Consider the following 43478-nt stretch of genomic DNA (forward strand, 5'->3'; position numbering starts at 1 on the left):
AAAGGTTGCGATGATTTCAATCGCGGCTGCACCCTTGATCCCACCTACGTATTCCTGCTCTTTGCCTTCCTTCGTCGCTTTCTCGTATCCGGCTTCCCATTCGTTCCAGGCACCGACCGCGGCACTCTTGATGTCGCGGGGAATTTTCGCGGGATCCTCAACTGCGGAGTTCGCGTAGACCGCTGCCGCGCCCATGACCAGATTGCGGAAGTCGCGATCATTGCTGAACTGATGGGCGAATTTAGCCAGGTCAATGGTGTCGCCAATCATCCCAAGGCCACGGGATGTTGCGCCTTTCATGGCACCGTAGCTGCTCTGCGCTTCACCGGTGCCGTAGCCGCCTAATCCAGCGGCGGCGCGTTCAAGGTAGCTATTTTGCGGATTGTCTCGGGCGTCATTGGCCCACCTCCTAGCTTCTGCCAGGTTGTCGCTGATCTGCTTGTCCGTCCAGTCGAGCGCTTCACCCGTTCTGAGCTTCGCCGTCTCGTAACCAGCAACAACAGGCTCTTCGATGTAGCGCTCGTAAGTCCGTTCGGCCAAAGACTCGTTGACATTTGCAGCATCCAAAGCCGCATCTAGCCGCTTGCAATCAGCAGGCGGAAGCCTGGAGCTAATGGCATCAATCAATGATCCAAGTTGCTCACGCCCACGTTCACTGGCGTAAGCCGGCGAACTCACAATGTCATTGACAACACCCTTCGCATCCAACCCGTCCATGGACTGATGCGAGTAGATCAGTCGGTAGGCTTGATAAGCGGTGAGATCTACTTGGCTGTTTGCATCAGTGGCTTGGGCGAGGGCAGCAATGTCTGCGCTGCGCGTCTGGCGGATTGAGTCATTCATGTCAAAGTCCTTCTCTTCATGATGCATGGGTTAGCGGAACTGCGGGTAGTCCTTGATCAGACGTTCTTCAACGGCCTTGTCAAGCGGATGGACATCCACACTCTTGATCTCGCGCAGCACTTTCCAAGGCGTATCGATCAATGCGTGATCAGCATCGAACTCTGGAAGGTGGTGCTTGCGTCGTAGTGCTTGGATGGCCAGCAGCTCTGCCGGGAAAACACGATCGATCGTGGCATCGAACTCATAGCGGGTCCGATCAGTGTTCTCTTTGCTACGTGAGATGTGGAAGTCAGCAGCCATTTGCATCAGGGCCTGGAACTTCACTTCATCTACCGTGTTCCAGGCATCGAGCACCGCTTGGTACTCAGGAATGAGTGGTTTGAGAGGTTTAAAGCATGTTGGAATATTAAAGTGTGTTGAGAAGAGTTCCACCGCAAAGACATCCGAAGTAGCGTTCTTGACCTTGCGCATCTCAGGCATCGTATTGATGCGCTGATCCTTCTCTGCCATTTCAATATAAAGCTGAGCGCAAGTCGAAGCCTGGCCCCACCACGAAAGCATCGAAGGCCCCATAGCCTTCATGCTGTCTGAGAACTCCCTGGGCCAGTTCCCAAGATCCTGACGCATGTCGGAATACATCGCATCCCAGCGAAAAACAAGAGCACGCAGCTGAACTGCGTGCTGGATCAGGCGGGAGAGATCTTCTGTGTCAGAGCGAAAAAAACCATCGCAGCTTGCTACATCGAAATAGAGCGCCAGGCGGTCTAACTGCAGGCCTGCCTTTGGGTCCAGCTCACCTGGCATGTCCAAGAATTTTTGGATCGCAGCCTCTGCTTGCTCAGCCTTGCCCTTTGCTTGGGCCTGTTCCAGCCACTCTCGGCATTCCTGAGCCAGCTTTTCGAGCGATGGATGGGTGTGCAATTTTTTCATCTTCTTCCGGTCCTTGCCTGGTGCCTTTAACTCCGATCCGCTGACCTCAACTTGTCAGGGAAAGCCATTGGCGAAAAGCATCGCACTGATACGCTGCCGCACCAACTCCTGGAACGGACCAGCGTTGTCATGGATCGCATCGCTTTGGTCGGCAAAAGCGGGCCAGAATCATCCTGGTCCGGGTTTCAACAACCATCGCTGGAAGCGCCTCTTTCAGCTCATCCAGAAACTCATCGATCCTGTCGAGCTCTATGTCACCGGCCAGACCCTCATCAAGTCAACGTGTTAAGAATTGCGGTCAGTACGTTTACTAACAGCGAGCCTATGCTTTCCTCGCTATAGAAGCTCAGCCACGCTTCGATTTGCTCTGCGCATCGGTTAGGGACGAGAAGCAATGCTCGTTCAAACACTTCTGCCGAAGCCGGCTTATTCAAGCTTTCCACCAGCGCGTTGTACGCTGGCGTCCCGCGCTTTGCTCAGGCACAAAGCACCGACTTTAGCCTTTCCAGCGTGCAAGCAACTGCGTGCAATCGTGCAGGCGCCAGTCGGCGAAACCGGGCCAGGGATCGCCGGGTGTATTGACCAGCACAGTGCACGCACCGACGGCGCGGCCGCAGGCCAGGTCATTGTGATGGTCGCCGACCATGACCAGCGCGCTGCCCTGCATCGACCAGCGCTGCGCGAAATAGTGCAGCCCGTCGGGCGCAGGTTTTGGGGCCGCCTCGTCGCGGCCGACGATGTCGTCCCAGGCGAACGCATCGTCCAGACCGATCGCCTGCAACGTGATCTTTGCCAGCTCGCGTGCGTTGCGGGTGAGCATGCCAAGCCGGCAACCAGAAGCATGCAGCGCGCGCACCAGCGCCACTGCGCCCGGCGCGGCGCGTGCGCCTTGGGCAAGCGCACGCTCGTGTTCGAGCAACCAGGCATGCTTGGCCGCCGCTTCGTCGGCCGGCAGCGCGGCCAGGTGGTGCAGGATGTCCGCCTCTGGCGGGATGTCCAGCGCGCGGCGGATCAGGGCGAAATCGTGCGCAGCCTCGGTCAGCGTACCGTCCATGTCGAAGACCCAATGGCGGTAGTCGGACAACGTGGGAGCGCGCGCGGTGAGTGTCATGCTGTCCATCCGTGCAAAGACATGAAAGTGATCGATTCGATGCGGCATGCGGCGGTGCGGCCAACTTGCAGGGCGCCATCAGCGACTTGGCCCAGCGCGGTCGACATGGCGTCTGCACGCACCGCCAAGCCGGTGCGTGTGGCGCCCGGTCGGCATGTACTTGCGCGGACACTCCAACACGCGCGCGCCCCTGCCACCGAACGAATGCGCGTCAGGTTCGCCGACCGCCGCGAGCGCGCAGTGCCGACGCGCTGCAGCGCCATCACACCGGGGTACCGCACAGTCGATCAAGCCCGCCAGTGCTGCACTAGCCCGCACACACGTTCGATGTACGCCGGCATGTCATCGCGAGCCGGCCTACTTCCACCCGGGCATCTGCGTGGTGTCCAGGCCGCCGACCTCGAACTCTGCGGTGCGCGTACCGCCGGCCTTGACCGGGAACGTGATGCTGATGCGCTTGGCGTTGCGTACGAGCTTCCACAACGCCTTGTCATCGTCGATGAATATGGCAATGGCTTCGTCGGTGTCGGGGCGGTGCGCCGCCATGGCACGCGGCGCGCCGCCATCGGCCGCCACCTGCACCTTGCAGCCACCATAGCAATTGAAATCGCCGGCCTTGAGCACGAGGTAGCTGTGGCGCTTCCACTGCGGATGATCGCGAAGCACCAGGCTGACCGGCTTGGGCCCGCTGCCATCCACATCCACACGTTGCTTGGCATCGATCATCGCCGAGCGCTGCGTACCGCCCTTGGCCGGCACCTGCGAGTACTGCCACAGTGCCTGCATGCGGCGCAGCTCGCGCGCCTGCTCGCCCTTGGCCTTGATATCGGCATAGCCCGGTTCGATACGCGTGGCAGCCGCGGTGCCGGCATAACCTTCGATCAAGGCCGCACCATGCGCACGCGCCATGTCCCAGTTCTGCGCTTTCACCGCTTCGTCGTATTGCTTGGCGAGCGCATCGGCCTGGGCTTCCCTGGCCTGCGCCTGCGCGGTGGCCTGCGCCTGACGTTGCGCCTCGCGGTCGGTGCAGGCACTCAAGGCGGCAACGCACAAGGCCGCGCTCAGCAGATACTTCATCGTCGACTCCGGAGAGAATTCAATCTCAACGATACCAGCCTGCCTGCCGTACCCGCGATCAAACCGCCGGCGACCGTAGGAGCGCACCTGGGCGCGATGGAGCATTCCCGGTAAAGCCACCTCGCGCCCGGGTGCGCTCCTACGGCAGCGATGGAGGTGGCGGGAGGGCGTCTGCAACGCCCTCCGCTACCCTTACGGCTGCGCCGGCGGTGTCGCCTTGGCCTTGGCGATCATCTCGGCCACCGATGCGGTGGTGATCGGGTGATAGCTGGGCTTGGCCTTTTCGAAGGCCTGTTCGGCGAACGCGATGCCGTCGGGCGTCTTCAACAATTCGGCGTAGATCGGCAGCACCAGCTTGCGGCGGCCGACGCGTTCGATGAACTCGCCCGCGGCAGCGCGCGCATCGGTGTAGCCGCTGCGAATGGCCAGCGGATACCAGCGCATGGCGATCTCGCCATTCGGCGTGCCGGTGAAGTGGTACGCCTCATCCAGCTGCTTGAGCTGCTCGGGCTTGAGCGTGGCGCCCATGCCGCTGAGGAAGTGCACCCATTCCTGCGTGCCCCACTCGCTGGTGACCTGCTTGTTCGGCAAGGTGCCGCTGCCGCTCCAGGCGATGCGTGCGGTATCCACGATCGAAAAGCTGCGCGAGCGCGCCTTGGCGGCGAAGGCCGGAATGCCCGGCTGCTTCAGCCACGCATCCACTTCGGCTGCGCTGACCGTGTTGGGATGCTTGTCCAGCAGGTTCTTCTTCAGGTAATCGACGAACTGGTCGGTGGTGGCGCTCTGGAAGGCATGATCGTCGAACCAGCCGCGCAGGAACGGGTCGAATACTTCGCGGCCGAAACGCTGCTCCAGGAACTGCAGGAACCACGCGCCCTTGACGTAGGCAACCTGGCTCAAGGCCTCGTCAGGGTCGCGCTGGGCCAGCGGCGGCAACTCCAATACCTGGTCGGCCGGCGGCATGTCTTTGACTTCGGCCAGCAAATCGCCCTGGTCGATTTCGCGCTCCATCTCGGCCATCTCGTTGCCGTACAGCGCCTCGGTGATGCGGCCCTGCACGTAGGTGGTGAACCCTTCGTTGAGCCAGATGTCCTTCCAGCTGGCATTGGTCACCAGGTTGCCGGACCAGCTATGCGCCAGTTCGTGCGCGACCAGCGAGACCAGCGACTTGTCGCCGACGATTACGGTAGGCGTGGCGAAGGTCAGGCGCGGATTTTCCATGCCGCCGAACGGAAACGACGGCGGCAGCACCAGCATGTCGTAACGGCCCCAGCGATACGGGCCATACAGTTTTTCGGCGGCACCGATCATCTTTTCGGTGTCTTCGAATTCCTTGGCGGCCTTGTCGGCCATGGCCGGCTCGGCCCACACGCCCGAGCGCGCGGAAATCGGCTTGAACACCACGTCGCCGGCGGCGATCGCCAGCAGGTAGGACGGAATCGGCTCGGGCATCTTGAAGCTGTAATCGCCGTCGCGTGCCGCCTTGGGGTCGTTGTCGGCGCTCATCAGCACCATCACGTCCGGGCGCGAGGTGACATGCGCGCTATAGGTGAAGCGCACGCTCGGGGTGTCCTGCAGCGGCACCCAGCTGCGCGCGTGAATCGCCTGCGATTGGCTGAACATGAAAGGCAGTTGCTTGCCTTCGGTCATCGACGGCTCCAGCCACTGCAGGCCCGAGGCGGTGGGTGCGGTGTGATAGGTAATCACCACCTTGCCCGGCTGATTCGGCGCTTCGATGGTGAGTTTGCTACCGAAGGTCTTGTCGGCCGGTGCCAGGGCGAACTGCAGCGGCGACAGGCCGCCCTTGCCATCGTCCGCCTGTACCTGCGCAATGCTCAACTCGCGCGTATCCAGCACCAGTTGTTTGGCGGCCTTGTCCTTCCACTCCAGCGTGTAGGTGGCAGTGCCGCCGATCTGCTTGGCATCGAAATCCAGCTTCAGGTCCAGCGCCAGGTCCTTGATGACCACCAGCTGCGGCTGGGCGTAGGAACTTTCGTCGTGGTTGCGGGCGTCTGCTTTCACGGGAGCCTTGGCAGTGGCGGCCGGCGCGGTGGGGGAGGCCGACGGCGTGGAGTCATTGGAACAGCCGGCCAGCGCGATGGACACGGCCAGGGACAGCGACAGGAACGGGAAGCGCATCGACGGCACCGCAGCAAGGAGAATCAGGCATTTTAGCGCCCTGCGCCGCAGCCTGCCCGTGCCATCGGTGGCCATGCGCGCGATGGCCTGCCACGCGCTGTCGCAACCGGCTTGCCCAGGTCAGGCCACCGGATGGCCGCGCGGGGCGTCGTGCCCGTCGCGCACCAGACGCCGGCCGCCGGAGAACTTGGCGCGGTACATCGCCGCATCGGCGCGGCGATACAGTTCGGTGGCATCCAGCCCTTGTTCGCACACCGCACTGCCGGCGCTCACATGCAGCGGCGCCTCGTCGGCATCTTCGCGCTCGAGCATCGAGAGCCATTGGTTGAGCTTGAGCGTGGCGTCGTCTTCGCTGGCATGGATGCCGATCAGGAATTCGTCGCCGCCCCAACGCCCGACCCAGTCCTGCGCGCCCAACCAGCCGTACGCCGAGTTCACCAGACGCACCAGCACGCGGTCGCCAGCCAGATGGCCGAAGCGGTCGTTGATCTGCTTGAGGTTGTCCATGTCCAGCACGAACAGCACGAACGGCCAGCCTTCGCGCTGGGAGGCGATCACCGAATCGCGCATCGCCTGTTCGCAGCCGCGCCGGTTCAGCGCTTCTGTCAACGGGTCGAACAAGGCGTGTTTCTTGAGATCGCGCATGCCGGCATCGATGCCGCGCAGGCTGCGGTTGATGCCGCGCAACAGGCGGCCCAATTCATCGTCACCCTGTTCGGGAAGCGTAGGCAGGCGTTGATCGGCGTAATACGAATCCAGCGCATCGGCAGCGATGCGCAGCGGCGCCAGCAGCCGGTACAGCGCGACCAAGGTTAGCGCCGTGCCGGCCAGGGTGGCCAGCAATGCCACGATCACCACCGACCACAGCGGGCGCCCGTCCAGTTCGCTCTGCGCTGCCAACCAGGCGATCAACAACAGCAACGGCAGATGGATGCCCAGGAAGGTCACCGCCAGCAGTTTGGCGCTGAAGGAGCGGGGAAACACGCGCGAGAGCCCGGCGTACAAGCGCATCCAACACTCCGGCAAAAGAGCGTTTAGTGTCGCCGAGAGCGTGTGGAGCCAACGCGACGGAAGTCTCAGAACTTCGCTGGTGTATCCATGTGCGACACCGCTTCCACGCCACGCGCGATCCCGTGCACGCGGCGGGCGAGCGCCAGCGCACGCTACGCGCGCCGACGCCAACCAGGCTGAAACGACCTGCTTAGATCTTGTAGCCGGAGTGGATGGCCACGATGCCGCCGGTCAGGTTCTTGAAGTGGCAACGCGCAAACCCGGCCTCGCCCATCATGCCCTTGAGCGATTCCTGCGGCGGATGCTTGCGGATGCTTTCGGCCAGGTACTGGTAGCTATCGGCATCGCGCGCGAACAACTGGCCCAGCTTGGGCAGGATCTTGAACGAGTGGAAGTCGTAGATCGGCTTGAACCACTCGGCGGTGACTTCGGAAAATTCCAGCACGCGCGCCTGGCCGCCGACCTTCAGTACGCGGTACATCTCGCGCAAGGCGGCGTCCTTGTCGGTGACGTTGCGCAGGCCGAAGGAAATGGTCACCAGGTCGAAACTCTGGTCCGGGAACGGCAGCGCTTCGGCATTGCATTGCACGTAGTCGAAACCGGACACCAGCCCGCGGTTGGTCAGCCGGTCGCGGCCCACCGACAGCATGCCGGCATTGATGTCGCCCAGCACCACCGCACCTTCATTGCCCACGCGCTCCTTGAGCAGCACGGCGATGTCGCCGGTACCGCCGGCCAGGTCCAGCACGCAGTCGCCTGGCTTCACCTGCGCGGTCGCCACGAAGTAGCGTTTCCATGCGCGGTGCACGCCCAGGCTCATCAGATCGTTCATCAGGTCGTAGTTACGCGCGACCGAGGTGAACACTTCGCCGACCAGCTTCTGCTTGTCCTTGGCAGCGACATCGCGAAAGCCGAAATGGGTGGTACCGGAGGTATAGGGGGATTCGCTCATGGCTGGATTATCGCACTGCTGACGCCGCCATGACCGCAACCGGACCACAATCGCGTTTTCACCTGCGACCGGCCCTGCGAGCACTCAGTGCGCGACAAGTACGTCCAGCGCGACTGGCAGCCCCACGAGCGGCCCACCCTGCCCGGGTCGGCCTCCACCCCCCTGCACCCTATCCGGCGGCGTATTCAGTACGGCCTGGTGGGCGCGGTGGTGGCGCTCACCGGAGGGCTGAGCAACGCCCTGGTCACCGCCAACCTGCCCTACCTGCAAGGCACGCTGGGCGCCTATGCCACCGAAATGGCGTGGCTGCCGGCCGCCTATGTGATGACCAACATGTCGGCGAACCTGCTGCTGGTGAAGTTTCGCCAGCAGTTCGGGTTGCGCCGGTTCACCGAAATCTTCCTGGCGCTGTACGCGCTCATCGCCTTCGCGCACCTGTTCGTGCACAGCCTGAGCTCGGCGATCACCGTGCGTGCCGCGCATGGGCTGGTGGGCGCGGCGCTCAGCTCGCTGGGTCTGTATTACGTGATCCAGGCGTTCCCGAGCAAATATCGGCTCAAGGCCGTGGTGCTGGGCCTGGGCATGACCCAGCTGGCGTTGCCGCTGGCGCGGGTGTTTTCCACCGACCTGCTGGAATTTGGCGAGTGGCAAGGCCTGTACCTGTTCGAGTGCGGGCTGGCGGTGTTCGCGCTGGCCTGCGTGCTGGCGCTCAAGTTACCGCCAAGCGACCGGTATCGCGTGTTCGAGCCGCTGGATTTCCTCACCTTCAGCCTGTTCGCCGCCGGCGCCGCCGGCCTGGCCGCGGTGCTCTCGCTCGGGCGCCTGCTGTGGTGGACCAGCACGCCGTGGCTGGGCGTGGTGCTGGCCGCGTCCATCGTGCTGCTGTGCACGGCGGCCTGGATCGAACACAACCGCCGTAATCCGATGATCAACACGCGCTGGCTGGCCAGTGCGGACATGTTGCGGCTGGGGCTGGCGATCCTGTTGATCCGCCTGGTGCTGTCGGAACAAAGCACCGGCGCCATCGGCTTCTTCCAGACGCTGGGCCTGGCCAACACGCAACTGCAGACCCTGTTTGCGCTGATGCTGCTGGGCGCGGTGGTCGGCGTGGCGGCCAGCGCGTGGCTGATCAACCCGGCGCGGGTTGCCGAACATCTGATCATCGCGGTGGCGGCCATCTGTGTGGGCTGCTTCATGGATGCCGATGCCACCAGCCTCACCCGCCCCGAACAGATGTATGTGAGCCAGTTCCTGCTCGCCTTCGGCAGCACGTTCTTCATCGGCCCGGCGATGGTGGCCGGCATCGGCCGGGTGATCGCGCAGCCGGGCAACCTGATCAGTTTCATCGTGCTGTTCGGCATGGCGCAGAACATGGGCGGCCTGCTCGGCAGCGCCCTGCTCGGCACCGTGCAGGTGGTGCGCGAGAAATACCATTCCAGCCAATTGGTGGAACATCTGGCGCTGACCGACCCGCAGGTGGCCGCGCGCGTACAGGCCTATGCAAGCCTGTATGGCCGCAGCATCGGCGACCCGGCACTGCGTCAGGCCCAAGGCGTGCGCACGCTGGGCACGGTCGCCACGCGCGAGGCCAATGTGCTGGCGTACAACGACGTGTTCCTGTTGATCGGCTGCATCGCCATCGCCACCGGCGTGTGGATCCTGTCCGTGCTGCTGTGGCGCCGCTATCTGCGCCCCTCGGTATCGCCCCCTCCTCCTCCTGCTCCCACTGCGCGCCCATGAAGACACCAGCAGATTCCTCCCCGCCTGCCGACCGGCAACGTCGTCGGCGTCGTCGTCTGGCCGGGGTCATCGGCTTCGGCGGGCTTGCCCTGATCGGCGTGGCGCTGGTGCTGTATGCCTGGCGCCTGCCGCCGTTCGTCAGTGCGATCGAACGCACCGAAAATGCGATGGTGCACGGTCAGATCACGGTGATTGCGCCGCAGGTGAGCGGCTATGTCACGCAGGTACCGGTGCAGGACTTTGCGCACGTCAAGCGCGGCCAGTTGCTGGCACGCATCGACGATCGCATCTATGCCCAGCAACTCGAACAGGCCAAGGCGCAAGTGCAGACCGCCCAGGCCAACCTTGCCAACTGGGATCAACAACGCCACAGCGCCGAAGCCACGATCGCCGAGCAACGCGCGGCGCTGAGCAGCAACCAGGCACAACGCGAGCGCACCCATTCGGCCTATGCACGGACGCAGCAGCTGGCCAGCCAGCAACTGGTCTCCGAGCAGGACCGCGACACCGCATTTGCCGCGCGCGCGCAAGCCGATGCCGGCGTGGCGCAGGCACGTGCCGCAGTGCAGGCTGCCGAAGAAAACGCCCGCAGCGTGACCGTCAACCGCGCCGCGTTGGAAGCCGCGCTCGCCAATGCACAGGCCACCGTGCAGCTGGCACAGATCAACCTGGACAACACGCGCATCCTGGCCCCGCGCGACGGCCAGCTCGGCCAGCTTGGCGTGCGCCAGGGCGCCTACGTCACCAACGGCACGCAGCTGATGTCGCTGGTGCCGGACACGCTGTGGATCGTGGCCAATTTCAAGGAAACCCAGATGGCCAGGATCCGCATCGGCCAGCGCGCCAGCTTCACCGTGGATGCGCTGGACAACGCGCGTCTGCATGGCCGCGTACAGGACATTTCGCCGGCTGCCGGCTCCGAATTCAGCGTGCTGCCGGCCGATAACGCCACCGGCAACTTCGTCAAGATTGCCCAACGCATTCCGCTGCGCATCAGCGTCGATCCGGACCAGCCGTTGGCGCCGCGGCTGCGGCCGGGCATGTCGGTGGTGGTGGCCGTCGATACCGACAGCGCAGTCGACTAGGCACAAACCGGTATCCGCGCGTGGGCACCAGTGTCGGCGCAGGTCAGGCAGCCAGTACCCCACACCGGCATGACGTCGCAGCTCAACGGCGGCACTGCCGCTATCATGCAGTGATGCCCACCATGCCCCTTCCTGCCCTGCACTGGCAGCACCTGCGGTTTGCGCAACTGAACACCACGCAGCTGTATGCGCTGCTGCGGCTGCGCACGGATGTGTTCGTGGTGGAGCAGCAATGCGCCTATCCGGAACTGGATGGCAAAGATACCGATCCGGCGGTGCTGCATCTGCTGGGCACCGCCAATGACGCCGCGTTGGCGGCTTACCTGCGCGTGCTGCCGCCGGGCTTGAGTTATTCCGAACCGAGCATCGGCCGTGTGGTCGTCGCCGCTGCATTTCGTGGCACTGGACTTGCGCATGCGCTGTTGCGCGAAGGCATCCGGTTGGTGCACACGCAGTGGGCGGGTCACGCGATCCAGCTCGGTGCGCAGGCGCACCTGCAATCGTTCTACGCGGCGCACGGGTTTGCACCTGCTTCCGCACCGTACCTGGAAGATGGCATTCCACATCTCGACCTGCTGCGCCCCGCCGGCGCGGCCCCTTTGGAGTTCGCATGATCACCACCCCCGACTACCGCGCATTGCTGGACACCGCCATTACCGAAGCACGCCAGGGCCTGGCCGAAGGCGGCATCCCGATTGGCGCAGCGCTGTACCACAACGACGGGCGCCTGCTCGGCTGCGGCCATAACCGCCGCGTGCAGGAAAACGACCCCTCGGTACACGGCGAGACCGACGCATTTCGCAAGGCCGGCCGCCAGCGCCGCTACAAGGACACAATCATGGTCACCACGTTGGCGCCGTGCTGGTACTGCAGCGGGCTGGTACGCCAGTTCAACATCGGCACGGTGGTGGTGGGCGAATCGGTCACGTTCCAGGGCGGCATCGCATGGTTGCGCGAGCACGGCGTCAACGTGATCGATCTGCATAGCCAGGAATGCATCGACCTGCTTGGCGGCTATATTTCCGCCAACCCGGATGTGTGGAACGAAGATATTGGCGAGGATTGAGGTCAGCGCCACTGCAGGTGCGTAGCCGTGCGCGGTGACAGATGACAGGCAATGCCACTGCGCAGTGGCGCTGCTGTTTGGCTTGCATCGCAGTGCCAATCTGCACCAAGACCTGGCTTGTTCGCAGTGCCTTCTGCAAACAAAAAGACCCGCCAATGGCGGGTCTTTTCTAAACCGTTCGCACGTCGCCGTGCAGCACCATCAGAGGATGTAGCGACTCAGGTCCGGATCCTGTACCAGCTCACCCAGCTGCGCATCCACATAGGCGGCGTCCACGGTCACGCTCTGCCCATCGCGATCGGGCGCTTCATAGCTCAACACATCCAGCAGACGCTCCAACACCGTGTGCAGGCGACGGGCGCCGATATTCTCCTGGCGCTCGTTGACCTGCGCGGCAATCTCGGCAAGCCGATCCACCGCGTCGGGTGCGAACGTCAATGCCACGCCTTCGGTCTGCAGCAAGGCCTCGTACTGCTTGATCAAGGCGGCCTTGGGCTCGGTGAGGATGCGCACGAAATCGGCCTTGGTCAGCGCGGTCAGTTCCACGCGGATCGGGAAGCGGCCCTGCAGCTCCGGAATCAGATCGCTGGGCTTGGCCAGATGAAACGCGCCGGATGCAATGAACAGGATGTGGTCGGTCTTGACCGTGCCGTACTTGGTGGACACGTTGGAGCCTTCCACCAGCGGCAACAGATCGCGCTGCACGCCTTCGCGGCTGACATCGCCGCCGCTGGAGCCGGCTTCGCCGCGCTTGGCCACCTTGTCGATCTCATCGATGAACACGATGCCATGCTGCTCGCACGCCTCGATGGCCGCAGTGCGCACGTCGTCTTCGTTGACCAGCTTGCCGGCTTCTTCCTCGATCAACAGCGGGCGCGCCGCCTTGATGGTGAGCTTGCGCTTCTGCGACTTGCCGCTGCCCAGATTGGAGAACATCTGCCGCAATTGCTGGCCCATTTCCTCCATGCCCGGCGGGGTCATGATGTCCATGCTGGCGTTCACCGCCACGTCCAGTTCGATCTCGCGCTCGTCCAGCTCGCCGTTGCGCAGCATGCGACGGAACTTGATGCGCGTTTCGTTGTCCTGCGACGAGGGCTCGTTGCGCGCCGCTTCAGGATCAAACCCAATCCCGGCCGCGCGACGTGGCAGCAATGCGTCCAGGATGCGGTCTTCGGCACGCTCTTCGGCCTGGTTGCGCACGCGCACCTTGGCCTGCTCGCGATACAGCTTGACGGACGTATCGGCCAGGTCGCGGATGATCTGCTCCACATCCTTGCCCACATACCCCACTTCGGTAAAGCGCGTGGCTTCGACCTTGACGAAGGGCGCATTGGCCAACGTCGCCAGGCGCCGCGCAATCTCGGTCTTGCCCACGCCAGTGGGGCCGATCATCAGGATGTTCTTGGGCATCACTTCGTTGCGCAGTTCTTCCGGCAACTGCATGCGGCGCCAGCGGTTACGCAGCGCGATGGCAACCGCGCGCTTGGCATCGTGCTGGCCAACGATATGACGGTCGAGCTCCTGCACGATTTCGCGCGGAGTCATGGTGGCGGTATCGGGATTTGGCATTAGGGAATCGAGAATTGGGAAGGGGGAATCGCAAAAGCAAACATCAAGAGCCTATGGCGTCGAAGTGGGGACGAAACCGCTGTTGCGATTCCCGATTCCCCACTCCCGAATCACAACTCTTCGACCACCACGTTGCGATTGGTATAGATGCAGATATCGCCGGCAATATTGATCGCTTCGGTGGCGATGGTCTTGGCATCCAGCTCGGTGTGCGCCAGCAGCGCGCGTGCGGCCGACAAGGCGTACGAGCCGCCAGAACCGATGGCGATGATGCCGTCTTCCGGTTCGATCACATCGCCGGTGCCGCTGATGATCAGCGAAGTTTCCTTGTCGGCCACGGCCAGCAGCGCTTCGAGCTTGCCCAGCCGGCGCTCGGTGCGCCAATCCTTGGCCAGTTCCACTGCAGCGCGCGTCAGCTGGCCGTGCTTGTCGAGCTTGGCTTCGAACAATTCGAACAAGGTGAACGCATCGGCTGCCGCACCGGCGAAACCGGCCAGCACCTGGCCCTCGCGCCCCAGCCGACGCACCTTGCGTGCATTGCCCTTCATGACCGTATGGCCAAGGGTGACCTGGCCATCGCCGGCGACGGCGACATGCCCACCGCGTCGAACCGAAATGATGGTGGTGGCGTGAACGATATTGGGGTTCTGGCTAGGGTCCATGGATCCTCCGAGGGTTTCCAAGGAGGTGGGGACGCCCCTGCCGGGTTCAAGCACGCCGCGACCAGTCGCCGCAGGCAGGGATGGCGGCGCTCACTTGCGAGACAGCAACACGGTTGCACGCGACATGCAGACCGACCTGCGGCAATGAACCGCACGAATCGATGACGCCGGCTGCCGGCCGCTTACAGCTTGGCGCTCACTCTGCAGCTTTCTTGCGCCTGGCACGCGGATGCGCGGCATCGTAGACCTTGGCCAAGTGCTGGAAATCCAGATGCGTGTAGATCTGGGTGGTGGCGATGTCCGAATGGCCCAGCAACTCCTGCACGCCGCGCAGATCGCCGGACGATTCCAGGATATGGCTGGCGAAGCTGTGGCGCAGCATATGCGGGTGCACGTCCTTGAACATGCCCTGGCGCACGGCCAGCTGCTTGATGCGGATCTGCACTGCACGTTGCGAAATCGCACCGCCGGCACGGCCAGGGAAGACATGGCTGTCGGCGCTTGCACCACTGTCGCGTCGCCACTCGCGCAAGGCGGCGATCGCGTGCGAGCCCACCGGCACCAGGCGCTGCTTGCTGCCTTTGCCGAGCACCATCACCAGGCCGCTGTCCAGGTCCAGGTCGCGCCAGCGCAACGCGCACAACTCGCTCAGGCGCAGCCCGGACGAGTAGAACACTTCCAGCAGCGCGCGGTCGCGCAGGCCCAATGGCGCATCGGTCGGCACTTCCACCAGACGCACGGCTTCGTCGGCGTCCAGCACCTGCGGCAACTTGCGCGGCGCCTTGGGCGCACGCAGCGCCGCCGCCGGGCTGGCCGAAATGCGGCCATGCTTGAGCAACCAGGCGTAATAACTGCGGCATGCCGACAGGCGGCGCTGCAGGCTCTTTGCCGACAGCCCGCGTCGATGCTCTGCCGCAACGAATTGCCGCAAGTGCGCGCTGTCGAGCTGTGCAGTCTCGCCAGGCACTGCAGCGTCCTGCACGCCAGCTTCGGTCGCCTGCTCGGCTGCCCAGACGACCAGGGCCGCGAGGTCGCGCCGATACGCGTCCAGCGTGTGCGCCGATACTTGCCGCTCGACCTGCAGGTACGTCAGGAACTCGTCGACCGATGACACCTCAGCGCTCCCGATTGCGCGGGGTGACTGCCGTCATCTGCAACACGCGCGCGACGCGCGCGCCCTGCAGGTGCAGACAACGCAGAGACTCGACTGCCAACACCTCACTCTCCCTGCTGCAGACGCAGCGCCACCACCAGCGCCCCATGTCGCCAACGTCGGTGTGCGCAGCCATGGGCCTCACACGTCGAAGCGCTGCAACGCCACGCTCAACGATTCGCCCATCATGCGCAGGAACAGCGTGCCCATGCCGGGATAGAACCGGTTGGCATCGCTGCTCCCCACCGCGATCAGGCCGATGCCCGGCAGCGGCAGCAACGCGGTGGAGTGCACCTGCCCCGCTTGTGCGCCGTAAAGCAGCGTGTGTTTTTCAGCTTGCAGGCGGCCGCAGATGGGCTCGCCATCGTTGAGGCAATCGCGAAACGGCGCCAGCCGTGCATCGTCGATTGCGATGGTCTGCAGCCAGTCCGCATCCAGCGCATCGACGGGCTTTAGCAACACCAGCCGCACCAGTTCGCCGTTGAAATCTTCCGCCAGCGAGGCGGCCATCGCCTTGAGCGTGTCGGCCGCGCTGGTCTGGCGCATCAACGCAAGCGTGAGTTGATGCGTGCGCACTGCCAGCCGCTCGTTTTCCTGCGCATTGCTGCCGAGCTCGTGCAGGCGGCGCGAAAGTTCGCGGTTCTTGTCGCGTAGCACTTCCAGCTGGTAGGTGGCCAACGAAGCGGTGGGGCCGTCGTCGCGCGGCACCAGCAAGCTCACCGCCAGATCCGGGAACTGCTTGAGGAAGGTGGGGTGACGTCGCAACCAGGTGGCCACTTCGTGCGCGCCGAATTTGTCCGTGTTCTCGCTCATCGGTTCCATTCTCCATCGAAGACGAACACCGCCGGGCCGGACATGACCACCTGCTCCTGGTCGCCGGGCCAACGAATGCGTAACTCGCCACCGGGCAAGGACACCTGCACATCGCGCTCGACACGGCCGCGTTGCATCAACACCACCGCGGCCGCACAGGCGCCACTCCCACAGGCCAGCGTTTCGCCCACCCCGCGCTCGAACACGCGCAGGCGCACATGCGCGGGGTCGACCACCTGCACGAAACCCACATTGACCGAATCGGGAAACGCCGCGTTCTGCTGCAGCAGCGCGCCTACGCGTTCCACCGGTGCTGCATCGACGCGACCGACTTCGACCACCGCGTGCGGGTTGCCCATCGACACCGCGCCAAAGCGCACGGTCTCGCCGTGCACCGGCAGCGCATATTCGTCGCGCGCATGCGCAAACCCGGCCAGCGGAATCTGGGCGGGCTCGAACTGCGGGACACCCATCGCCACCGCGTAGCGGTCGCCGTCGAGGCGCTCGACCGCGTGCGCGGACATTGGGCTGTCGATGATGAAGCGCTCGCCCTGGGCCGTGCCGTCGCGCACCAGCCAGGCGGCGACACAGCGTGCGCCGTTGCCGCATTGGCGCGCGGCCGAGCCATCGGAATTCCAGATGCCGTAGGCAGCCACCGCACCTTCGCTGCGCGGTGCCTCGATGGTCAGGATCTGATCGCAGCCCACCCCGAAGTGGCGGTCGGCCAGCTGCGCCGCCAGTGCGGCATCCGGTGGCGGCGTACCGTCGCGCAGGTCCAGCACCACGAAGTCGTTGCCGGCGCCATGCATTTTGGTGAAACGCAGACGCCCGCTGCGACCGTCAGCGCTCATTGCCGCTGCTAGCGGGCTGGTCGGTGGTGGATGCGGGCTTGGTATCGCCATCCACCGGCGCAGGCGCAGGCGTGGACTCGTCCAGCGGTTGCGACGCATCCGCCGGCTGCGGCACCGGCTGGGCTTCCACCGGCACCGGCTTCTGCGGCATCACCAGCGGGCCCTTGTTGCCGCAAGCGGCAAGCAGGAGAAAGGTCGCACCAACCAGTGCGAGACGAACAGACGGTCGGGACATGATGCTCATGGGCCGAAGTATAGCCAGAACGCCGTTATGGCCGTGCGCTCGCCGGCGCGCCGCGTTCAGTGCGCACCCGGCAGCGGGCGCGGCGGTGGCTCGGGGCGCAACCACAGCCAGATCGCCACCACGGCCATGCTGCCGATCGACAGGTACTTGACCCAGAACACCGGCACGCACCACAGCATGATCGCGGCGCAGACCGTCATGGTCAGCGTCGCCATCCACTTGGCCTTGCGGCTGACTGCCCGGTAGGTCTGCCATTCCACGATCGCCGGGCCGAAGCGCGGATGCGACAGCAGCCAGTTGTGCAGGCGCTCGGAGCCATGCGAGGCCGCCCAGGCAGAGATCAGGATGAAGACCGTCGTCGGCAGCCCCGGGACGAAGATCCCGACGATGCCGGTAACCAGGCTGGCGTAGGCCAGCAACCACCAGGCCCAGCGGAATCGAGTCGGTCGCGTCATGCGCAAATGATACGGCCAGCGCTGCGGTTTGGTGAGTCGGCCCTGCAGCGATGATTCTATCGCTGCAGAAGGGCGCGCTCTGCGCAGCGGGCGGCGTGCAGCGCGCGCTGGCCGCCAGATCTGCCGCGTCGCCCCACCGCGCTGCGGTCAGATACGCAGCCCCAGCCGCAGCGACGCCTGACTGCGATGCCCGGCTCGCTGCAGGGCGAGGCAGCGAACGCACCACGCCGATAAGGAAAAACGAAGGCGGTGAGGCGGAAGATGGAAGACGCGCAAGCCGCTCGCATCCCAGCGAGCAGCCAGCTCCCGCCCAAGCCATCCGCTGTAACGAATCCCGACTCCCGACTCCCCAATCCCGCCCGTCCAGCTACTTCACGCCCAACTGATCCAGTACGAACGCATACGATTCGGCCAGCTCGCGGTAGCGGCGGAAGCGTCCGGATTTGCCGCCATGCCCGGCTTCCATATTGGTGCGGAACACGATCGGCTGGGTGCCGGTGTTGTCGTCACGCAGCTTGGCCACCCACTTGGCCGGCTCCCAGTACTGCACCTGCGAATCCCACAGGCCGGTGCCCACGAACAGCGCCGGGTACGCCTGCTTGCGCACGTTGTCGTACGGCGAGTACGACAGCATGTACTGGTAATCGTCCTGGGTTTCCGGGTTGCCCCACTCGTCGTATTCGTTGGTGGTGAGCGGAATGCTGGCGTCGAGCATGGTGGTGACCACATCGACGAACGGCACCTGCGCGACCATCACGCGATAGTCCTGCGGCGCCATATTGGCCACCGCGCCCATCAGCAGACCGCCCGCGCTCCCACCGGATGCGGCAACCCGGTCCTTGGCGGCGTAACCTAGCGCGACCAGACCGCGGGTGACATCGATAAAGTCATTGAAGGTGTTTTGCTTGTGCAGCAGCTTGCCGTCGTCGTACCACTGGCGCCCCATTTCCTGGCCGCCGCGGATGTGCGCGATGGCATACACCACACCGCGGTCCAGCAGGCTGATCGCCGGCAGATTGAATGCCGGGTCCATCGACATGCCGTAACTGCCGTACGCATACTGAAACAGCGCCGCGCTGCCATCCTTCTTGAAGCCCTTTTTGTACACCAGCGACACCGGCACCTTGACCCCGTCGCGTGCCGTCACCCACACGCGTTCGGTCACGTACTTGCTGGCGTCGTAGCCGATCACCGGTTGCTGCTTGAGCAACCGGCGCTCGCCGGTCTGGGTGTTGAGCTCGTAGGTGGTCGCCGGCGTGGTCAGCGAGGTGTAGCTATAACGCAGCCAGACGGTATCCGGCTCGGCGTTGACAGATAGACCCATCGAATACGCCGGTTCATCGGCCTTGACGTATTCATGGCTACCATCGCGCATGAGCAAGCGCACACGCTCCAGTCCGCCCGAACGCTCTTCGATGGCGGTGAATCCATCGAACAATTCGAAGTCTTCGATGTAGACGTTGTCGTCGTGCGCCACCCAGTCGGTCCACTGCGTGCGCGTGGTCGCATCGGTGGGCGCAGTGACCAGCTTGAAGTTCCTGGCGTCATCGGCATTGGTGCGAACCACCCAGCGGCCATCGAAATGCTCGGCGTGGTATTCCACATCGCGCTCGCGCTTGGCCAGCACCGTGAAGGTGTCCGGCTTGGCGGCCAGCGCATAGCGGGTTTCCGAAGAAACCGTGCTTTCCACCGCGATGGTGATGTACTTGTCGTCGCGCGTGCGGCCGATGCCCATGTAGAAGCTGTCGTCCTTCTCTTCGTACACCAGCACATCGTCTTTGGACGGCGTGCCGAGCACATGCTTTTTCACGCGCACGGTGAGCAGCGTTTCCGGGTCGTTTTCGACATAGAACAGCGTCTTGTTGTCGTCGGCCCACACCACATTGGCCGAGACGCCTTCCACGGTGTCCGGATAGAGTTCGCCGGTGTCCAGGTTCTTGAAGCGGATGGTGTATTGACGGCGGCCAACGGCATCGTCGGCCCAGGCGAGGATGCGGTTGTCCTGGCTCACTGCGGCATCGCCCACGCTGAAGTAGCCCTTGCCCTGCGCCATCTGGTTGACGTCTAGCAGGATCTGTTCCGGCGCCTCCATGCTGCCCTTGCGACGCGCCTGGATCGGATAATCCTTGCCGGTCTCGAACCGCGTGTAATACCAATAGCCGCGCTCGCGATACGGCACGCTGGCATCGTCCTGCTTGATGCGCCCGACGATCTCGGTGTACAGCGCTTCTTCCAACGGTTTCAGCGGCGCCATCACCTTGTCGGTGTAGGCATTCTCGGCGTCGAGATACGCCAGCACCGCCTTGTCTTCGCGCTTGTCGTCGCGCAACCAGTAATAGTCGTCGTTGCGGGTCGCACCGAACGGCGCCTTGACCACATGCGGGTGCTTGGCGACGTCTGGCGGCGACGGAAGGGCGGCGAAGGCAGGGGATGTGGTCATCAGGCTGGCGATCAGAAGAGTGAGGACGGCTTAATCAGATTGGGGTCCATTGGATGAACGCAATGCCATCCCGGCACCGGAGTGTGGAAGAGCCCCTTGTCGGGCGCCATGTGTCCTGGGTCATGCTGGTCTATCATCGAGCCAATGGATTCCACACTTCCGTACGCAGGCGGCTATAGCCGTCGCAGCCAGGACATCGCCCCGTTTCATGTCATGTCGCTGCTGGCGCGCGCCAATGCGCTCGAGCAGGCCGGCCACGACGTGATCCACCTGGAAATCGGCGAGCCCGACTTCACCACTGCCGCGCCGATCGTCGCTGCCGGCCAGGCGGCATTGGCAGCCGGCCACACCCGCTACACCGCCGCACGCGGGCTGCCGGCGCTGCGCGAGGCGATTGCCGGCTTCTATGCGCAACGCTACGCCTGCAACCTCGATCCGGAGCGGATTCTGGTGACACCCGGGGGGTCTGGCGCATTGCTGCTGGCCAGCAGCCTGCTGGTGGATCCGGGCAAGCATTGGTTGCTCGCCGACCCGGGCTACCCGTGCAACCGGCATTTTCTGCGCCTGGTCGAAGGCGCCGCGCAATTGGTCCCGGTCGGCCCGGACAGCGATTATCAGTTGACCCCTGCGCTGGTGGAGAGCGCCTGGAACGCCGACAGCGTGGGCGCCCTGGTGGCCTCACCGGCAAATCCCACCGGCAGCGTGCTGTCGCGCACGCAACTGGCTGCGCTTTCGCAGGCGCTGCATGCGCGCGGTGGCCATCTGGTGGTCGACGAGATCTATCACGGCCTGACCTACGGCCTGGACGCGCACAGCGTGCTGGAGGTGGACGATGGCGCGTTCGTGCTGAACAGTTTTTCCAAGTACTTCGGCATGACCGGCTGGCGGCTGGGCTGGCTGATCGCACCGCCCGACGCGGTGCCGGAATTGGAAAAGCTTGCGCAGAATCTCTACATCAGTGCCTCGACAATTGCCCAGCACGCCGCACTGGCCTGCTTCACGCCCGAGAGCATCGCCATCTTCGAAGCGCGCCGCGGTGAGTTTCAGCAGCGTCGCGATTACCTGCTGCCGGCCTTGCGTGCGCTGGGCTTCGAGATCGCAGTCGAACCGCAAGGCGCGTTTTACTTGTATGCCGACATCAGCGGATTTTCAGATGATGCGCAGGCGTTTTGCGCGCATTTTCTGGAAACCGAACATGTTGCGTTTACGCCCGGCATCGACTTCGGCCACTACCGCGCCAACCAGCACGTCCGCATTGCCTACACGCAAAGCCTGCCGCGTCTGCAGCAGGCGGTGGAGCGGATTGCGCGTGGGTTGAAGCGGTTGTAGCAGGCTGCGTGACCCGCAGTGCGCTGCACGGACGTTTTGCGTAAGGCGCCGACGCCTTGCGCATTGCGTAGCACGCGCGTTCTCCACTGCGCACCCGCTGACCGCCAACGCCATCGGCAAGGCCAACATCGCGCACGCTTGGGCATGTTGACCCACGACAAAACCCTCTGACGACACGAGGCCGCTGCAAACTGCCAGCGGCCTCGTGTCGCGCGACGCATCATGCCGCATGTGGACGGCGCCTCAGTCGGCCAACCGCTCCCACAGGAAGCTGTACGCCAGCGCGGCCATATGCGCGGCCTGCGCGTTGTTGGCCGCACCGCCGTGGCCACCTTCGATGTTCTCGTAATAGGTCACGTCCTTGCCGGCCTCGATCATCTTGGCGGCCATCTTGCGCGCGTGGCCGGGGTGCACGCGATCGTCGCGCGTGGAGGTCAGGAAGATCACCGGCGGATAGGTCTTCTTCGCATCGAACAAGTGGTATGGCGAGAAGGTCTGGATGAACTTCCAGTCGTCGGTGTCCGGGTTGCCGTATTCGGCCATCCACGAGGCGCCGGCCAGCAGGTGGCTGTAGCGCTTCATGTCCAGCAGCGGCACTTGCACCACCACCGCACCGAACAGCTCCGGATACTGGGTGAGCATGTTGCCGGTCATCAGGCCGCCATTGCTGCCGCCCTGCACGCCCAGATGCTTGGTCGAGGTGATCTTGCGCGCCACCAGATCCTTGGCCACCGCGGCCATATCTTCATACGCCTTGTGGCGGTTCTGCTTGAGCGCGGCCTGGTGCCAGCGCGGGCCGTATTCGCCACCGCCGCGGATATTGGCCACCACGTAGACGCCGCCCTTTTCCAGCCACGCGCGCCCCAGGCCACCGGAGTAATTGGGCGTCATCGAAATCTCGAAACCGCCGTAGCCGTACAGCAGGGTCGGCGCGCTGCCGTCGAGCTTCAAGGTCTTCGGGCGTACCAGGAAATACGGCACGCGGGTGCCGTCCTTGCTGGTGGCGAAGTGCTGCTCGATGGTGTCCTTGCCGGCATCGAAGAACGCCGGCATGGTCTTGAGCGGCTGCGGCGCAGAGCCCACCTCCACCCACGACAAGGTGGTGGGGGTCAGGTAATCGGTGACGGTGAGCCACAGCGCATCGCTGTCGTCGCTATCCACCGCGCCGACATCCACCGTGCCGAAGCTCGGCGCACCGACGAACGCGCTCTTTTTCCAGCCATCGCGCGAAGGCGTGATCACGCTCAGACGGTTCTTGACGTCTTCCAGCACGTTCAACACCAGATGCGACTTGGTCCACGCCATGCCGGCCAGCGAGGTGATCTCGGTGGGTTCGAACAACACATCGAAGTTGCGCTTGCCGGCCATGAAATCGTCGAAACGCGTGGCCAGCAAGGTGCCGGGTCTGTAGGTCTTGCCACCCACCGTCCACGGCTCGCGCAGCTCCAGCGTCAGCCACTGGCGCTTGACCGACTTGCTGGCCGAATTGGGCACGTCCACCTTGACCAGCTTGCCGTCGGCGCCCTTGAGATACAGCTCGTCGTTGTAGAAGGCCAGCGTGCGGCTGACGAAATCGCGTTCGAAACCGGGCGTGTCGTCATGCATGGCCGCGATGTACATATCGGTCGGCTTGCCTTCGTACACCACGGTCGCAGCAGTCAGTGGCGTGCCGCGCTTCCACTGCTTGGCGATGCGCGGGTAGCCGGAGCTGGTCATGCTGCCGGCGCCGAAATCGGTGAACACGTAGACGGTGTCCCGGTCGATCCAGCCCAGCCCGCCCTTGGACTCGGGGCGGAAGAAACCGTCCTTGACCCATTGCTTGCTGCCCAGATCGAACTCGCGCGTGACATCGGCATCGGCACCGCCGCGCGACAACGCGATCAGGCAGCGCTGATAGTCCGGGCGCAGGCAGTCGGCACCGTGCCACACCCAGTTTTCGCCTTCGGCCTTGTTGAGCGCATCCAGGTCCAGCACCGTTTCCCACTTGGGCGAAGCCTTGCGGTACTCGTCCAGCGTGGTACGCCGCCACAGGCCGCGCTCGTGCTGCTTGTCCTTCCAGAAGTTGTAGTAGAACGCGCCGATCTTCTGCACGCCGGGAATCTTGGCGTCCGAATCCAGCACTTCGCGGATGCTGGTTTCCATCTGCTTGAACGCCGGCGTGCTGGCCAGCCGCGCCTCGGTCTTGGCGTTCTGGGTCTTGACCCAGTCCAGCGGCTTGGCGCCGGTGACATCTTCCAGCCAGGCGTAGGGATCATTGGACACGGGGGGTTCCTCTGCAGAGACGGCGCCAGCGGTGATCAGGCCGGCAACCAGGCAGATCGAGGCGAACTTGGACATGAATGTTTCCGGAAACACGAATGCCCGGAACGTAGCACAGCGCCCCGCCGGCCAACCCTGCCGAAGGTCAGGCTGCGCGCGCCTGTGTCGCCGTACGCGAAGCGCTGCGCCGGCGCTGGGCCTGCGGGCCACGCCGCCGGGGCGCAACACGGTGCGCGCCACGCGTTGCCAACGAAGGCAGGGCAAACCGGTGCAAGCTCCACCACGCCAGCATCGGCATGCCGACCAGCCACAGCGGCAACCAGCCGATCCACTCGCTGCTGCCTCGCGCGGCCGGCCAGACCAGCACCAGGGCCAGCCCGGCCAGGGCGATCTGCCGCACCGGGCGAAGCACGCGCGGGTCGGGACGTTCGGAACGGGAAGCAGGACGATGCGACATGGCGGCACTCCGTGGCAGGAAGGATCACAACAGGCGCGCAGGATTGCCGCAGCCCATCTCACAGGCTGCGACCTTGACGCGGGCATCCTGCGGGGCGCGATTGGGGTGCCTGCCCAGGCGCGTCACCGGCCTCCACGAGTGCTGCTGCCCCCTGCAACGTCGGCGCGCGGCACCGGACCGACGCGGCGCGGCCAGCCGGTCGGTCGCGGCGCCAGCGCTTGATCGGCGCCCGCCAGCCGGCCCCAGCCGCCCGGCGTCTGCCGCAGATTGCCCGGCTGCCGATGCCAGACGGGACCGTTGACGCGAACTTGCCCCCTGCATGCGGTAGTGTGCTGCTCCGACTGCCTCTTTGTGATGTTGCGATGCGCCTGACCGTTACGATCGCCCTCGCTGTTCTGCTCGTCCTCGGCCTGCCCGTGGCACATGCCAAGGACACGTCCGCCACGGAGCCGGCAATCGACCTGTCCAAGATCATGGGCACCTGGTACGTGATTGCGCGCATGCCCAACGCGGTCGAGCGTGGCCACGTCACCAGCCGCGACGAATACACCCTGGTCGAAGACGGCAAGGTGGCGGTGCGCTATCTGTACCGCGACGGGTTCGGCGAACCGGAAAAGCAAGTCAATGCGCGCGCCTCGGTGGATGCCGACAGCGGCAACCGCGACTGGCGCGTGTGGTTCTACAAGGTCATCCCGGCCAAGCAGCGCATCCTGGAGATCGCCCCCGACGGCTCGTGGATGCTGATCTCCTACCCGGGCCGCGACCTGGCCTGGATCTTCTCGCGCAAGCCGGACATGAGCCGCGACCAGTACCGCATGTTGGTCAACAAGATGCGCGACGACTATTCCATCTATACCGACAAACTCAAGCGGGTACCGCAGCTGCGCGAACAGGTGGACCGCCTGGGCTTTGAAGTGCCGAACAAGCGCTAGCGCGATCGAACGTCATCCGTTGGAGGTGTGGCTTGAAGGTTCAGTACTTGGAGATCGTTACCTGCAACACGGAGGAGGTCTGCGCCGCCTACGCGATGCAGGGCGCTGAATTCGGCGAGCCGGTACCCGAACTGGGTAACGCCCGCACCGCACACCTGGCCGGCGGCGGCCTCGTCGGTGTTCGCGCACCTCTGCGCGAGTCGGAACGGCCCGTTGTTCGCCCCTACTGGCTCGTCGAAGACATCGAGTCGGCTGTTTCGGCCATCGTGGAGGCAGGCGGCACGGTCGCAGTCCCACCGATGGAACTTCCCGGCCGGGGTCGATGTGCCATCTACCTGCTCGGCGGAAACGATCACGGCCTGTGGCAGCGCTAGCTCCTGCGATCGTGCCTGTCGCGCGGCCTGGCAATTCGTCCAAGGCGACGCCGCTTCGCGGCTCGGCTAATCCAGGTATCAGGCCCCATGCCGGAGCAAACCACAACTGACAGCATCGGCCTGGTCGTTCGGGTCGGCACGCGTGTCCAGGTCACGCATCTCCACCAGTCCACTGTCTGCCACCTGCCGCAACTGGAAAGAGACCGGCTTCTCTCGATGCTCGGCGAAACGTTCGAGGTTTACGAGGTGGATCGGTGGGGACAGGCCTGGGTAGAGAAGCAGTGGCATCAGAGTGCGGATTTGGCTGACTTCCACTGCCTGGGCTTGCAGCCGCAGCAGATGCTCGCGGTGCAAGATGGGCCCTGACACGTCATAAGGCCGAATCCGCTTCGCACCTCGGCCACTTCAGGCTTTGGACGCCATTGATCGCATCTGCGCCTACCAGGGCTGATGCAGCTTCCAGACGCGTGCACGTGCCTGCCGCAACTGCCACCATGCCGTATGCGTCAACTGTCTACCACGCTCAGTCGTAATTGCTCAGCGCCAGCGACAACAACGCCTTGGCCTGCTCGCGCAGCGACATGGGCTCGACAATTTCTGCGTCCGAGCCGTAGTGCAGCACGTCCATCAGCAATTCGCGCGAGTTGCTGTAGGGCAACTTGAGCTCGTAGCGGCCATCGGGCAGAAAGCGGCCCTGCTGCTTGGAATGCCAATGTTCGTCGGCAACCCAGCGCGCGGCCTTGGAGCTGAACACGGTGGTCGCCCACCCCTTGGGCGCCCCGGAAAAAATGCCGTAGCTGGCGGCAAGCTGCTCGTCCAGTTCGCTGTCGGGCACATCGCGCGGCGCCGCATCGAGCAGACGCGCGTGGTTGATGCGGTCCACCGCAAAGCTGCGCACGCCGTCGCGACCGTGATCCCACGCGTCCAGATACCAGTTGTCGCGGTAATGGGTAATGCGCTGTGGCGACACCGTCCGCTTGGTCGATTCGTCGGTGGAACGCGCACGATAGTCGAAGCTCAGCTGCTTGCGCTCCAGCACGCCGGAGGCCACGGTGCGGAAGCTGGCTTCGTCCAGCTTGCGGCCGCGGTGTGGAATGACCCGCACCCGATCCACCGGCCACTGCGAGACGCCGGCCTGGGCAGCCAGCAGTCCTTCGATGCGCTGCTGCAGCGGTGCCAGCATCGAAGACAACACCCCGCCGCCGGTGCGCGCGAGCAGCTGTTGCGAGGCCAGTAGTGCGTGCAGTTCTTCCGAACTCAGCCACAGGCCGGGCAATTCGAAGCGGTCGCTTTCGCCGGAGAGATAGCGAAAGCCCGATTCGCCGTCGCCTTCCACCGGTGCCATCAGCGCGTCGCGCAGAAACGCCAGATCGCGGTAGACAGTCGCGCGGGAACAGCTCAGCTCATCCTGCAGCCGCGCAACCGTGACCGGGTAGCGTGCCGATTTGAGCAAGCGATGCAGGGAGTTGATGCGTTCGTAGCGGTCCATGCGTCGATTATGTCCGAGTCTTTGCGCGGCGGGGTGAGCATCGCGATGTGACGGCAGGCAGACAGCGGCAAGCGCCCGGAGGATGTGCGATGCAGCGGCCTGGTCTGTTGGGTCGGTCGCACAGCCACTGCGTGGCGGGGTCGTGCGCGCGGTCGCGCAGGCCCGGGTGGCAGGCATCGCCGATAACGCTGGCACGCGACCCGCTCGGGCCGCTCAGGCTCCTGCCACTTGGCTGGCCAGAAGTCCTGATGACATCGCCAGGCCGCCTGCCATGCGCACGCGCACCCGCGCAGGTCGCTGCGGTTCACGCCGGGCATTCGCCCCGAACCACCATTCATTCCCCTGACAACGACCTCGCAGGTCGCTCCAGCCACTGCGACCACATCGCCGACCGCTTCCAAGATCGCCTTTCATCGCCGCGCCCGTCTGCAGGGCCGCTCCGGTCCATGCCGCCTTCGGCGTCCCAACCGGCAATGAAGCGGATATTCACTTGGCGATGACGTCACCGCACAGTCCGTTATCATGAAATCGCTTCCACCCCTCTCCCGCCTTCCAAAGCGAGCTGCCCATGTCCCGCCGTGTCCCGTTGTCTGCCCTGTTGCCGCTGTTGTTGATCACGCCCTCCGTCTGGGCCCAGGCAGTCGCACCGGTGCCGGCAGACCCGGCCGCCGTGGTGCTGCCGTCGCCGTGGAGCGGCAGCAGCGGCGAGCTCGGCTACGCAGCGGCGCATGGCAACAGCACCACCGACAGCCTCAACGGCCGCGTGCGCCTGCGCTACACCGACGGTGACTGGATCCATAGTCTGGATGCCACCGCGTTGCGCTCGAGTTCGGAATACACCAACACCAACGACGACGGCAGCACCACGCGCGAGCGCCAGACCACCGCCGAGCGTTACACCGGCAGCGTCGGCAGCGCACTGCAGCTGGGCGAACACCGCCAGCTCACGGCCACCGGCCGCTACGAACACGACGACTTCGCCACCTACGACCGTCTGGCCACCTTCGGTATCGGCTATGGCACGCGCCTGATCGACGCCGACCGCTTCTACCTGGATGCGCAGGTGGGCCCGGGTGTGCGCCGCGCGCACAACAGCGACGAAGACCGTAACGAAACCGGGTTGATCGGCCGCGGCCTGTTCGACCTGAAGTACACCGTCACCGACAACACCGATCTGATCAATACGCTGCTGGTGGAATCGGGCGAGTACAACACCTATGCGCAAAACGACTTCGGCGTGCAGGTCAGCATGAACTTGCACTTTGCGTTGAAGGCGGCGTGGCAGATGCGTCACAACAGCGACGTCAGCGACGGCGACAAGAAGACCGATACGCTGACCACGGTCAATCTGGTCTACACGTTCAAGTAAACAACCGCGAACGGTAGGAGCGGACCTGGCCGCGAGGGCGTTCCCGATAAAGCCTCTCGCGGCCAGGGCCGCTGCTACGAAGAGCGGGCGCTGCGTGGGGGCGGCATTGCGTGTGTAGCGGCTAGGTCTGGAGCTTGCGCTTGGGCGCCGGCGTCGATGTCGGTCGCGTTACACGTTGACGCGACAGCGCGTTACAGCTCGGCCAGCAGCTGCGCGGCGCCCTTGTCGAACAGCCCTTGCGCAACGCGGCGGCCAAGCGCTTCGGTATCTTCGGCGCTGCCGTGCGCATCGGCGTGGATCAGGCGGCCGTCGCTGGCGCTGCCCACCATGCCCTGCAGGAACAGGCCCTGCCCTTCCCAGCGCGCGAAGGCGGCCACCGGCACATGGCAGCTACCGTGCAGGGCGCGGTTCATGGCGCGCTCGGCTTCCACGCAGGCACGCGTGCGGCCGGCATCCAGCACCGCCAGCAGACTGTAGATGCGTGCATCGTCGCCACGGCATTCCACCGCCACCGCGCCCTGCGCAGGTGCCGGCAACCATTCCGGCGCGTCCAGCCGCGCGCTGATGCGTGCTTCCAGCCCAAGCCGTTGCAGGCCGGCGCAGGCCAGCACGATGGCGTCGTAGCCGCCGTTGTCGAGCTTGGCCAGCCGCGTGTTGACGTTGCCGCGCAGGTCGATCAATTCCAGATCCGGGCGCGCGGCACGCAACTGCGCCTGGCGACGCAACGAGGAGGTGCCCACGCGCGCGCCCAGCGGCAGCGCCTGCAGGCTGGCGTAGAGATTGGACACCAGCGCATCGGCCGGGTCGCCGCGTTCCAGGATGGCCGGCAGCACGAACGGCGCGTCCAGTTCCATCGGCACGTCCTTGAGCGAATGCACCGCGCAATCGGCCTCGCCGCGCAACATCGCCAACTCCAGCTCCTTCAGGAACAGGCCCTTGCCGCCAATGGCGGCGAGCGACCGGTCCAGCATTTCGTCGCCGCGGGTGCTCATCGGCACCAGTACCACCTCCAGGCCGGGATGGTGCTGACGCAGCGCGGCGGCGACATGTTCGCTCTGCCAGAGGGCAAGCGGGCTTTTGCGGGTGGCGATACGGAGCGTGGTCATGCCGGCATTATCGCGGAGCCGGCACCGAACTCACAGTTGGCGTAGTTGATCGCGCAGGCTGGCCACGCAGCGACGACTCACCTCCAGGGTCTGCGGCACGTTGCGCAGCACCGCGTGGACCTGGCCATCGCCGCTGCGGCGCAGTTCCACCAGTTCATCGCGGGCCACCAGGCAATTGCGATGGATGCGCACCAGGCGGTTGGCAAATTCGTCTTCCAGCGATTTCAGCGACTCTTCGATCAAGTCCTCGCCGCGCGTGTGATGGACGATGACGTACTTCTCTTCGGCCTGCAGGTAGCGAATGTCGCCGATGGCGATCAGCCGCAGGCTGCCGCGCAGGCGCGCGCACAGATGGGTGCGCAGCGGCCTGGCCGCGGTGCCGGGCACGCGGCCGGCCAGGAAGGTGGCGACTTTTTCCAGTGCAGATGCCAGCCGTTCCGGGCGCACCGGTTTCATCAGGTAATCCAGCGCGGCCGCGTCGAACGCCGACAAGGCATGCTGGTCGTAGGCGGTGCAGAACACCACCGCCGGCGGCGGCTGGCCTTGCCGCAGCAGCCGCGCGGTTTCCAGGCCGTCCACGCCGGGCATGGCGATATCCAGCAGCACCAGGTCCGGGCGCAGCTGTTCGCACTGCTGCAGCACTTGCTGGCCGTTTTCGGCCTCGCCGATCACCTCGACCTGCGGATGCTCGCCCAGCAGCATGCGCAGGCGCTCGCGCGCCAGTGGCTCGTCATCGGCGATCAGCACCCGCACTTGCGTGGCCGTCATGGACTCCCCCTCGCTGCAGTGACTTTCCCCTCACGGCAGCGGCAATGTGATCTCACAGGCATAGTAGCCTTCAGCCCAGCTGGCCGCCATCCGTGCCCCGGCGCCGAACTGGAACGCCAGCCGGTGCGAGATGCTGGCCTGGGCATGCCCGGCGCCGGCCAGCAGCGGCAACTGGGTGCCGGGCTGCGGCGCCGGGTTGACGATGCGGATCTGCAGCTGGTTGCCGCGCTGACGCAGCGACAGGTACAGCGTACCGCCTTCGGGCATGCGCGAAACGCCATGCAGTACCGCATTTTCGACCAGCGGCTGCAGCACCAGGCGCGGCATCGGCAGCTCCCACGGCAACGGTTCCTGGCGGTGCCAGCGCACTTGCAGGCGCTCGCCCAGGCGCAGCGATTCGATTGCCAGATAGCGTTCGGCCAGTTCGCATTCGGCACGCAAGGTGGAGACGCCCTCGCCGGCGCCGAGGGCGGCGCGGAACAGATCCGACAGGTCCAGCACCGCCTGTTCGGCCACCACCGGATCGCGCCGCAGCAGGCTGACGATGAGGTTCATGCTGTTGAACAGGAAGTGCGGGCGAATGCGCGCCTGCAGGGCATCCGCCTCGGCGCGTGCATTGGCCTGCACCTGCGCCTCCCAGCGGTCGCTGACATAGAAGTAGCGCAGCGCCAGCGCAGTGATCAGCACCACCGTGGCCGCACTGCCGAGCGTGAACCGCCAGAAGCCGACCTGCGCGCCCAGCGGGACCTGCCCGAGCACCGCATACAGGCCATGCACGATGCCGGCACCGAGCATCGCCACCACGGCAGCGATCAGCAAGGCGCTCAGCCCGCCCAGCCGTGGCGGCAATCGCGACAAGGTGGGCCGCAACACGCACAGCAGCACGGTGACCGCCAATGCCAGCCACAGCGCCAGGCCGCTGGCGGAGAGGAACCGCGACAACGTGATGTTGCGCGCGCCGGCGTCGGGGACCAAGGTCACCACCAGCACCACCAGCTCGGCCAGGCCCAGCATCGCGCCCAACCGCGGCAGCCGGCACAGGTCCGGCATCCAGGCGATCTGCGGTGCGCGCTGGGCCATGGGCTCAGGCAGCGGTGAAGCGCGCCTGCATCCAGTCGCGCAAGGCCTCGATCTCTTCCAGGCAGACCTGGTGGCCCATCGGGTAGGTGTGCCAATCCAGTGCGAAACCCAGCGTGCGCAAGGTCTGCATGCTGGCCTGGCCGGCCGCGAACGGCACCACCGGGTCGGCCGTGCCATGCGCCATGAACAGCGGTTGGCGCAGGGCGGCCGGCTGCAACTGGCTGGCGGCCGCGGCCGGATCCGGCAGATAGGTGGACATGGCGATCAGCCCGGCCAGCGGCACGCTGCGCTGCAGGCCAACGGCCAGGGTCACGGCGCCGCCTTGCGAGAAGCCGGCCAGCAGGATGCGCTCCGGCGCGATGCCGCGGCTCTGCTCATGGGCGATCAAGGCCTCGACCTGGGTGACCGATTCGGCGATGCCGGCCTTGTCGGCGCGCTGGGCGAAATCCATGCCGACGATGTCGTACCAGCCGCGCATGCGCACGCCATTATTGATGGTGATCGGGCGGATCGGCGCATGCGGGAACACGAAGCGCAGCGCGGGCCACTGCGGGCGTACCAGCTCGGGCACCATCGGGGCGAAGTCGCTGCCATCGGCGCCCAGGCCATGCAGCCACAGCACGCTCCATTGCGGGTTCGGTCCGGTCTCGCGTTCGATCACTTCCAGCATCATCCAGCTCCGCTTGCGGGCTGGGCATTATGCCTTGCGCGAGGGGTGGGCCAGATCAACCGGCGCCAGAGGCTTGAGGCCCGCCGATCGCCACGGGCCTCTGCAGGCGACCGCGCCACAGCGCCGGCCAATGAGGCCGGCGCCGACGCACACTCAGATCAGCGACGGTTCCAGCGCAGCGGCGCGGCGCAGCTCGGAGGCACGCACCAGCACCTTGGGCGGGTCGAGTTCTTCGGGGATGCAGAAAATGCCGGCGCGGCGTAGCGCCATGCCGGTGCGACGCAGCGAGGTCAGCGCCACCACCGGAATCGACAACGCCATGCCGACGATCACAGGCCCCATCCAGGCGGCCAGCGCGGGCGAGACCGCGTAGGCCACCGCGCCCATGAACAGGCCGAACACGGTCAGACCGCCATAGCTGCGAAACAGCGCCGGCCACGACAGCTTGCCGTCGTCGCGCACCTGCGCATCCCAGCCCGAATCCTTGCCCGCCAGGACCTCGAACACACCGCGCGACTGCAGGTACATCACCACCGGCGCCATCAGGGCGGCCAGCACGGTCTCCAGCAGGATGCTCACCGCAGCGCGGAAGGCACCACCGCAGGCGCGCAGTTCGCGCGGGTTGAGCAGCAACGCGATGTAGCCGAGCAGCTTGGGCGCCAGCAACACGAACATGGTGCAGATGAAGATCCAGATCGCATTGCCCTGGCTGCTGCCGTGCCAGTAACGGGCGGGCGAGAACGGCAGGTCGCCGGCCAGATCGATACCGCCGCCGGCCAGCGGAATGCCGATGCCGATCAGCATCAACAGACCCCACATCGGCGCGGTGAAGTAATGCCCGATGCCGATCAGCATGTGCATGCGGCTGATCCAGTGCAGGCCTTTGGCGCTCACCACCTTGGCGTGCTGCAGGTTGCCCTGGCACCAGCGGCGGTCGCGGATCAGCAGGTCGGTCAGCGTGGGCGGGCCTTCTTCGTAGCTGCCCTGCAGGTACGGCACCATGTGCATGGCCCAGCCGCCGCGCCGCATCAGCGCCGCTTCGACGAAGTCGTGGCTGAGCACATGCCCGCCGAACGGCTTGCGCCCGCGCAGCGACGGCAGGCCGGCGTGATCGGCGAAGGCCTGGGTGCGGATGATGGCGTTATGGCCCCAGTAATTGCTCTCGGCGCCGTGCCACCAGGCCACGCCGAAGGCGATGATCGGCCCGTACACGCGCCCGCCGAACTGCTGCATGCGGGCGAACAGGGTCTGCCCGTTGACCACTGCCGGCAAGGTCTGGATCAGGCCCACGTCCGGGTTGTTTTCCATGCCGGCGACCAGCCGCACGATGGTGTCGCCGGTCATCACGCTATCGGCGTCCAGGATCAGCATCTGCGGGTAGCTGCCGCCGAAGCGACGCACCCAGTCGGCCACATTGCCGGCCTTGCGCGCGGCGTTGTCGGCGCGGCGGCGGTAGAAGATGCGGCCGTGCCCGTCGACGCGATCGCAAAGTTCGTTATAGACCAGCTCCTCGGCGCGGCCGATGTGCTCGCGGGTGGTGTCGCTGAGCACGAAGAAATCGAAATGCTCCAACTGGCCGGTCTCGGCGACCGATTCGTAGATGGCCTGCAGGCCGGCCAACAGCCGGCGCGGGTCTTCGTTGTAGGTGGGCATCAGCAACGCGGTGCGCGAACGCAGCGTGGGCAGGGGTTGCTCCGGGTCGATGCCGAGCTTGCGGCCGGCGCGCGCCACCACGGTGACGAAACCAGCCACCGCGCTGGCGAAGGACATGGCGATCCAGGCGAACAGCAACACGAACAGGCCGAGCAGGCAGCCTTCCAGCACGCTGATGCCGTCGGGCCACAGCACGCTGAGCATCACCCACACGGCGATGGCGGTGGTGGCGAAGGTGCCGCCGATCAAATAGAAGCGGCGCACGCCGATGCCGGGCGGCGAAGTGCGCTGGTGGCGCACTTGCAGGCTGCCTTCGCGCAGGTTCTGTTCGGGCATCGCCAGCGGTGCTTCCGGCGGCAGCGTGGGCGTGCCGGCATCGAGGGCGGAAACGGGGGGCATTGCAGTCGTTGTCGGGGAAGGAGTCACGGTGCCATCCATCAGGGCTGCCCGTCGCGCGAGGACGACAGTGCGGGCTGACACGGGAGGTCCATCCCCGCCATGCAGTGCGATGTTGCCTGGCACGCGGCCGAGCGGGCGAGCCCGACGGTGTACGACCAAGACGCTCTGAAACCACTCCGATGCACAAGTTCTCCTGGCTGCAATCTCACCTCGCAGCTCATCCTAAAGAATCGACCGTTAAAGGAACGAACGCCGCGTACGGTCTTCGCCCTCCCCCACGAGGACCGCGCGGCAGACTACGCCGCACCGACCGAACGCAACCCCAACAGATTGCAGCCTAGCGCAGACCCTGTCACGGACCGCTGGCCGGGCCATCCTGCCGGAGAGGTGCAATTGGTGTGCCATGGCGTGCAATCGGTTGCGGCGACGGGGCGCTGGCGTTGCGTTGTGCCGATGCGGTCAGAGGTTGGGACAAGCGATTGGTTGGTCGCTCTGCATCGCTCAAGGCGCTCTGGAATTCCAGGCATTGCGGTGGTCGAACGTTCTCAAGGCCTGCGGCAACAGCTTGATTGGTCGAGTATGCGGCGTCCTCGCCGCACCAGACAGTTGCGCGATGCCCGGGAAAGCGGCTCATCGCACGTGGTTTGTTTGCTGATGCAACCGCTTGATCGAGGCATCAATGACGTCTGCGAGCGCTCGGCGATCCTCAGGCCCGGCGTGTCGCGTGCGCAGTGCCCTCGCCGCTCGCCGGACACGCCGTGAATCCATCCTGGGGCGCGATGGCGGCATCCATGCCGCCAGCAGCGAGGGCGTTGCACAGAACGTTCGCCGCTTGCTGACCGACAACAGCAAGCACAAACCGCATGGCAGGCAAGGCTTATTCAAACGCGGCATATCGATATGGCACATGCGCCATCGCGCAAGGGCAGCCGCCCTGGTCCTCACGCAATGACGTTGTGAGCCGTCTTACTTGCGTGCCGCCGCGCTGGCGTCGCGGGTAGCGCGGAACTCCGAATCCTGGCTCCAGTTCGGCCACTGGCGCGAGTCGGCCAGCTGCTGGCCCAATGCATACAGCACGCCCAGGTCGCGGGCGGCGCCGGCGAAGGTCCAATCCGGCTTCCATTCGTCGCCTTGCTGGTGATAGCGCTTGGCGGTGTAGTCGTCGGCGGCCGCCTTTCCTGCCGCCACGCCGCCCACTTCCCAATCCTGGCCGGCTGCATACGACAGCGCCGGCACGCCGCGCTTGGCGAACGAGAAATGATCGGAACGGAAGAAATACCCGGCCTGCGGCTTGGGATCGGGCGTGTAACGCAGCTTGGATTGCGCGGCCACGCTCTTCAGTTGATCGAGCAGCTCGAGCTTTGCCGTGCCGTAGATGCCGAAGTCGCGCGAGGGCACGAACGGATTCATGCCGTCCATGTTGATCACCGCCACCGTGGTGTCCAGCGGGTACAGCGGCTTGGAGGCGTAGAACTCCGAGCCCAGCAGGCCCTTTTCTTCGGCGGTGACCGCCAGGAAGACCACCGAGCGCTCAGGCGTTGGCCCCTGGGCGAAACCACGCGCCAGCTCCAGCAGCGCGGCGGTGCCGCTGGCATTGTCCAGTGCCCCGTTGAAGATGGTGTCGCCGCGTGCATCCGGCTTGCCCACGCCGATATGGTCCCAGTGCGCGCTGTAGATCAGCGTCTCGTCCGGATGTTTGCTGCCTTCCAGCCGCGCCACCACGTTGTGCGAGGTGATCACATCGGATTTGACCTGGTAGCTGGCGCTCAAACGTTGGTCCTTGAGCTCGACCGGCTTGAACCCGCGCGTCTGCGCCTGCTTCTTCAAGGTCTCGAAATCCAGCCCGGTGTGCTTGAACAGCTCGGTGGCCAGATCGCGCTGGATCCAGCCTTCCAGCGTGGGATGCGCGCTGCGCGGGTTGTCGCGCACCACGTCGAACATGGTGTTGGTGTTGGAGCTGGCCACCGTGTCCCAGCCATACGAGGCAGGCGCGGTTTCGTGCACCACCAGCACGCCGAGTGCGCCCTGGCGCGCGCCTTCTTCGTACTTGTAGGTCCAGCGGCCGTAGTAGGTCATGCCGGTGCCGTCGAAGTCGCCCTTGCCGGTTTCGAAATCCGGGTCGTTGATCAGCACCACCGCGATCTTGCCCTTCAGGTCCACACCCTTGAAATCGTCCCAGTTGCGCTCGGGCGCCTTGACGCCGTAGCCGACGAACACCAGCGGCGCGTTGGCGATCTCCACTTTGGATGAGCCATCCAGCGCGGCACGGATGGCGATTTGCTTGCCTTGGGTCAGCGTTTGCGGCTTGCCCGCGTTCTGCACCGCAATGGTCGGCGTGCCGACGATATCGGCGCGCCGCAACGGCACCGCCTGGGTCCAGCCGCGCTTGCCGTTGGCCAGGTCGCCGCCCGGCTGCAGGCCGGCTTCGGCGAACTGCTCGCTCAGATAAGCAATGGTCTTTTCTTCGCCGGCAGTGGCCGGGCCGCGGCCTTCATAGGCGTCGGAGGCCAGTTCCTTGACGTCGCGCGAGATGCGCGCGCCATCGAAACTCGGCGTGGCCGCCATCAGTGCGGTCGAGACCGCCATTGCCAGAAGTCCCACGGCAACTCGCTTCATTGCACACCCCGCATCATGGATAGCCCTGGAGTGTAGCCAGCATCGCGTGCAGGCCGATACCTGCGGCTGCGCCGAAGCATGCGATGCGGGTGCGATGAATACTGCAGAAGCTTCGTGTCTGCATCCACGGCCAAGAGCTCTGGCCTGTTTCAGCGCCGCGCTGGCGCCTAGAACAGATCGATGCTGCCCACTGGTTGCGCAACCTGCTGCAATTGCCCACCGGCAATCAGCTCAGCATAGACCGCCGCGCGATTGCGGCCGTTCTGCTTGGCCCAGTACAGCGCCTTGTCGGCTTCGTCCAGCATTTCGCTGATCAGCCGACCGTGCGTCAGTTCGACGATGCCGGTGCTGAGCGTGACCTGCCCCACCTGCGGGAACAGGTGCTCGGCCACCGCCAGCCGGAATCGCTCGAACAGACTCACGGCCGTGTCGCGGTCCACGCCGCGCAACACGATCACGAACTCTTCGCCGCCGAAGCGGAACAGCAGGTCGTCCTGGCGAAAGGCACGCTGCATCAGCTGTGCGACCAGCAGCAGTACCTCATCGCCATACAGATGCCCGAAGGTGTCGTTGACGCGCTTAAAGTGATCGATGTCCACGATGCCCAGCCACACGCCCTGCTCTGCGGCGGAGTCGGCACCACCGGCAAACAGCCGCAGGATCACATCGTCGAAGGTCTTGCGGTTGCGCAGGCCGGTCAGCGCATCGCGCTGGGCGTCGTCGAGCAGGCTGCGGTAGTTCTGGAAGAAGCGCGCAAAGCCCTGCAGCATCGCTTGCTCGGCAACGCCGGGAATACGCGTCCCGCCCACCCGCAGGCAGGTCCGGATGCCGCGCGCTTCCATCATCGGGTAGACCAGCAGGGCGCGGCCGTCTTCGTGCAGCTGCACCACATCGCCCGGCCCATGCACCTCGGCCAGCTGGATGCGCGTGCGCGCATCGTGGATCTCCGCCACCGTCAACGCCAGCCGGCCATCGTCGCGCAGGCGCGTTTCGGCGATGCTGTTGCTGTCCGGGGCGATGCGCAGCAGCGAAAGTTCTTCGGCCGCGCAGACTTCGCGCACGGTGCGCAACAGGCTCAGATCGAGCAGGTCCGCATCGCGGATGGCGGTCAGGTCCACCATCCGTTCCAGCAACGGTGCGTTGGTCACGGCTGCGCCCTCCGGCGGGCGGACACGAACCCGTCATGCCGGGCTTGGCACGCAGGTACACATCTCGGGCTGAAACCCACTGGCATCACAGCGACGACCGGCAATGAGGATGCCGAATCATCGGCGTCGCCCGCCGGAACTTGAATTCGCTCGCAGCCGCGCTCAGCGCACGGACAGCCCGGGATGACGCGCCGCAGGCCTGCCAGGCGCATTCCATCTCAACGTGAATAACACGCTCTAAGGCAGTGCCGATTCCAGCGCGTCTTCGCCCAAGGCATGCCGCTGCATCAGGCGGCGGCTGCCGGCATTCAGGCCTTTCACCTGCACGTCCAGCCCGTGATGACGCAAACGCTGCACCACCTTGTCCAGTGCCGCCACCGCGGTGATGTCCCAGAAGTGCGCGCGGCCGACATCGATCACCACTGCGCGACCGGGCACCTCGCGTGCGTCGAAGGCGTCGATGAACACATCGGCCGAGGCGAAGAACACCTGCCCGCGCACGCTGTAGGTGCGCACGCCGTCCGTGCCATCGTGATGCGCGATCTGCAGCAGCCCGGCCACCTTGAAGGTGAAGAACACCCCGCTCAGCAGCACGCCGACCGCCACACCTGCCGCCAGGTTGTGCGTGAACAACGTGACCGCCACGGTGGCCAGCATCACCACGCTGGAGGTGCGCGGGTGGGTCACCACGGTGCGCAGCGAGCGCCAGTCGAAGGTCTCTGCCGACACCATCACCATGATCGCCACCAGCGCCACCACCGGCACCTGCGACACCCACGGCTTGAGCAGCACCATCAGGATCAGCAGGAACACGCCGGCAAACAACGTGGACAGCCGGCCGCGGCCGCCGTATTTCACGTTGCCCACGGTCTGCCCGATCATGCCGCAGCCGGCGATGCCGCCGAACAGGCTGGCCGCCGCGTTGGCGATGCCCAGGCCGGTGCATTCGCGGTTCTTGTTGCTGGGCGTGTCGGTGAGCTCATCGACCACGCGCGCGGTCATCATCGACTCGAGCAGGCCCACCATGGCAATGGCCAGTGCCGGCAGCGCGATGATGCGCAGCGTCTCCAGCGTCAACGGCACCGCCGGCCATTGCAGGAACGGTAGCGCGTTGGGCAGCTTGCCCAGATCGGCCACCGTCTTGAGCGGCAGATGCAGCGCGGTACCGGCCACGCTGAGCAGCAGGATGCACAGCAGGGGCGAGGGAATCGCCGACAGCCCCGGCAGGCGCAGACGCGGCAGGCCGTAGATGATGGCCAGGCCTGCGCCCAGCATGACCCAGGTGGTCAGGTTGGCCCCGAGCAGATGCGGCAGTTGCGCTGCGAAGATGAGCACGGCCAGCGCGTTGACGAAACCGGTGCGCACCGAACTGCTGACAAAGCGCATCAGCACGCCCAGGCGCAACAACCCGAACAGGATCTGCACCATGCCAGCGAGCAGGCCGGCGGCCAGCAGATAGGGCAACCCGTGCGCGGCCACCAGCGGTGCAGCCACCAGCGCCACCGAGCCGGCCGCAGCCGAAATCATTGCCGGCCGCCCCCCGCAAAACGCGATCACGATGCCGATCACGAAGGATGCGAACAGGCCCACCTGCGGATCCACCCCGGCGACGAACGCGAATGCAATCACTTCGGGAATCAGCGCAAATGTGGCGACCGCACCGGCCATGAGTTCGCGCGCGGGGGAGGCGCGCCATTGCGCCATTTCGGCACGCAACAAGGACATTGAGGGACACTCCGGGGGACAAAAAGGACAGCCTGCGGACAGCACGCAGCAGCGATAGTGTGCGGGAAAGCGACCTCGCCCGCAGCTTGCGTGTGATCGGTGCGCCACTGCGCTCTTCTGTGGCAGCGGTCACGCCACACGGCGCAGCCGAAGACCAAGATGCCCCCCTCACCGCACTCGGCCGTCGAGTTCGGTCATCCAGGGAGACCATCATGTCCATTTTCAGGACTGCAAGTACGCTCGCATTGGCAACGATGTTAGCGCTCACAGCCGCACCGGCTTTCAGCTATTCGGTCAGCAACAACAAGATCGTCGACGACAACGGCAACGTGGTTCAGCTCAAGGGCGTCAACGTGTTCGGCTTCGAGACCGGCAACCATGTCATGCATGGCCTGTGGGCACGCAACTGGAAGGAGATGATCAACCAGATGCAGGGCCTGGGCTTCAACGCGGTGCGCCTGCCGTTTTGCCCGGCCACGCTGCGTAGCGGCCAGATGCCCAGCAGCATCGACTACAGCCGCAACGCCGATCTGCAGGGCCTGACCTCGCTGCAGATCCTCGACAAGGTGATCAACGAATTCAACGCACGCGGCATGTATGTGCTGCTGGATCACCACACGCCCGATTGCGCGGCGATTTCCGAGCTGTGGTACACCAGTTCATATTCCGAAGCGCAATGGCTGGACGATCTGCGCTTTGTCGCCAACCGCTACAAGAACGTGCCGAGGGTGATCGGCGTGGATCTGAAGAACGAGCCGCACGGCGCCGCGACCTGGGGCACGGGCAACGCCGCCACCGACTGGAACAAGGCCGCCGAGCGCGGTTCTGCCGCCGTGCTTGCGGTGGCGCCGAAGTGGATCATTGCGGTGGAAGGCATCACCGACAACCCGGTGTGTTCGACCAATGGCGGCATCTTCTGGGGTGGCAGCCTGCAGCCGCTGGCCTGCACCCCATTGAACATTCCGGCCAACCGACTGTTGCTGGCACCGCATGTGTACGGCCCGGACGTGTTCGTGCAGTCGTACTTCAACGACAGCAACTTCCCCAACAACATGCCTGCGATCTGGGACCGCCATTTCGGCCAGTTTGCCGGCAATCACGCACTGCTGCTGGGCGAATTCGGCGGCAAGTACGGCGAAGGCGATGCGCGCGACAAAGTCTGGCAGGACGCGCTGGTGAAGTACCTGCGTGGCAAGGGCATCAACGAAGGGTTCTATTGGTCGTGGAACCCCAATAGCGGCGATACCGGCGGCATCCTGCGCGACGACTGGATCAGCGTGCGCGAAGACAAGATGACCTTGTTGCGGACGCTGTGGGGAACGGTAAGCAACAGCACACCGACGCCAACGCCGACACCGACGCCGACACCGACGCCAACCCCGACGCCAAGCGCGGGCTTCAGTACCAAGGTGATCCCGGACAGTAGGTGGAACGGAGGCTACTGCAACCGCGTGCAGGTCACCAATACCGGCACCGCCAGCGGCAACTGGTCGATCTCGCTGACAGTCACCGGCACCGTCAACAACGCCTGGAACGTTACCTGGTCACAGAGCGGCACCACACTCCAGGCCAGCGGCGTGGACTTCAACCGCACGCTGGCGCCCGGCGCCACTGCCGAGTTCGGCTTCTGCGCTGCAGGTTGATGCAATGCGGCGGACACGCAGTGCGTGTCCGCCGTTGCATCGATGGACCAATGCTGATGCTTCCGTAGCAGCGCGCGGGCGCGAGGAACGTTACCGATACGTCTTGTCGCGGCCGGTGCGCTCCTACATTGCATTGGCACGTTGTTGCATCGCCTGAGCGGACGCTGCCGCAGTTAGTATTCAACCTGCATGTGAATCAGCCGCTATCCATGATGTAGCGCCGTGCGCGCGTTCTGGATGTCGTTGTCATGCCTGTTGTTTCCCTCTTGCGTCGTTCTGTTGCCAATCTCCCGCTCACCCGAAAGTTCGTCCTGTTGTGCACGCTATTGACCGTGGGCGTGATCCTGCTGGCGATGGCCGCCGCGCGCCTGCAATATCTGGATCTGGTGGAGGCGCGCAAGCTCAGCGTCAAGACCGAGGTGGAGATGGGCCTGACGGTGATGCAGCACTATGCCGACAAGGTCAAAGCCGGCGAGCTGAGCCTGGAGCAAGCCAAGGAAGCCGCGCGCACCACGCTGGCCGACATGCGCACCAACGACGGGGTGGATTACTTCTTCATCGTCGACCCGCAGATGCGCATCCTGATGCATCCCAAGCGCCCGGTCGGCACCGACATGACCGACTACAAGAGCGATGCCGGGCAATACGTGTATCGCGACATCAAGACCGCCATCGATAGCGGCGACGGCTTCAGCTATTACGACGCGCCCAAGCCGGGCAAGAAGGAACAGCTACCGAAGATCAGCTATGCCAAGACCTTTCCGGCCTGGAACTGGGTGCTGGTGATGGGCGTGTATGCCGAAGACATCCAAGTGCAGGCGTGGGGTTTCACGCGCACCCTGACCTTGATCGGCGGCGCCCTGGTGGCGCTGGTGATCGGGCTGTGCTGGCTGATCGCCTCGGCCATGGCCGCGCCGCTGCGCGCTGCCTCGCGCACTGCCGAAGCCATCGCCTCGGGCCGCTTCGACAACGACATCCGCGTGGAATCGCGCGATGAAACCGGCCAGCTGATGCACAGCATGCAGCAGATGCAGACCCAGCTGCAGCGCTTCAACGGCGAGATGCAGACCATGATCCGCCTGCAGCAGGGCGAGAACATCGCGCACCGCATTCCGGAAGATTTCCCCGGCGATTACGGCACGCTGGCGCACGGCGTCAACACGGTGGTATTCGAACATCTAGATGCCATCAACGAAGCGATGGACGTGATGAGCGACTACGGCCGTGGCGATCTGCGCCGCGACATGCGTCGCCTGCCCGGCCAGCGCGCAGCCTTGCATCAGGCGCTGGATACGGTGAAAGAGAATCTGTCTGCAATCAACAGCGACATCGCGCGCCTGGCCGATGCAGCTGCGCGCGGCGATTTCTCCGCACGTGGCGACCAATCGCATTACCAGTTCGCGTTTGCGGAAATGGTGCAGGCGCTGAACCGGCTGATGCAGCAGGCCGACGCCGGGTTGGACGATGTGGGCCGCATCATGGCCGCGATCGCCGACGGCGACCTGTCGCAGCGCGTGGAGTCGCATTACGAAGGCGCGTTCGGTCGCCTGGCCGATGCAGCCAACCGCACCGCCATCCAATTGACCAGCATCGTGCAGGGCATCCAGCACTCGGCCGAGATGATCAATACCGCGGCAGGCGAGATCGCCAGCGGCAATGCCGACCTGTCCACGCGCACCGAGCATCAGGCAGCGAACCTGGAAGAAACCGCCGCTTCGATGGAAGAACTCACCTCCACCGTGCGCCAGAACGCCGACAACGCGCGCCAGGCCAACCAACTGGTCAAGGGCACCGGCGATGTGGCCGAGAGCGGCGGCCGCGTGGTGCAGGAAGTGGTGAGCACCATGCAGGCGATCACGCAATCGTCGGCGCGTATTTCCGACATCATCGGGGTGATCGACGGCATCGCCTTCCAGACCAACATCCTGGCGCTGAATGCGGCCGTGGAAGCAGCGCGCGCAGGCGAGCAAGGCCGTGGCTTTGCCGTGGTCGCCACCGAAGTGCGCGCCCTGGCGCAGCGCTCGGCCGGTGCTGCCAAGGAAATCAAGCAGCTGATTTCCGATTCGGTGGAAAAAGTGGCGCAGGGTTCGGAGCTGGTGCAACAGGCCGGCAGCACCATGACCGAGGTGGTCAGCTCGGTGAAGCGCGTGACCGACATCATGGCCGAGATCACCGCGGCCAGCACCGAACAAAGCGCCGGCATCGAACAGGTCAGCACCACGGTGATGCAGCTGGACGAAATGACCCAGCAAAACGCCGCACTGGTGGAAGAAGCCACCGCGGCCGCGCGCAGCATGGAAGACCAGGCAGCAGACCTGAC

At 65.0% G+C, this 43478-nt stretch carries 36 protein-coding genes and 1 pseudogene; 11 read left to right on the forward strand and 26 right to left on the reverse strand.

Annotated elements, in window-relative coordinates; genetic code table 11:
- The 7 genes and pseudogenes from LN450_RS00220 to ubiE form a co-directional block, all read right to left on the reverse strand.
- Positions 1-843: pseudogene (locus tag LN450_RS00220) on the reverse strand (XVIPCD domain-containing protein); the annotation flags it as partial.
- Between the two features lie 30 nt (positions 844-873).
- A complete protein-coding gene (locus tag LN450_RS00225) occupies positions 874-1773 on the reverse strand; it encodes a hypothetical protein (protein WP_011346322.1) in 900 nt (299 codons plus the stop codon).
- Between the two features lie 496 nt (positions 1774-2269).
- The gene (locus LN450_RS00230) at positions 2270-2893 is read right to left on the reverse strand and encodes an HAD family hydrolase (RefSeq protein WP_039417003.1); all 624 of its coding nucleotides are present in this window, start codon (positions 2891-2893) and stop codon (positions 2270-2272) included.
- 348 nt (positions 2894-3241) lie between these two features.
- Positions 3242-3961: a hypothetical protein gene (locus LN450_RS00235; RefSeq protein WP_039417001.1), complete on the reverse strand. Its 720-nt coding sequence runs from the start codon at positions 3959-3961 to the stop codon at positions 3242-3244.
- A gap of 192 nt (positions 3962-4153) precedes the next feature.
- Entirely contained in the window at positions 4154-6100 is a 1947-nt protein-coding gene (locus LN450_RS00240; protein ID WP_011346319.1) for a M1 family metallopeptidase, read from the reverse strand.
- A gap of 120 nt (positions 6101-6220) precedes the next feature.
- Entirely contained in the window at positions 6221-7111 is an 891-nt protein-coding gene (locus LN450_RS00245) for a GGDEF domain-containing protein (RefSeq protein ID WP_008577298.1), read from the reverse strand.
- A gap of 190 nt (positions 7112-7301) precedes the next feature.
- The gene (gene ubiE, locus LN450_RS00250; RefSeq protein WP_041855026.1) at positions 7302-8063 is read right to left on the reverse strand and encodes a bifunctional demethylmenaquinone methyltransferase/2-methoxy-6-polyprenyl-1,4-benzoquinol methylase UbiE; all 762 of its coding nucleotides are present in this window, start codon (positions 8061-8063) and stop codon (positions 7302-7304) included.
- A gap of 87 nt (positions 8064-8150) precedes the next feature.
- Here ubiE and LN450_RS00255 point away from each other — a divergent pair, with 87 nt between their 5' ends.
- The 4 genes from LN450_RS00255 to LN450_RS00270 all read left to right on the forward strand — a co-directional run bounded on the left by LN450_RS00255 (position 8151) and on the right by LN450_RS00270 (position 11954).
- Positions 8151-9803, forward strand: coding sequence for an MFS transporter (locus LN450_RS00255; RefSeq protein WP_011346316.1), 1653 nt, complete (start codon positions 8151-8153; stop codon positions 9801-9803).
- Positions 9800-10888: an HlyD family secretion protein gene (locus tag LN450_RS00260; protein WP_008577304.1), complete on the forward strand. Its 1089-nt coding sequence runs from the start codon at positions 9800-9802 to the stop codon at positions 10886-10888. Before LN450_RS00255 ends, LN450_RS00260 begins: the two co-directional genes overlap by 4 nt.
- A gap of 113 nt (positions 10889-11001) precedes the next feature.
- Complete coding sequence (locus LN450_RS00265; RefSeq protein ID WP_039416996.1) at positions 11002-11502, forward strand: GNAT family N-acetyltransferase; 501 nt, start codon at positions 11002-11004, stop codon at positions 11500-11502.
- Complete coding sequence (locus tag LN450_RS00270) at positions 11499-11954, forward strand: nucleoside deaminase (protein WP_011346314.1); 456 nt, start codon at positions 11499-11501, stop codon at positions 11952-11954. The genes LN450_RS00265 and LN450_RS00270 overlap by 4 nt, the downstream gene beginning before the upstream one ends.
- A 201-nt stretch (positions 11955-12155) precedes the next feature.
- Here the strand turns inward: LN450_RS00270 and hslU are convergent, their stop codons facing one another.
- From hslU to LN450_RS00310, 8 genes are all read right to left on the reverse strand, one after another.
- A complete protein-coding gene (hslU, locus tag LN450_RS00275; protein ID WP_011346313.1) occupies positions 12156-13523 on the reverse strand; it encodes an ATP-dependent protease ATPase subunit HslU in 1368 nt (455 codons plus the stop codon).
- 110 nt (positions 13524-13633) lie between these two features.
- The gene (gene hslV, locus LN450_RS00280) at positions 13634-14185 is read right to left on the reverse strand and encodes an ATP-dependent protease subunit HslV (RefSeq protein ID WP_005997221.1); all 552 of its coding nucleotides are present in this window, start codon (positions 14183-14185) and stop codon (positions 13634-13636) included.
- Positions 14186-14381: 196 nt separating this feature from the next.
- Positions 14382-15299 (reverse strand): tyrosine recombinase XerC, encoded by a 918-nt coding sequence (xerC, locus tag LN450_RS00285; RefSeq protein ID WP_008571702.1) that lies wholly within the window; start codon positions 15297-15299, stop codon positions 14382-14384.
- A 180-nt stretch (positions 15300-15479) separates the two neighbouring features.
- A complete protein-coding gene (locus LN450_RS00290; RefSeq protein ID WP_011346312.1) occupies positions 15480-16151 on the reverse strand; it encodes a DUF484 family protein in 672 nt (223 codons plus the stop codon).
- On the reverse strand, positions 16148-17002 hold the full coding sequence (gene dapF / locus LN450_RS00295) for a diaminopimelate epimerase (RefSeq protein ID WP_011346311.1): 855 nt from the start codon (positions 17000-17002) through the stop codon (positions 16148-16150). The genes LN450_RS00290 and dapF overlap by 4 nt, the downstream gene beginning before the upstream one ends.
- Positions 16992-17246, reverse strand: a complete 255-nt coding sequence (lptM, locus tag LN450_RS00300) for an LPS translocon maturation chaperone LptM (RefSeq protein ID WP_008571698.1) — start codon at positions 17244-17246, stop codon at positions 16992-16994. Before lptM ends, dapF begins: the two co-directional genes overlap by 11 nt.
- A 56-nt stretch (positions 17247-17302) precedes the next feature.
- Complete coding sequence (locus LN450_RS00305) at positions 17303-17701, reverse strand: YbaN family protein (RefSeq protein ID WP_008571697.1); 399 nt, start codon at positions 17699-17701, stop codon at positions 17303-17305.
- Positions 17702-18068: 367 nt separating this feature from the next.
- Positions 18069-20141, reverse strand: a complete 2073-nt coding sequence (locus LN450_RS00310; RefSeq protein ID WP_011346310.1) for a S9 family peptidase — start codon at positions 20139-20141, stop codon at positions 18069-18071.
- 144 nt (positions 20142-20285) lie between these two features.
- Here LN450_RS00310 and LN450_RS00315 point away from each other — a divergent pair, with 144 nt between their 5' ends.
- On the forward strand, positions 20286-21470 hold the full coding sequence (locus LN450_RS00315) for a pyridoxal phosphate-dependent aminotransferase (protein WP_011346309.1): 1185 nt from the start codon (positions 20286-20288) through the stop codon (positions 21468-21470).
- Between the two features lie 243 nt (positions 21471-21713).
- Here LN450_RS00315 and LN450_RS00320 read toward each other — a convergent pair whose 3' ends face one another.
- Positions 21714-23807, reverse strand: coding sequence for a prolyl oligopeptidase family serine peptidase (locus LN450_RS00320; RefSeq protein ID WP_011346308.1), 2094 nt, complete (start codon positions 23805-23807; stop codon positions 21714-21716).
- A 67-nt stretch (positions 23808-23874) separates the two neighbouring features.
- Positions 23875-24186: a hypothetical protein gene (locus LN450_RS00325; protein WP_011346307.1), complete on the reverse strand. Its 312-nt coding sequence runs from the start codon at positions 24184-24186 to the stop codon at positions 23875-23877.
- 362 nt (positions 24187-24548) lie between these two features.
- On the opposite strand from LN450_RS00325, the gene LN450_RS00330 reads away from it, so the two are divergent.
- The 3 genes from LN450_RS00330 (at position 24549) to LN450_RS00340 (ending at position 25858) form a co-directional block, all read left to right on the forward strand.
- Entirely contained in the window at positions 24549-25118 is a 570-nt protein-coding gene (locus LN450_RS00330) for a lipocalin family protein (RefSeq protein WP_008574341.1), read from the forward strand.
- Positions 25119-25150: 32 nt separating this feature from the next.
- Positions 25151-25492 carry a VOC family protein gene (locus LN450_RS00335; protein WP_039416992.1) on the forward strand — a complete coding sequence of 114 codons (342 nt, stop codon included), beginning with the start codon at positions 25151-25153 and terminating at the stop codon, positions 25490-25492.
- Between the two features lie 87 nt (positions 25493-25579).
- Complete coding sequence (locus tag LN450_RS00340; protein WP_011346306.1) at positions 25580-25858, forward strand: hypothetical protein; 279 nt, start codon at positions 25580-25582, stop codon at positions 25856-25858.
- Positions 25859-26015: 157 nt separating this feature from the next.
- On the opposite strand, the gene LN450_RS00345 is transcribed toward LN450_RS00340, so the two are convergent.
- Positions 26016-26981: a helix-turn-helix transcriptional regulator gene (locus LN450_RS00345; RefSeq protein WP_039416990.1), complete on the reverse strand. Its 966-nt coding sequence runs from the start codon at positions 26979-26981 to the stop codon at positions 26016-26018.
- Positions 26982-27549: 568 nt separating this feature from the next.
- On the opposite strand from LN450_RS00345, the gene LN450_RS00350 reads away from it, so the two are divergent.
- On the forward strand, positions 27550-28350 hold the full coding sequence (locus LN450_RS00350) for a DUF481 domain-containing protein (RefSeq protein WP_011346304.1): 801 nt from the start codon (positions 27550-27552) through the stop codon (positions 28348-28350).
- 191 nt (positions 28351-28541) lie between these two features.
- Here LN450_RS00350 and hemC read toward each other — a convergent pair whose 3' ends face one another.
- The 8 genes from hemC to LN450_RS00390 all read right to left on the reverse strand — a co-directional run bounded on the left by hemC (position 28542) and on the right by LN450_RS00390 (position 39515).
- Positions 28542-29456, reverse strand: a complete 915-nt coding sequence (hemC, locus tag LN450_RS00355; protein ID WP_011346303.1) for a hydroxymethylbilane synthase — start codon at positions 29454-29456, stop codon at positions 28542-28544.
- Positions 29457-29486: 30 nt separating this feature from the next.
- Positions 29487-30224, reverse strand: coding sequence for a LytR/AlgR family response regulator transcription factor (locus LN450_RS00360; RefSeq protein WP_011346302.1), 738 nt, complete (start codon positions 30222-30224; stop codon positions 29487-29489).
- Positions 30225-30254: 30 nt separating this feature from the next.
- A complete protein-coding gene (locus tag LN450_RS00365; protein WP_008574347.1) occupies positions 30255-31304 on the reverse strand; it encodes a sensor histidine kinase in 1050 nt (349 codons plus the stop codon).
- A 4-nt stretch (positions 31305-31308) separates the two neighbouring features.
- The gene (locus LN450_RS00370; protein WP_011346301.1) at positions 31309-31977 is read right to left on the reverse strand and encodes an alpha/beta hydrolase; all 669 of its coding nucleotides are present in this window, start codon (positions 31975-31977) and stop codon (positions 31309-31311) included.
- A gap of 150 nt (positions 31978-32127) precedes the next feature.
- Positions 32128-34065, reverse strand: coding sequence for a glucans biosynthesis glucosyltransferase MdoH (mdoH, locus tag LN450_RS00375; RefSeq protein WP_011346300.1), 1938 nt, complete (start codon positions 34063-34065; stop codon positions 32128-32130).
- Positions 34066-34992: 927 nt separating this feature from the next.
- Positions 34993-36642 carry a M28 family metallopeptidase gene (locus LN450_RS00380; protein ID WP_011346298.1) on the reverse strand — a complete coding sequence of 550 codons (1650 nt, stop codon included), beginning with the start codon at positions 36640-36642 and terminating at the stop codon, positions 34993-34995.
- A gap of 167 nt (positions 36643-36809) precedes the next feature.
- A complete protein-coding gene (locus tag LN450_RS00385) occupies positions 36810-37790 on the reverse strand; it encodes a GGDEF domain-containing protein (RefSeq protein ID WP_011346297.1) in 981 nt (326 codons plus the stop codon).
- A gap of 237 nt (positions 37791-38027) precedes the next feature.
- The gene (locus tag LN450_RS00390) at positions 38028-39515 is read right to left on the reverse strand and encodes a SulP family inorganic anion transporter (protein WP_011346296.1); all 1488 of its coding nucleotides are present in this window, start codon (positions 39513-39515) and stop codon (positions 38028-38030) included.
- Positions 39516-39727: 212 nt separating this feature from the next.
- On the opposite strand from LN450_RS00390, the gene LN450_RS00395 reads away from it, so the two are divergent.
- Both LN450_RS00395 and LN450_RS00400 read left to right on the forward strand, forming a co-directional pair.
- On the forward strand, positions 39728-41158 hold the full coding sequence (locus LN450_RS00395; protein WP_039416984.1) for a cellulase family glycosylhydrolase: 1431 nt from the start codon (positions 39728-39730) through the stop codon (positions 41156-41158).
- Positions 41159-41424: 266 nt separating this feature from the next.
- Positions 41425-43478 (forward strand): methyl-accepting chemotaxis protein (locus LN450_RS00400; protein ID WP_228884912.1); only part of this gene is annotated, 2054 nt, incomplete at its 3' end.

Origin of the sequence: Xanthomonas euvesicatoria pv. euvesicatoria (genome assembly GCF_020880415.1) — a bacterium.
GTDB lineage: Bacteria > Pseudomonadota > Gammaproteobacteria > Xanthomonadales > Xanthomonadaceae > Xanthomonas > Xanthomonas euvesicatoria.

What these genes read in the sequence shown, in the direction of transcription:
- LN450_RS00380 (WP_011346298.1), bottom strand. Translation starts at nt 36,642, where the DNA reads ATGAAGCGAGTTGCCGTGGGACTTCTGGCAATGGCGGTCTCGACCGCA.
- hemC (WP_011346303.1), bottom strand. Translation starts at nt 29,456, where the DNA reads ATGACCACGCTCCGTATCGCCACCCGCAAAAGCCCGCTTGCCCTCTGG.
- LN450_RS00290 (WP_011346312.1), bottom strand. Translation starts at nt 16,151, where the DNA reads ATGAGCGAGAACACGGACAAATTCGGCGCGCACGAAGTGGCCACCTGG.
- dapF (WP_011346311.1), bottom strand. Translation starts at nt 17,002, where the DNA reads ATGAGCGCTGACGGTCGCAGCGGGCGTCTGCGTTTCACCAAAATGCAT.
- LN450_RS00305 (WP_008571697.1), bottom strand. Translation starts at nt 17,701, where the DNA reads ATGACGCGACCGACTCGATTCCGCTGGGCCTGGTGGTTGCTGGCCTAC.
- LN450_RS00350 (WP_011346304.1), top strand. Translation starts at nt 27,550, where the DNA reads ATGTCCCGCCGTGTCCCGTTGTCTGCCCTGTTGCCGCTGTTGTTGATC.
- LN450_RS00320 (WP_011346308.1), bottom strand. Translation starts at nt 23,807, where the DNA reads ATGTCCAAGTTCGCCTCGATCTGCCTGGTTGCCGGCCTGATCACCGCT.
- LN450_RS00240 (WP_011346319.1), bottom strand. Translation starts at nt 6,100, where the DNA reads ATGCGCTTCCCGTTCCTGTCGCTGTCCCTGGCCGTGTCCATCGCGCTG.
- lptM (WP_008571698.1), bottom strand. Translation starts at nt 17,246, where the DNA reads ATGAGCATCATGTCCCGACCGTCTGTTCGTCTCGCACTGGTTGGTGCG.
- LN450_RS00230 (WP_039417003.1), bottom strand. Translation starts at nt 2,893, where the DNA reads ATGGACAGCATGACACTCACCGCGCGCGCTCCCACGTTGTCCGACTAC.
- LN450_RS00245 (WP_008577298.1), bottom strand. Translation starts at nt 7,111, where the DNA reads ATGCGCTTGTACGCCGGGCTCTCGCGCGTGTTTCCCCGCTCCTTCAGC.
- LN450_RS00345 (WP_039416990.1), bottom strand. Translation starts at nt 26,981, where the DNA reads ATGGACCGCTACGAACGCATCAACTCCCTGCATCGCTTGCTCAAATCG.
- LN450_RS00395 (WP_039416984.1), top strand. Translation starts at nt 39,728, where the DNA reads ATGTCCATTTTCAGGACTGCAAGTACGCTCGCATTGGCAACGATGTTA.
- LN450_RS00370 (WP_011346301.1), bottom strand. Translation starts at nt 31,977, where the DNA reads ATGATGCTGGAAGTGATCGAACGCGAGACCGGACCGAACCCGCAATGG.
- LN450_RS00330 (WP_008574341.1), top strand. Translation starts at nt 24,549, where the DNA reads ATGCGCCTGACCGTTACGATCGCCCTCGCTGTTCTGCTCGTCCTCGGC.
- LN450_RS00340 (WP_011346306.1), top strand. Translation starts at nt 25,580, where the DNA reads ATGCCGGAGCAAACCACAACTGACAGCATCGGCCTGGTCGTTCGGGTC.
- LN450_RS00315 (WP_011346309.1), top strand. Translation starts at nt 20,286, where the DNA reads ATGGATTCCACACTTCCGTACGCAGGCGGCTATAGCCGTCGCAGCCAG.
- LN450_RS00360 (WP_011346302.1), bottom strand. Translation starts at nt 30,224, where the DNA reads ATGACGGCCACGCAAGTGCGGGTGCTGATCGCCGATGACGAGCCACTG.
- LN450_RS00260 (WP_008577304.1), top strand. Translation starts at nt 9,800, where the DNA reads ATGAAGACACCAGCAGATTCCTCCCCGCCTGCCGACCGGCAACGTCGT.
- LN450_RS00390 (WP_011346296.1), bottom strand. Translation starts at nt 39,515, where the DNA reads ATGTCCTTGTTGCGTGCCGAAATGGCGCAATGGCGCGCCTCCCCCGCG.
- LN450_RS00235 (WP_039417001.1), bottom strand. Translation starts at nt 3,961, where the DNA reads ATGAAGTATCTGCTGAGCGCGGCCTTGTGCGTTGCCGCCTTGAGTGCC.
- LN450_RS00265 (WP_039416996.1), top strand. Translation starts at nt 11,002, where the DNA reads ATGCCCACCATGCCCCTTCCTGCCCTGCACTGGCAGCACCTGCGGTTT.
- hslU (WP_011346313.1), bottom strand. Translation starts at nt 13,523, where the DNA reads ATGCCAAATCCCGATACCGCCACCATGACTCCGCGCGAAATCGTGCAG.
- LN450_RS00325 (WP_011346307.1), bottom strand. Translation starts at nt 24,186, where the DNA reads ATGTCGCATCGTCCTGCTTCCCGTTCCGAACGTCCCGACCCGCGCGTG.
- LN450_RS00310 (WP_011346310.1), bottom strand. Translation starts at nt 20,141, where the DNA reads ATGACCACATCCCCTGCCTTCGCCGCCCTTCCGTCGCCGCCAGACGTC.
- mdoH (WP_011346300.1), bottom strand. Translation starts at nt 34,065, where the DNA reads ATGGATGGCACCGTGACTCCTTCCCCGACAACGACTGCAATGCCCCCC.
- LN450_RS00270 (WP_011346314.1), top strand. Translation starts at nt 11,499, where the DNA reads ATGATCACCACCCCCGACTACCGCGCATTGCTGGACACCGCCATTACC.
- LN450_RS00225 (WP_011346322.1), bottom strand. Translation starts at nt 1,773, where the DNA reads ATGAAAAAATTGCACACCCATCCATCGCTCGAAAAGCTGGCTCAGGAA.
- ubiE (WP_041855026.1), bottom strand. Translation starts at nt 8,063, where the DNA reads ATGAGCGAATCCCCCTATACCTCCGGTACCACCCATTTCGGCTTTCGC.
- LN450_RS00365 (WP_008574347.1), bottom strand. Translation starts at nt 31,304, where the DNA reads ATGGCCCAGCGCGCACCGCAGATCGCCTGGATGCCGGACCTGTGCCGG.
- hslV (WP_005997221.1), bottom strand. Translation starts at nt 14,185, where the DNA reads ATGGACCCTAGCCAGAACCCCAATATCGTTCACGCCACCACCATCATT.